Consider the following 57,671-nt stretch of genomic DNA (forward strand, 5'->3'; position numbering starts at 1 on the left):
CTTTGATGAGCGACACCCCCCTGAAGATATTGCCCAGTTCGCCCAACAGCGGGTCGATGAGGGCCAGCAGCTCGAGTTGTTTCGCCGGCTCTACGGCCTGCTGCACCATCGTCTTGTGACGCTCGACAATGGCTCTGAAGTGGCTCTCATAGCCATCACCGCCCACCACGGCCACCCGGGCAGTCTCGATCAGGCGGTCGGTAATTCCACCCAGAGCCGACACCACGACGATAACCGGCTCGTGACAACTCTCTACTATCTGTTTGACACTCGACATGCTCTCGACCGAACCTACCGAAGTGCCTCCGAATTTCAATACTTTCATATCTGCACTATTCTATCGGCGCAGCTTCGCACCCCTTGGAGAGAGAGCAAGCCACACCCGTTCAAAAAAAATTTGGTTGAAAAACTATATCGCAACGGTCTATCGACACAAAAAACAACATCCTCCCCCCTAAGGGGTGGTACCCGTTGCGTGCATGCAGTTACAAAATAAGGTATACAGCCGTTCGATCATGGCGTTCTCTTTTTCGGAACCGACACCCCGGAGTTTCACAAACGGCAGGGTGGCCGGCCAGATTGATATAAAACATCTCTTGTTTTGCAAAAGTAATCTTTTTTTTGATTTTCCAGTCGAACAATCACAAAATGATTTAAAATAATCCTGTTCGTTTTACAATTTTATATTTTCAACGGGTTTTTAAACGGCATTTTGAAATTATCTTTTTGCCACGAAACAATCGCCTGGACAAAGAGGCACAAAGTTTTCGCCCGACAAAATGTTATTTTCTCCCGCAAATGATTATTTTTGTAGAGCCAAACAGGAGGCTGGGGTGCAAAGTTGCATCGTCTCCGGAACATGGCGGCACACGCTTGTTTCACTTTGTAAAACCATTGTGTATGTCTGAAAATATAACATCGGTTCTTATCATTTACACCGGTGGTACCATCGGAATGGTAGAGAACAGCCAGACGGGAAGTCTAGAACCGTTCAACTTTCACCATCTCCTCGACAAGGTCCCCGAGTTGAGACAACTCGGATTCTCCATCTCGACCGTACAATTCGAGCCCCCCATCGATTCGTCGGAAATCGAACCCGACTCGTGGGTGAAACTCGTGCACATCATCGCCGACAACTACGACCTGTTCGACGGCTTTGTCGTGCTGCACGGTACCGACACAATGGCCTACACGGCTTCGGCCCTGAGCTTCATGCTCGAGAACCTCAACAAGCCCGTCATCCTCACCGGCTCGCAACTGCCCATCGGCATGCTGCGCACCGACGGCAAGGAGAACCTCATCACCGCCATCGAAATAGCTGCCGCCAAAAACAGCGCCGGAGAACCGCTGGTACCCGAGGTGTGCATCTTCTTCGGCAACCACCTGTTGCGTGGCAACCGCACCACCAAAATCAGTGCCGAGAGCTTCAACGCCTTCGTGTCGACCAACTACCCGCCGCTGGCCCAGGTGGGCGTGCACATCCACTACGACGAGAACCAGATCGCCCGCGTCACCCACAAACCGCTGCGTCCCCACTACCTGATGAACACCAACATCGTGGTGCTGAAACTATTCCCCGGCATCTCGGAGCAGACCGTACGCTCGATACTGAACATCCCGGGACTGAAGGGGGTCGTGCTCGAAACCTTCGGGTCGGGCAACGCACCGGTCAAGGAGTGGTTCCTCAACCTGCTCAAGGAGGCGGTAGACAAGGGTATCGTTATCGTCAACGTGAGCCAGTGCATGGGCGGCACCGTGCAGATGAGCCGCTACGGCACGGGCAGCAAGCTCGAAAATGCCGGCGTGGTAAGCGGATACGACAGCACCACCGAGGCGGTGCTCACCAAGCTGATGTTCCTCTTCGGTCACGAATACCCCTCGAAGGTGGTCAAGGAGAACATGAACTGTTCGCTCAGCGGCGAGATTACCCTCACGCTGCACAACTGAAACCCGACAATCTTATTTCATTGAGATAGCCGTGAGGCGAAGCGCAAAAGCAGCTTGGCCTCACTTGTTTTTGCCCACTTGCGACCAGCCGGTCACGATGATAAAGGGAACGGCCAGAGCAATAGCCAGAATCAGGAAGAAACTAATCTCCACCACCTGGGCTACCCCCAGCGTGAGGTAGAGGAAGAGAGCCATGACCAGAACCTTGATGCGGTAGACGATGCGCGACATCTGGCGATAGGCCTGCTCCCGGTTCTCGTCGGTTATCTCGACCGGATAGTTACAATGCCGGGGGTGATGCTGCACCCAGGTGAGCAGTCCATACAGCACCAGAGCTATCGCGGGCAGCAGAAGTGCCGTTGAGGCATCGCCCCAGCTATCCACTTCGCCCCGGGCATTAAAGTGCAGGGGCACTTCGGACCGATTGTCGAACTGGATCCACACACCTACCACAAAAGAGGCAAGCAGGAAAAACCATGCCGGTGTTTCTCTCCAAAATCGTTTCATGGCAATCTTCTTATTATCCGGGTTATCTTACTTTTTCAAGATCAGTTTCTGCATGCCGGCAGTCACCCAGCAGTCGATGCGAGCCGTATCGGTAGGATTCTGGTAGAGGAAGAGCGCCTCGATGCCCGGCAGCGAATCGACCAGTGCCCGGCTGCGCTCGAGCCCCATCACCATGAAAGCCGTGGCGTAGGCGTCGGCCGTCATGCAGTCGGGGGCCAGCACCGTAGCACTCAGCAGCGAGTGTTGCACGGGATAGCCCGTCACCGGGTCGATGGTGTGGGCAATGCGTTTGCCGTCGACCACGCGGTAGTTGCGGTAGTTGCCCGAGGTAGCCAGTCCGCCCCCGGTCATCTGCAATACCTCTTCGATGGTACCGGCCTCGCCATCCTCGATGGTCGGGCGGTTCACCCCTACCCGCCAGGGCTTCCCCTCGGGATTGCGGCCGCGCACCACCATCTCGCCACCGATTTCGACCATGTAGTCGTCGATACCGCGGTCGGTAAGCAACTGTCCTATCACGTCGCAGGCATACCCCTTGGCAATGGCCGAGAAGTTGAGGGTCACCAGCGAGTCGCTCTTGACCACCCGATGGTTCTCAAGCGAGAGCTTGTTCATGCCCACATGGGCCAGCAGACTGTCGACCTGCGTCGAGTCGGGGAAGATACCCTTCTTGAACCCGAATCCCCAGGCATTGACCAGCGGCGATACCGTGGGGTCGAAGGCTCCGCCCGTGCGACGATAGACCTGTTGCGAGGCGGTAAAGACATGCTCGAACCACGCATCGGTCTCGACCGGAACACCCTGGTTGACCCGCGTGATGAGCGACGTGTCGTTGAAGGGCGAAAGCGAACCGTCGAACCGCAGGAGCTCCTGCTTGATGGCCTCGGCCAACGACTCGTCCGACCGATAGGTGATGTGGTAGAAGGTACCGAAGATGAGCCCCTCGTCATACTGGTAGGTATTCTTTTCGCAACGGCGCATCGTGCTGGCCACCAGAAAGACCACCAGAAACAGGACCACCGCTACCCACGAACGTGCATATCGTCTATCCATAACCGACTCTTAAAAATAGATATGTTCCAACAGAATTTTTATCCCCAGGCCGATGAGAATCACCCCACCCAGCACCTCGGCATAGTTATGTATGTGGCGGCCAAACTGGCGGCCCACCCACAGCCCGGCAATCGAGAATACAAAGGTGACACCGGCAATGACAATCGTAGGGAGCAGCATCGACATGTTGAGGAAGGCAAACGAGATGCCCACCGCCAGCGCATCGATGCTCGTAGCCAGCGAAAGCCCCACGAGCGTACGCGTATCCGAAGGGTCCATGCAGCAGGGCTCCTCCTCGTTTTTGCGAGGCCAGCCCTCCCAAATCATCTTCGCTCCCAGGAAGAGCAACACCCCGAAGGCCACCCAATGGTCATACGCCTCGATATAGCTTTTGAAACCGATGCCCAGAGCCCAGCCGATGAGCGGCATGCCCCCCTGAAACAGAGCCATAAAGGCGGCTATCTTCAAGACCCGCGACCATTTGAAGGGCTTCAGCAGCACGCCCGAAGTCAGCGATACGGCAAAGCTGTCCATACACAGCCCCACCGCCAAAACAAAAAGTGCTAATAGCGACACAAGTTATTCGAATTATTGTTTCACCACAAAGGTACAAAAGTTCCCGGCTCGCCCAATACTCACATCGGAACAATTTACACAGAGCGGGGGAATCGCAGCTCACGAGAGTTGCGGTTCCTCCGCTGTCACACACATAACACAGTATATATAGAAAACACCTCACGGTGCGGAACGGTTCACGGGAGAGCGAAAACCACAGTGTCCCGACCGGCACACAAGAGCGGTGCCTGTATCTCTAAAACAAGCCTCTACCCGTTTTGTTCGTCATCGCGCCGGTTTTTCTTTCGGCGGCCCCAGCCGGCACAAAAAACACAACGCCCGGAGGGATACCCCCGAGCGTTGCGACGTTTCATACAAAATCTATGTTTCAAGCGTTTTACTTGCGCAAAATCACGTAGCAATAGTCTTTATTCAGAATCAACGAGTTGGAGCCGTAAGCCGTCGTGAAGGTGGCAATGATACCGTTGGCACGACCGTTGGTCTCGTAGAGGTCAAAGGCAGCCTGAGCATCGGCCAGGTCTTGCACCTTGTCGCCGAAGGCATCGGTCACATAAATCGAGGTGAGGGTACCCAGATTGTAGTCGACATAATTCTCGAGCATATCTTTCCACCGGGTGATGGTCTGGTCGTTCTCGGGTACATAGACCGAGATTTCGAGAATCGTCTCCAGAGTCTTGTCCGAGTCGAAGTAGGCCGTGTAGCTGTTGCCCTTGGCATCGATAGCACTGTCGAAATAGATATACGACATGGCGGTACCGAAGAGAACCTTGTTGCCGATGGCGTAATACTCTTGCAGAACCTCGTCGATGTTACCGCCCACATAGCGGCCCAGCGTACTGAAATCGAGGGCCAGATAGTTGCGGCAGAGCTCTACCCTGAATTTATCCTTGTCCATCACGGGACAGCAGTAAACCGTCTTTTGAATGCCGAAAATGGGGAAGATAAGCATATTGGCCTCCGAGGTCAACAGCGGCAGAGTCTCCTCGGTCGTCTGCTTCACACCCCCTTCGCCGGTCGTGTAATCCTTGAATTTCGTTCCCAGGAACGTACCCAGTTTCATGTCACGGAACGAAGTGACCAGACTCTCCCAAACGGCAGCATCCTGTCCGGCCGACTGTCCGGCAAGCTCCATCACGATCGAAGTCACGGTAGTACCGTCGACCGCAACCGTGGCTTTATACCGGTTGCCCTTCTGGTCCTGCACATAGAGGGTGCGATTCTCCTGGTCTACCGTAGCACCGGCGGCCGCACTCCACACCTCGTCGATACCTTGGTTCACCAGGGCCGAGAGGTCGGCATAGGTTGTCTCCCAATAAACGGTCGTATCGTCTCCGCCCGGAGGGGTTACCGTGGGTTCTTCGCTTTTTTGGGAATCTTCGCTGCATGCCGCAAAAACAAAAAGTGACATAAATATGCAGAAATACGAAGCAAATTTCTTTTTCATAAACCTTAATTATTAAATATTACTACTATTTTCCTTTTCCTCTTTCCAAAATAACAACTTTTCTTCTTTACTTTGCCGGCGCAAAAATAGAACTATTATTACAAATTCATTTAAGAGGATAGGATTATGAAGAATTTTTATCTTATTTTAAGTTGCTGCATCGTATTTTTATTCCCTGCCCAGGCTCAAGAGTTCTCGGGCGATAACTTCAACGGCGCCTGGGAGAGCGACGGAGGCAGCCAAAAGGAACAACCCACAGGCTGGCACTCACTCTACTCCAACGTGAGCGGCCTCGTCAGCATGAAAGCCGGCACGGTCTCCAAGGGAGGCGACACCACCGATGCCTACCCCATCATCGAAAACACCTTTGCCGGCGCCAACGTATTCGGCACGAAGTACGGCTATGTGATTCCCGGCATCCTATCGCTGGGCACCCCCTGGCTCTATGTAAACACCACCTACTACACGGCAGCTACCGGCGACCTGGGCGTTGACGGCGGCGTGGAGTTCACGGCCCGTCCCCAGAAGATTACCTTCAAGGCCCAATACTACAACGCCCCCACCAGCGACATCGACGATGCCGCCCACATCGCCGTATATCTGTGGAAAGGCAGCGCCTCGTCGACCGACATCAGCGGTGCCTCGCACACCGACGAGATGAGCGCCGTACTGGCCGGTAATGCCGGAGCCACCCTCATCGGGTCGGGTTCGCTCACCATCGACAACGACATCGACGCCTTCGAAACGCAAGAGGTGACTATCGACTACCTCTCGGACGAAACGCCCGAGAAGATGAACATCGTCTTCTGCGCCTCGAACTACCTGAGCAAACGCCCCGACCAACCGCTCGAAGTAGCCGAGGGCAACTACCTCTACATCGACGATGTGGCCGTGGTATACGGTTCGGGCATCGACGAGGCTACGTCGGCTCAATTCGAACTGACGGTTACCCGCGAAGGCTTCTCGGTCAACCAGAACGAATCGCTGCCGGTTGCCATCTACACCACCGACGGCCGACTGGTCAGCCTGGGACAGACCAACAACGGGCTGTATGCCTTCCCCTTCGCTCCGGGTCAAATCTATCTTGTAAAAATAGGGAACAACACCTGCAAGGTGTGCGCCCTCTAAAGCCTAACCCATGAACAAAATTCATTGCTGCGCCATGCTGCTGGCAGGAGCTCTCCTGCTCAACGGCCTGGCTTGCCGGGCCGACGACTCCAAGTTGTCGGCCTCGTCGCGTCAAATGCTCGACCAGACCCGACACACCGATACCCGTCTGAAATCGACAACCCGGGAGGTTCCCTTGCGGCTCCTGCTCCAGTGCGATGCCTCGGCTACCGAGGCCGACCTGCTTGCGGCCGGAGCCCGCTCGTGCGTATCGCTGGGCCTTGGCTTCTACACCGTGCAGACCGACCGCGCCCAGCTCGACCGATTGCTGCAACAGCCGTTTGTCCTGCGGGCCGAACTCTCGCGCCAGGCCACCCCGTCGCTCGACCAGGCCCGTAGCGAGACCTTCGTCAACCAAGTACAGAGCGGCGAATCACTTGTCTCGCCCTTCACGGGGAGAGGTGTCGTGTTGGGATTCGTCGACTCGGGCTTCGACGTGGCCCACCCGGCCTTCCGCTCGGCCGAAGGCGACACCCTGCGCATCGTGCGATTCTGGAACCAGATGAACGACCGGCTCTTGACCACCCGCGAGAGTATCCTCGCCGAGGGTACCGACAACGCCGAGCAGACCCACGGCACCCACGTGGCCGGTATCGCGGGCGGCGAATACTTCGGCCCCGTACAGACCTCGGCCACCACGTCGCTCGACCGCAACCCCTACTACGGCGTGGCCTACGATGCCCGCCTGGTGATGGTGGGCTCGACGCTCGAAGATACCGACATTCTCAACGGCATCCAGTACATCTTCAGCTATGCCGACTCCATCGGCTGCCCGGCGGTAGTCAACATCAGCCTGAATACCTCGTACGGGCCGCACGACGGAACCTCGCTCTTCGACCAGGCCATCGACGCACTGGTGGACAAGGGGCACATTCTGGTAGGCTCGATCGGCAACGATGCCAAAAACAAGGCTCACGCTTCGATGACGCTGACCGACGGTTCTACCCCGGTGCGTACCTACTTCAAACCTACGGGCTACGAATCGAATACCTTCGAGGTCTGGGGGCAGACCGACGGCTTTGCCGTGACCCTCTCGCTCACCGACTCGCAAGGGACTGCGGTATGGAGCTGTACGGCCGACGGTGCCGACCAGAGCTTTGCCGTACCCGACGACTACAACTACTCCGAAGGGGGCGAGATTGCCTGCTACACCGAGTTGTGGAACGGCTCGCGACGCATGTATCGGATTGCCCTCAACAACCTGAACCTGAAAGGATATAATATCGAGGTAAGCGTCGAGGGCCAACCCCAGCACATCGACCTGTGGACCGACAAGAACAGCGGACAGTTCACCGACAACGGCAAGAGTTCGCACGTGAGCTACGACACCGAATACACGCTGGGCGAACTGGGTGGTACCGGCCGACGCACCATCTCGGTGGGCAACTACACCACCCGCAACGTCTGGACCAACTACTCGGGCAACAAGCAATCGATGCTCATCGACTACCCGCTGAACAAGATTAACTACACCTCGAGCTGCGGCCCGAGCGCCGACGGACGGGTAAAACCCGACGTAACGGCCCCCGGCGGCATGATATTCAGTGCCGTGTCGTCCTACTCCGACTACTACAAGGAGAGCAGCGCCAACACCGTAGCCTCGGCTACCCTCGACGGGAAGAGCTACTTCTGGGGGCAGATGACGGGGACCTCGCAGGCCTCGCCTTTCGTGGCCGGAGTCATAGCCACCTGGCTCGAGGCCAACCCCGAGCTATCGCCCGAGGATATTCAACTGATTCTGAAAAAGACCGCCCGCTCCGACAGCTACACGGGCACCTGCCCCAACCCGGTCTACGGCTATGGCAAGATTGACGCCCTGGCCGGTATCGGCGAGGTGTTGTCGCCCAGCGGCATAGACCGTCCGACCTCTGCCGGTAAACCCTACCGTCTCTATCGCGACGGCATTCTCTTTACTGAACAGGCCGGCCGTACCCGCATCGTACTGACCAGCCCCGACGGCATCGTACGCTACGACGCTACCGTCGAGACCACCCCGGGCTCTCGCATCGAGTGGCAGGCGACGGGCGTTCCTGCCGGGCTCTATATCGTACGCATCGGCAGCCACGGCGAGAAGGTGCTCGTGCGCTGACCGTGCAGCCTCTGACCCGCAAACAACAAAAGAGGGATTTCCACCACACCGGTAGAAATCCCTCTTTCGTTATCTTGTCATGCGCCCCGCCCGCGCCCGGGCCGGATGCTGCGGGTTATTTGCCCCGCCCCTTGTGCTGGCCGTTCTTTCCGCCATGCCACTTCATCATGGCACGCGGGAACTTCATCTGGGCATTCTTGAACTTGAAGAGCTGCTCGCTCGAGAGGAAGCTCTTGAACTTGTCGTAATACTCGCGGTCGAGCTGCGCCATCTTCTCGTCTTTCTCGAGCAGAGCCTGGGCGGCTTTTTCATACTCGGTATCCGATACGGTACCCTTCGCATGAGCTACCTTGCGGGCAAAGTCGCGAGCCTCCTTGTCGATTTTCCACTTCTTCGACTCCAGCTCTTCATAGAGGGTAAAAAACTGCTGGGCCTCCTGCTCGGTGAGCCCGATTTGCTTCGTCATGTAATCGCGACGGAACTGGCAGAACTGCTCATACTGGGCCTTGCGTTGTTCATTCGATTTGCCGGCCTTGTTCTGAGCCGCCAGCGACAAGGGCAATCCGCAGGCGAGGATTACCCACATTATCAAAACTACTTTCTTCATAACCAATGTTCGTTCCATTCTTGTTAATAATCGCCCTCGGTATACAGCATCTCATACGCCGTGTAATCGTCGACGTAGTGGGCAAACCACTCCTCCTCGACGGTACCCTCTTCGGGTGCCGAGGCGGTCATCTCTACCTGAGGGGTCTCGCCTTTCTCTACCGAGAAGATACCGGTAAACATCTTGAGCATGAGCCACACGCCCGCAAACATGGCGGCCATATAGACCCACGGCCTTACCCGCAGCCACAGCGTAGGTTGCTCGGGCATCGGGAACTCCCGCTCGGGCAGACTCTCGACCATCTTCTCGGTGAAATCGGCAAAATAGTTTTCCGGAACCTTCATACCGTGTTTCCGGCCGATTTCATCTAATATGGGACTCTTCTTTTCCATAGCTACACCTTTTGTTTGTTAGACGGGAAATGAGTGAAAAGGTTTAAATATGTTCATGCAGATATTCTTCTATTTTTTTGGCGGCATGGTGATACGAGGCCTTGAGCGCACCCACCGAGGTGCCCATGATTTCGGACATCTCCTCGTATTTCATCTCGTCGAAATAGCGCATGTTGAAGACCAGCCGCTGCTTCTCGGGCAGCCGCACGATGGCCTCCTGCAACAGCCGCTGGGCCCGGTCGCCGTCGAAGTATTCGTCGCTCTCGATATTGAGCAGCAGGAAGTCGTCGGCATCGTCGGCCTTGAGGTTGCGCAGCTCGCGCTCCTTGGCCAGAAAGGTGAGGGTCTCGTTCACGGCTATGCGGTAGAGCCAGGTCGAGAGCTTGGCGTCGCCTCTGAAGTATTCGATGCTGCCCCAAGCCTTCAAAAAGGTATTCTGCAACAAATCGTTGGCGTCGTCGTGCGAAAGCACCATCTTCCGTATCTGCCAGTAGAGTGGCTGGCTGTACCGCTCTACCACCCGGGCAAAAGCCTGACGCACAGTGGCCGGATTTTGTAGTTGCTCGATGACAATATCTTCGTTATACTCTTGCATAATCTCTACTTTGCGGCGATAAAGATACACAGAGCGTGCGGTTTGTTCCTAACATATCTTGCTCTTTTTTGTTATTTTTATTATTCGATTTCGACCGTAAAGCCATTTAATACATTACATTTGTCGCCTCGACACGAGGGGATGCCCCCTGCCCGGACTCCCGGCGCCGGCACCGCTCCCCCCACACCTTTTTATATTGAAGATTATGGAAACAAGTTCGATCCTCCTGGCCTTCGTGCTGACGATGATCGCCGGGCTATCGACCGGCGTGGGGAGCCTCATCGCCTTTTTTGCCAAGCGCACCAACACCAAGTTTCTCTCGGCCGCCCTCGGATTCTCGGCCGGAGTCATGGTCTACATCTCGTTCATGGAGCTGATGCCCGAGGCACTGGGCATGCTGGGCCAGCAGATGAGCCCGCGCATGGCCCACATCTGCATGCTGGCCGCCTTCTTTGCCGGCACCTCGTTTATCGCCCTCATCGACTTCCTCATCCCCGAAGACGAGAACCCGCACGAGATACACCGTGTCGAGGAGCTCTCCGACACCCGCCGGTTGCAACGCACCGGAGTGCTCATGGCGCTGGCCATCGGTATCCACAACTTCCCCGAGGGACTTGCCACCTTCGCCTCGGCACTGGGCAACCTCGACATCGCCATCCCCATAGTCGTGGCCATCGCCATACACAACATACCCGAAGGCATAGCCGTGTCGGTACCCATCTACCAGGCCACGGGCAGCCGCAAGAAAGCCTTCTGGTACTCGCTCTCCTCGGGTCTGGCCGAGCCGGTAGGGGCCCTCATCGGCTTCCTCTTCCTGCTCCCCTTCTGGACCCCCCTCATCCACGCCCTGCTGCTGGCCTTCGTCTCGGGTATCATGGTCTTCATCTCGTTCGACGAATTGCTGCCCGGCGCCGAGAAATACGGCCATCACCACTACGGCATAGGCGGCGTCATCACCGGCATGGCGGTCATGGCCTTCAGCCTGCTGCTCTTTTTGTAGGGTCGACGCTCCCAAAAAATCACTATTAGTGAGGATTGCGACAACCACTTTTCCGATGTTACTTTGCCACCGTTAATTCACGGGGAGGTTCCACCGCTGTGCCTCCCGGCAAGGTAAACAAGATTTATGAAAAGATTTTTGCTCCCGGCCTTAGGGCTCCTTTCCACGTTCGCGGCTACGGCCGATCCCGCTCCCGTCACCACCGACTCGCTGGGGAACCGCCTCTACAACCTGAATGCCGTCACCATCATCAGTAACCCCAAGTGGGAATCGAACCTGTTTGAGTTTCCCGGCTCCATCTCGTACCTCGATACCGAGCAGATAGACCGCATGAACATCCACTCGGTCAAAGACATCTCGACCCTCGTACCCAACCTCTTCATCCCCGACTACGGATCGAAACTCATCTCGTCGGCCTACATCCGGGGCATCGGCTCGCGCATCAACTCGCCGGCCGTGGGGCTCTACGTCAACAACATACCCTACCTCGACAAGAGCGCTTTCGACTTCGACTTTGCCGACATCGCCCACATCGAGGTACTGAAGGGGCCGCAAGGCACCCTCTACGGCCGCAATACCATGGCGGGGCTCGTCGCCATCAAAACCCTCTCGCCCCTCGAGAAGCAGGGCTCCAAGGTGAAGCTGAGCTTCGGCAACTACAACTTGTGGGGAGTGAACGCCTCGACCAGCCAAAAGATTACCGACAATCTGGCCGTGGCCCTCAACGCCCGTTACCGCAGCGACGAAGGTTACTTCAAAAACCAGTATACCCACCGCAACAGCGGCAGCACCCGGTCAGGCGGCGGCCGCATCCAGATCGACTGGCGGGCCAGCCAACGGTGGAAACTGAGCCTCACCGGCGACTACGAGAGCAGCGACCAGCAGGGATACCCCTACGCCTACTACGACAAGGCTCAGCACAAGACCGGCGACATCGCCTACAACGACGAGGCCTCGTACCGCCGCGATCTCCTCACCTCGGGGTTATCGGCACAATACATCCACGACCGGTTCATCTTCACCTCGACCACCGGCTACCAGTACCTCGACGACGACATGCACCTCGACCAGGACTTTATCCCCCTCTCGATTTTCACCCTGCAACAGAAACAGCAGATGCACGCCGTCTCGCAGGAGTTTGCCATCAAGTCGCACCAGGGTAAACGGTGGGAGTGGGTAGGTGGCCTCTTCGGCTTCTATCAGGACATCCACACGCAGGGACCCGTCGACTTCAAGCAAGACGGCATCGACCTGCTCATCACCCAACAGACCAACAACCAGCTGGCGGCCCTCAAGCAGAACCCCGCCCTGGCCGGCATGCCCGACATCACCGTAGCCATTGACAACCCCAACCTCTACATCGACGGTATCTACAAGACCCCCACCTACGGCGCGGCGGCATTCGGGCAGGCTACGCTCAACCGCATATTCGTCGACGGCCTCTCGGCCACCGTGGGGTTGCGCCTCGACTACGAGCGGGCCCGCATCTACCACCACACCCACGCCACATCGCCCCTCTCGGGCAATGCACAGGTCTCGATCAATGCCGGCGGACGGCCCATGGTCATCAACCAACCCTTCTCTCTGCCGCTGGGCATCGACGGACGCGAGTCGATGGAGACCCTCGAACTCTCGCCTAAATTCGAATTGAAATACAACATCGACAACAAGAGCTTCGTCTACGCCTCGGCCACCCGGGGATATCGCTCGGGAGGCTACAACTTCCAGATGTTCTCCAACCTCATCCAGTCGCAGATACGCACCCGCATGATGAGCGAGCTGATGAAGAGCATGGGCGGCGGCAACCCCGGCGGCGGAACGGGGGGCGGCAATACCGGCTCGCGCCCCATCGTGAGCCGCAGCGCCCCGGCAGGCATGCCCTCGCTCGAGAGCTCGACCGACGTGAACAGTGCCATCGCCTACAAGCCCGAGCATAGCTGGAACTACGAGATAGGCGGACGCTCGCAACTCATCGACCACTACCTCTTTGCCGACCTCTCGCTCTTCTACATCGACTGCCGCGACCAGCAGATTGCCGCCGTGAGCGGATACGGCCGCGTGACCAAGAACTCGGGCCGCACCGCCAGCTACGGACTCGAGGCCGCCCTGCGCGCCACCCCCACCAATCACCTGCTGCTCTCGGCCAGCTATGGCTATACCCACGCCACCTTCCGCGACTACAACGACGGCGAGAACGACTACAAGGGCAACTTCGTGCCCTTTGCTCCGGCCCATACCCTCGCCCTCTCGGGAGCCTACTCGCTGCCCATCGACCGCGAGACCGACGTCACCTTCGAGCTGCAATACCTGGGCCAGGGCAAAATCTACTGGACCGAGGCCAACGATGCCGCCCAAAACTTCTACGGGCTGGTAAACGCCTCGATTCTACTCTCGGGTAAATATGCCGACCTGAAACTCTGGGGCCGCAACCTGCTGAACCGCCACTACCAGGCCTTCTATTTCGAAACAATGAATGCCGAGAACCTGGCTTCGCCCAACAGCTTCGTACAGAGCGGACGGCCCATCACCTTCGGCGTCGACATCACCCTCAAGTTCTAAAGCAAAAACACGAGAAAACCATAACCACAAGGTCAGGGGCTGTGTCCGGGAACTTTCGTTTCGGCGCAGCCCTTGCTATTTCCAGGCACCTTACAGGCTCGTCCGCTACAATACCCAAAGAGGGATTAAGCTATAAACGAACATTTTAAAAGAGCCTGGCGCCCTGCTCACACCACTCTTTCGATTCGATACCACTCTGCCTGCCCCTCTTGTGCCCCAAGCACGGCAGTCGCCCCTCTTCCAGCCTCACTATCGCCCACCCCCGACACCCCATGTAAAGAGGGTCAAATTGCCCATCGACACGAGCAACCTCTTAAACAGGAGCCCAATGCGTTATATATTAAGAATATATTTTTAGAAAAATACCCGAGAGAAGAGCCCAAATTTTCACTAATGTTTATATTCGTGAAAATATGACTCTAATACTTAAAAATGCGCAGAAGCCGAAAAAAAGTAAGAATTTTAGTTTTCGATTTCAAAATAGAACGCTATATTTGTACAAGTAAAACACGAAAAATAAAACACAAACCCTTAAAATAACAAAATTTAAGAAACGAATCTTTTACCATTGTTTTAAATGTTGATTTAAATCGAAGCGGATATAAGATCGGGCCATGAATTTTACAACATAAAGAGAGTATTATTAACCTTGATTATTAACAAACAAGCAGTATTATGAGAAGACAGGTGCTACTTCTGTTATTTTCCCTATTTGCTCTGGTAGGTTTCGCTCAGCAACGCACCGTAACGGGTACCGTTGTGTCGGCCGAAGACGGGCTGCCCATCATCGGGGCATCGGTCCATGTCAAAGGCACATCGCAAGGAACGACAACCGACTTAGACGGGAAATTTTCTATTAAAGTCAACGACAATGCAAGCCTCACGTTCAGCTATGTGGGCATGCAGGCTCAAACGGTTCAAGTCAACGGCCAATCGGTTATCAATGTGACGCTGCAAGGCTCCTCCTCCCAACGGCTGGAAGAGGTGGTCGTAACGGCCATGGGTATCCGCGAAGAGAAAAAGAAGTTGAACTTCGCCGTCCAAAGCCTGAACGCCGATGAAGTAACCGCCGGACAGTCGGCCAACTTCGTCAACTCCTTGCAAGGAAAGATTGCCGGTGTATCGGTATCGGGCAGCGGTGGTTCGCCCAACGCCAGCTCTCAGATTATCATCCGTGCCATCTCCTCTATCAACTCGGGGCAGAACAACGAGCCGCTGTTCGTCATCGACGGTATGCCCATGCGTGGTGGAGGTACCTCGGCCGGCGACATCAACCCCAACGATATTGAAAACATGACCGTGCTGAAGGGTGCCGCCGCATCGGCCCTCTACGGTTCGGAGGCCGCCAACGGTGTAATTCTGATTACGACCAAGAGCGGTAAAAGCGGACAAATTGTCGTAAACGGTAGCGCCAGCGTACAGATAGACAACAGTGTACGGATACCCAAAATCCAACAGAAATATGTACCCGGCTCGCTCGGTTTCTATAAGGAAAACAGCGTAAGCGGTGGCTGGGGTCCCATGCTGAAACCCGGCGAACGCACCTACGACAACGTAGGCAACTTCCTGGGCACGGGCCTCTACCAGAAATACGACGTAAACGCATCGGGCGGTACCGACAAGTTCACGGCCTACGCCTCGTTCAACTACACCTCGACCGACGGTGTGGCTCCCGAAGACTACCGCGACCGCATGGGTGCCTTGATCAAAGCCACCTTCACCCCCACCAAGTGGGTCAAGATAAACGCTTCGTTGAACTACATCGACACCAAGTCGCGCTCCTTTGGCAACAACATGAGCAGCGTATATACCTGGCCTATCAACAACGACATGCGCAACTACAAGACCCCGCTGGGCAAACCGATTTACAGCACGGCCGACGGCGGTCGCTACGACAACTGGGACGCCCTGACCGATGCCGACAAGATTACCGCCGGCGTAAGTCCCTACTGGGGCCGCTACGAAGACTGGGGCGAATCACAATCGTCGCGTATGATTCTGAACGGGTCGATCGAATGGACTCCCATCAAAGACCTTACCTTCACCGGTAAGATTGCCTACGACAAGGGCTACACCACCTCCGACTCTTACGGGAAACCCCGTTTCGACAAAGACGAACTCGACGAGAGCGTAATCTCGAAATACCTCTACAAATACGGGTATTACACGTTTGAGCCCAGCCGCGGCGAACTGCTCACCGTACAAGGTTTGGCTACCTACAACGTAGACCTCTTCAAAGACCTCAACATGAGCATCCTGGCCGGTGCCGAAATCATGGTCAACAACAGCTACGAAGCCACCCTCTCGGGTCAAGAGTTTGTACTCGAAGGCGACTATTACAGTTTCAACAACACCAACACCGAGAACTGGATGAAGACGGGCGACTACCCCATCAACTACTTCCGTTCGAAGAAAAACAAATACGGATACTTCGGCGAACTGCGCTTCGACTACAAAGGCATCGCCCAGTTGAGCGGAACCGCACGTTACGACGGCTCCTCGACCCTCAAGCAAGCCGAGAAATCCTCTTACTTCTACCCCTCGGTTACGGCCGGTTTAATCTTCAGCGAACTCTTCCACCTGAGCAACGACTGGTTCAGCTACGGTAAGATTCGCGGTAACTGGGCACAAGTAGGTAAGGATGCTACCCCCAACAAGTTTACCAAAGCCTACCGCGAAGGTTCTACCTTCCCCGACGGCGGTTACAGTATCGACCCCACCTCGTCCTACGCCATCACGCTCGAACCCGAGATGACCAAGTCGTGGGAAATCGGTGCCGACCTGCGATTCTTCGACAGCCGCACCCGACTCGACGTAGCCTACTACTCGACGATGGTCGACAACCAGATTGTTACCGTGCGCGTGTCGCCGGCATCGGGTACCATCCTGCAAGTACGCAACGAAGGTAGTATCGAGAACCACGGTATCGAAGCCACGTTGAGCCAGGACATCTTGCGCAGCCGCGACTTCGACTGGACCGCCAACCTCAACTTCGGTTTGAACCGCGGTGTCGTAAAATCGTTGCCCGAGGATGTGAGCGAAATTCAAGGTACTCAATTCAGCGACATCTATACCACCGCCTACCTGCACGGCTCTACTACCGGTATTTCGGGTAAGGACTACATGCGTTCGCCCGACGGTCAGGTGCTTGTCGACGAAGATGGCTACCCCATCATCGACCCGGCCAAGAGCGTATACATCGGTAACCGTGAACCCGACTTCCTGCTCGGTCTGAGCAGTACCTTCCGCTGGAAAGACCTCACCGTATCGTTCCTGCTCGACGGCCGCGTAGGTGGCGACGTGTACAACGGCACGGCCCGTTCGCTCTTCACCAACGGCATGCACAAGTCGCTCGAGAACTATCGTAACCGCGAGGTAGTAGTCAAAGGCGTTGTCGCTCAACCCGACGGCACCTACGTACCCAACACCACGCCTATCGTACTGAACCAGACCAACCTGAACACCTACTTCTACGGCGTAAGCTCCAACTTCATCGAAGATGGTTCTTACCTGCGTCTGAGCTACGTAACCGTAGGATACGACTTCTCCCGGTTCCTCAAGAAAGGCAACCCCTACATCAAGGGGCTCAGAGCCTCGATTACCGGCCGCAACCTCTTCCTGTTGACCCGCTACTCGGGCTCCGATCCGCAAATCTCGACTTCGGCAGCCTATGGTACCGGTACGATGGGTATCGACAACATGTCCATCCCGGCCACGCGCAGTTTCAACTTCACTATCAACGCAACATTCTAACACATAAGGAGCCATGAATAAATATAAATATATCATATTATCATTGTTAATCGGCCTGATGGGTACAACCAGTTGCGAAGACTGGCTGTATGAAAACATCAACGAGGACGCCGCTCACGAAGTGTTGCCCGAACAGGTATTCCCCATCGTCCTGTTCTACTCGGCTCAGTTGCAATTCGACCATGCCGAGTACGGCACCTACCTCTCACAAACCCTCACGACCGGCGGCCGTAGCCAGACCTCGAGCTTTGCCTACAAAGCCGGCTGGGGCGACTTCCTGACCATGAACCGCCACCCGCAATGGCGTCGTCACTTCTACGACATCGGTGCCAATGCAAAAGAGATTATCGACGGTGCTCACGCAGAGCAAGCCTGGAACCTCGAAATGATGGCCCGCACCCTGCGACTCATGTCTACCCAGATGACTACCGACCTCTTCGGCGACATGCCCCGCAGCGAAGCCTACGAGTCGAACAGCCCCAAATACGATACTCAAGAGAGTATCTACGACTGGATGTATCAGGAGATCGACAATCTCATCGCCATGTACGAAAACCCCGCTTATACCGAAGCGGCCACCAACATCCCCATCGACCCGTCGATCGACCGCGTATTTGCCGGTGACCTGAACAAGTGGAAACACTACGCATATGCCCTCAAGGCCCGCCTGCTGCTGCGCAAACTGCCCAACTGGAGCAACAACGCTGCTACCTGCCAGGAGATTATCACCACCGTAGACAAGGCCCTCGAAGGCTGGGAAGACGTGCTCTACCACTTCGACGGTGGCAACGGTGCCCAGAACAGCCCCTGGGGCGAGGCATTCAGCCAAGCCGAACAAGGCGGTCTCGGCTGGGAAGGCCGTGGCAACATGCTGGGCTCGGCTATCCCCACCACCTACTTCATGGAGAACATCCTGGGTGTATTCGACTCGCACAGCAACCTGAACGGTTGGGCCGAAGACCCCCGTATCCTCGCCTTCATGAGCGCCCGCCAAGGCCCGGCTCAAAGCTCCGATACAGGAACCAAGATGCGTTACCTCGACACCAACATCGGTATGGACGTTTCGTATAAGGTAGAGAACTACCCCAACCTCTTCCCCGAAGTCGATGGCAAGAAGGTTTCGGTCTACACCCAGAACACCGGCTACGTACCCCTCTTCCTCGAAGAAGAGTTGCTCCTCATCAAAGCCGAGGCTACCTACTGGGCCGGCGACAAACCCACTGCCCGCACCCTCACCATGCAGGCCGCCGAGGTCAACTTCGAGCGCTTCAACCTCGAGTCGATTTATGGCAGCAGCTACTCGCGTTACCGCAACAACTACCTGGGCAACGAGAGCGGATCGGGTAAATACATCACTACCTACTTCCCCGCCGACGGGTTCAACATCGGCCACATCATGCGCCAGAAGTACGTATGCCTCTATCTGCAACCCGAGCAGTGGACCGACATGCGCCGCTACAACTACAGTTGCGAAGAGAACGGTCGCCAATACGACAACGTATACGTATATCCCGGACTGAAACGGCCCAACAACATCTACGAGGCCCACTGGGGCGACGATCCCAAAGCCTGGATCAACCGCATCAACTACGACCCCGAGACCGAGGAGAAATACAACAAGGCCGAACTCGAAAGACTGGGAGCCTACAAGAACTACCAGTGGTTGCGCAAACCCATGATTTGGCAATAAACAAGAGAGAAACAGAAAGAATTGAGGTATTCCATAAATAACGACATTCGATATGAAAAATAAAGTAAAAATAGCATCTCTGCTGCTGGCAATCGTGGGACTGTCGGGGTGTGAAGTCAACGACCCCATCAACGATTGGGCAGACCTGGGACAACAAACCGCATATGTCTACTGGGAGCTGAAAGATGCCGTCAACGCCGGTAGCGAACTCGACTTCAGAGTCTATTACTACACCGACGGCAGCACCGTCGAGAGCGCCCAAGTATGGTATGGCGTCAACAGCACCATCACCCGTGCCGTTACCTGTCCCTACATCAGTTACACCTACACCGAGACCGAGAGCAGCGAGGTAGTCGCCTCGCACCTGGTCAAGGAGTTCGACCCGTCTACCGTATCGTGGGACGATGCCAAATCGTCTTACATACTCGACTCGACCTTCCCCGTATCGGCATCGTGGGCCAGCGTAACCTGGGCCAACGTGGGCGGAACCGATTTCACCGAAACCCTGTTCCAGACCTACTTCCCCGGCGAGTACGAAACCAACTTCCGCGCCGCGCTCACCACGCAAATAGCCACCGACTATCATGGCAACATGAAAAAGATTGTGGTCGACGGGTTCATGCGCATGACCGAAGAGGAGTATGAAGCTCTCTTCACCACATCGGTCGATGCCGAAGGTAAAACCGTCTACAACATCACCGACGAAAACAAAGCTACGCTCGACGGTATCGTTGCCGGTCTCACCACTCCCGAACTGCTCTTCGACGGTAAGGAGTATGGCGTAAACTACAACTGTGCCTACACCCTCTCCGCCCGGTTCCAAGTGACCGACTCGAAAGGGGTGAAGAGCAATACCGATATTAAAAACATTACTGTCAACTAATAGAAACGCAAAGAACAATGAAAGCATTAAGAAACATAGGTTTGACGGTAGTCTTGCTGGCCTCGTTGTCTGCCTGCGTAGAAAACGATCCCACCTACAATGTTTATCCCAGTGACGATGTAGCCTTTACCTACTGCGTCACCAACGAAGGATACGAACTCGACTACCTGGTAGGGTCCACGATACAGTTTACCAATACCTCGGCTCTCTCGGGTGCCTGCACTTGGGAGTTCGGCGATGGCGAAACCTCGACCGAACCCAACCCCACGCACACCTACAACCTGCCGGGACAGTATGAAGTAAAACTTACCGTGGGCGGAGAATTCACCACACGCCCGTTGCTCATCAACGATATTAAACCCACCATCGTCGCCAAGACCGAGAACGACGCGGTGTGCGTGATCAACGATGTAGAGGTAACCCTCGAGGTAACCCTGCGCAACCCCGCTGCTTCGGCTCAACCCGAATATACCTGGGTTCTGCCCGAAGGAACTACACTGGTCGACCACCCCGAAATCACCAACAACACGTATGTAGGTGAAAATCCGGGCCGACTCACCTTCAAGAACATCGGTTCGCAAACCATCACCCTGAAGACGACGCTCGGCGGCCGCGCCCTGCAAGACGTGAAAGCCAACGTACAGGTGGGTACTCCCAACGCTTCGAAGACCCTCTACTATGCCGTCAAGAGCGGTAACATCATGGCCTACAAGCTCGACTACAACGTGCCCGAGGGCAGCAGCAACTCGCCTTTCGATCTGGGCGTGAAATCGGGAGCTCACCCCCTCAACCTGCTCTTCCACAACGACATTCTCTACGTACTCGACTGCGGTACTCAGTTTACCTACATCAACGATACCGAGAATAACCGCGGCGACGGCAAAATCACCGCCGTAGCCAAGGATGGCAGCAGCATGGAAACCGTGCTCTCCAACGTAGGAAACACCGCTTTCAACGACCCCTTCTACGGATGGATCGACAGCGAGATGCTCTACTTTGCCGACCGTAACACGGGTATCCGCCGCATCGGTGTCAACGAGCGCAACCTCGCCCTCAACACCAGCGACGCCAAGTTCGATTACTTCGTGATGAACAACCGCCTCGAATACTACGGCAACCCCTGGCAATATGGCGCCATGAACGCCTGCTTCGCCAAGGTCGACGGCCTCTGGTACTGGGGCAAGACCTACGGCGGTGGCGGTATCTACCGCTTTGCCGACAGCGACATCAGCACCGTCGACATCAGCCGCGGCAGCAATCCTCCCTATGCCGTCATCTTCCCCGACGAGTTCGTGAAGTCGTTTGTCATCGACACCAACAACCAGATACTCTACGCCATCATTCGTGACAAAGGTCTCTTTGCCGTGCCCATGGCCGACATCAGCGCCAACGACGCCTCCAAGACCAACACCAAAGCCGACAACAAATACCTCGTGGCCAGCTTCAAGTCCGATAGCGACGGTAGCACCGGCGAGTTTGTCGACGTATGCCAGATGGTTCTCGACAGCAGCGACGGATCGGTTTACTTCGGTCTGCGTGCCGACGAGGGTAGCACCGAGCCTTCGGGTATCAAACGCTGGAACCCCGCAACCCGTCAGCTCGAAACGGTTGTATCGGGTGTAAGCCCCTACGGCATTGCCTTGAACGATAATGTATCAAACCTGTTCTGAAAACATAGACTACAATCCCATCCCGCCGGTCGTCACCGGCCGGCGGGATTACATAAAAAAAGAAACAGATACACAAGATGAAATACATCGCCAAAATATCAATCGTGCTCCTCGCCCTGTGGATGGCTATCCCGACTTTTGCACAAGCGCCCAAGAAAGAGGTGCGTGCATTCTGGCTGTCGACCGTATGGCGCCTCACCTGGCCCCAAACGACCCTGATAACCGAGACCGGTAACACCCAGCAGATACAAAAGCAGAAAGACGAGCTCACCATGCTGCTCGACTCGGTGAAGGCGGCCAACTGCAACACCGTCTACTTCCAGGTGCGCGGCCGTTGCGACGCGATGTATCGTTCGTCCTACGAACCCTGGTCGAGCGACCTGGTGGCCACCCGCGGTATGGACCCGGGATACGACCCTCTCGAGTTTGTCGTCGAGGAAGGCCACAAGCGCGGCATCGAGGTTCACGCCTGGTTCAACCCCTACCGCTACGAAAGCGTGCTCAACCAATGGGACGGCACTCCCCTCAACTATCGCGAATCTCACCCCGACTGGCTGCTCGACTACTCGGGTAGCGGCTCCATCCTCAACCCCGCCATGCAAGAGGTTCGTGACCACATTACCGCCATCATCGAGGAGGTGGTAGAAAACTACGACATCGACGGCGTCGTATTCGACGACTACTTCTACATGTCGGGCACGACCGATGCCATGGACAACGAGCTCTACCAGACCCAGAACCCCGACAAGCTCTCGCGCGGCGACTGGCGTCGGCAAAACGTCAACAAGCTCATTGCCCAGGTATACCAAATGATTCAATCGACCAAACCCTACGTGCGGTTCGGCATCTCGCCCGCCGGCGTGTGGTGCACCGATGCCTCCATCGCCGAGAAATACGGCGTAACCCCCACCCCGGCCGGTTCGGGCTGGGCCTACAACGACATCTTCTGCGATCCCATGGCGTGGATTCAGGAAGGTACCATCGACTACATATCGCCACAAATCTACTGGACCATCGGGTCGAGTAGCGACTACACGACGATTGCCGCCTGGTGGAGCGAAATCGTACGCATGTTCGGCCTCCACTTCTATTCGAGCCACTCGGCCTCGAGCCTCAGCTCGGCCAAGATGCCTTCGCTCAACCGCAGCACCGCGGCTCAAGCCGGGCAACTCCTGCTCAACGGCGAACGGGTTCCTGCCCAATCGCTCTCCTCTATCGAACGTACCATCGCTCAGGAAAACCGGGCGAACAACTATATCATCGACGGGGCTACCGCCGCTTTCAAAGGCTCGGAGCTGGTGAACCAAATCAAGGTAAACCGCACCTTCGACGAAACGGGTGCCCCGGGTAGCGTCTTCTACAACATGCGCAAGGTGACCCACACCTCGGGCATGCTCGAGCTCCTGCGCTCCGACGTCTACAAATACCCCGCCCTCGTGCCCGCCATCAGTTGGAAGGCAACCACCGATCCCGGGCTGGTATCGAACATCGCCTACAACAACGGCACCCTCTCGTGGACCGGAGTCAATGGCATGCGCTACGCCATCTATGCCGTGCCCGAAGGTACCTCCCAGGCTACCGCCTGCCGCGAAGCCCGCTACCTGCTGGGCCTCTCCTACGAGACCAGCTACACCATACCTGCCGACCGCCGCACCGGCTACACCTACGCCGTGGCCATCGTCGACCGCTATGGCAACGAATATGCCCCCCTCTTCCTGGGAGCCTCGGTGGGCAACGCTACCGCCGTTTCGCTCACCAGCCCGGCTGACGGAGCGTCGGCCATCGGCATATTCGACTTTACCTGGAGCAGCGTAGCCGACGCCTCGTACTACATCGACGTGGCCCGCGACAACGCCTTCACCGACCTTATCCTCTCGCGCGAGGTAACCACCAACTCGTTTGCATCGAGCTACCTCCCCGACCTCGAGAAAGGTACCTACTACTGGCGAGTTCGCACCCGTCAGACCAACTGCACCGACGCCACGTCGGCCACCTACAGCTTCAACGGCGGACCGTTCGAAATCGAATCGCCCGTGAGCGGTAGCACCAGTGTATCGACAACCCCCACCATCAGCTGGACCGTCTATCCCGGTGATGCCGAATACCGCCTCGAAATCAACACCTACGACGACTTCCGCTCCATGGGTGTAACGCTCGACCAACGGTACAGCAGCAACAGCACCACGCTGAGCCAAGGAGTATTGGTAGGCAACACCAAATACTACGCCCGGGTAACGGCCTATGCCGGCGACATCGAATACACCAGCCCCGTGACCTACTTCACCACCGAAGAGGCAATACCCGATGTACCCGTCATCCTCTTCCCCACCCAGGGAGCTACGGTCGAAGGGCCCACCCTGCAAGTGCGCTGGGCCGAAGAGCCGGCCGCCAAGACCTTCCGCATCGAACTGCATACCGACGATACCTTCTCGCCCGTACGCAACGTGAAGCGCCAGACGGTCGATGCCTTCGTCTACGAAACCGAATTTGAAGGACTGGCCGACGGCGTGTGGTACCTGCGGGCACGCTCGGAGTATGCCGGCGGCGAAACCGAATATTGCAACACCATCTCGTTCACCTATAAGCACACATCGGGCATCGACCTCACCCGGCGCGAAGGCAGGTGCCAGGTAATCTCGGGCAACGGCGCGGCGCTCGTTGTAGGCCGTCAGGCACAACACATCGCTGTCGACGTGGCCAACCTGTCGGGCCAGATTGTCGCCCAATTCGAACGGGAGAATGTAGCCGAGGGCGACCGCATCGCACTCGACCTGTTGCCCCGCGGGGTATATGCCCTCATCGTCACCATCGACGGGCAACGTGAGATTTTGAAACTAATACGATAACCAACTGAAATATATTGATTCATGCAATATAGTTTTTAAATTATTTATTCATTTAAATTTATCTATCATGAAAAAATTATTACTTGGGATCGTTGCCGCATGTATGGCAACACCGATGGTTGCTCAAGACCCTGCAACTTATCAACCGGTGAATGGGTATTCTATCGAGAACCTGTGGATGAAATCGGTAGCTACCGACAACAACATGACCGAACTGGTAGGTGGTAACCGCTCTCGTGGTATGACGGTAAAAGATGGCGAAGTACTCTATTCGTACAGAAGCGATTTCACCGGCATCAAAGTGTATGACCTGAAAACGGGTGACTTCAAGAAAGACGTTAAGTTCGATACCGAAAAATTCAAAGTAAGCTACGCTTACACCAAAGTCGATACGGTTGTCAACGCCCCCGGTGACACGACGTTCAACAAAACGCCCATGGAAGAGCAAAAAGTGCCTGGCTTCCTGTGCAACGATATCCAGGTTGACGATGCCGGCCACGTAATCGTGTTCAACATGTCGACTTCGCTGAGTGGCGAGGCTATCGACTTGTGGTCTATCGATATGGCAACGGGTGAACCCACCAAGGTAATGGAACTCAAGAACGCCGACGGTCTGCTCGACGGTTATCGCGTTGACTACTTTGCCGTAAAAGGTGATGTAACGAAAGACGCTATCGTTATGTTCCCCGTCAGCAGTGGTAACGTAGTTATCCGTTGCGACATCAAGGATGGCCAGTTGGTTGAACAAACTGGTGAATATGCTGGTTACAACTTCAAAGTTATCGAAATCCAGAAATATGCTCCCAAAGACGCTGCCGACAACGGAACAGGTCCCCGTATCGCTATCGTTGACAACGACTACTTCTACCTCGACGGTTTCAACAGCGGTGCTTCGCTCTACGACATGAGCGGTTCGCTCATCGAAAGCGTATATGACGCTCCCGAGGAATGTGCCCTCGTAAACGTAGGTAACAACGGTGTTGCCGAGTTTACTCTCAACAACAAACCCTTCTGTGCATACGTTATCTCGAACAACGTAGTAACTCCGGCTCAAGCCTGGAAGATTATCGAAATGGGCGAAGGTCCTACGTTTGCCGGTGCAACCTATTACTGGACAATCCCCGAAGGTGGTATCGGTGGCAACTCGAACGCCGTTCGTACCGCCCTGCCTCGTATCGCCAAAGTAACCGACGGTAAAGGTCTCGAAGCAGCCTACATCGCTGTATATGCCGAAGCTAACGGTACGGCTGTTTACAAAATGACTCCCGACGGTTACGACGAGAACAGCGAATCGGGTGTTGCCCGCGTAGCTGCCGACAACGTGAAAGTATTCGTAAACGGCGACATGATCCAATTCTCGGGTGCTGCCGACGCTACGGTTTACAACCTGGCCGGTCAGAAAGTTATGGAAGCCAACGGTGTAGAGTCGATGGCTGCTCCTGCCGTGAAAGGTATCTACGTAGTAAAAGCCGTTGTTGACGGTGTACAAAAAGTTCAGAAAGTGGTTGTAAAATAAGCCCTTCGTGCTAAACCTCTCATTTAGAATATAACTTTTAAGGGAAGGGCGGTATATGTAAATCTCTTATATATATCGCCCTTTCTCTTTCCACTACGATACGAAACAGACTTTCTAAATCCTTTTATTTCCGCCCCGATAAATAAGCTGCCGACAAAAGGGAAAGCCCACCATGACAGTTCGAAACTTATCGCCGGCTCACATCGCATCTTAATCTTACACTTCACTCGGTTGCCTTATGAAAAAGATATTTACCCTTCTCTTGCTATTTACTCTGCTGCCTCTGCTGCTCAGCGCCAAAGGCACGGTAACCATCGGCGGTAGTCCCTACACGGCCGATACCCTGGCCCATTACAAGGTAGGCCCGGGCACATATCACACCTATGTACACTTCTCGGGTCCCAAAGACATGCGGGCCTTCTACCTCGAAATAGACGCTACCAACCCCTACATATCGTTCCAGTCGGTTCTGGGACGCGACTCGATTGTCACCTGCGAAGGCATCACCAGCATGGCCGCCCGCAAAAGCCAGCCCGGCAGCCGCTACTTTGCCGGCACCAATGCCGACTTCTTTGCCACTTCGGGTGCCATAGGTACTCCCGTTCACGGATTCGCCTCGGGAGGCCAACTGGGCAAAGTGCCCATCTCGTCGGGTCCTCAAACCTCATTCACCCACAACGACGAGTGCTACATCTCGTTCGTTACCTTCTACGGACAAGTCACCTACAACAATGCCAACTATGGCATCCATAGCGTAAACGGCTCGCGCGGTACCGACCAGCTGGTACTCTACAACCGCTACATCGGCCACTATACCCACACCAACGCCTACGGCTACGAAGTGCCCGTGAGTCTGGCGGAAGGCGAAACCTGGGGTCTGAACCGCGCCGTGAAGATAGTCGTATCGGGAGCCGGCAATACCGCCGGTAACATGGAGATTGCCGAAAACGGAGCCGTCCTCTCGGGGCACGGCGCTTCGGCCGATTTCCTCAAAACCCTGCAACCCGGCGACGAACTGGAGATGAAACTGCTGCTCCAGCTCGAAGACGGCACCTACCCCGACATCAACTGCATGATTGGCGGCGACCGCAAGATTCTGGGCAACGGCCAGGTGCTCGATACCGATTGGGCCGAACTCCACCCGAGAACCTCGATCGGCTACTCGGCCGACCGCAGCAAAGTCTATATGCTGGTGGTTGACGGCCGCCAGAGCGGATACTCCGACGGGGCCACCACCAAACAGATGGCCGACATGCTCAAACTGGCCGGTGCAGCCGACGGCATGAACCTCGACGGCGGCGGTTCGAGCGGTATGTACATCGAGCAGTATGGCTTGGTCAACAGCCCCAGCGACGGCCACGAACGGGCCGTGAGCAACGGTATATTCGTCGTGTCGAATGCTCCCGACGACAACAACATTGCCGAAATCCTCTGCACGCAGGAGTATTGCGTCCTGCCCAAGTATGGCGTATTCACCCCCCACTTCATGGGGTATAACCAGTATGGCTACCTCATCAATACCGAGTTGACCGGCGTCACCCTGCGTTGCGACGAGTCGCTGGGCTATATCAAGGACAATACCACCCTCGTAGCCTCGGGCGAAGGCCGCGGCAAACTCTATGCCAGCTACAATGGCGCCGAAACGTCGGTCGATATTGTAATCGGTGCACCCGAAGGGCTCACCCTCCGTCTCGACTCGGTCATCAACGACGGCCTCTACGAATACCCCATCGAGGTGACCTCGCTGGTCAACAACGAGCCGATGATTATCGCTCCCGAAGCCTTCGAATGGACGGTACAAGACCCCGCCATCTGCAGCGTAACCAACGGTAACCTGAAGGGGTTGGCCAACGGCAAGACCTATGTCTACTGCCAACAGGACGATTTCCGCGACACCCTCGCCGTGACCGTGCAGATACCCGCCTACCGCAACATACCCATCGACAATTTTGCCGATGCCTCGTCGTGGGAAATCACCAACTCGGCTCTGAAAGACATCGCCATCGTCCCCACAGCCGAAGGTACCGAACTGCGCTACACCTTCAATTCGGGCCGCGCCCCCTACCTGCAGCTGGCCAAGGATATTGCCCTGTACAGCCTCCCCGACAGCTTGAGCATCATCCTCAACACGGGCGAAACGCTGGTAAACAAAGTGGTGCTCACGATGAAAGAGAATGCCTCGATGACCTCGACCCTCACCGAGTTTGAAGATATTCCCCAGAATACCGACTATGCCATCTCCATCCCCATGGACGGCTATTTCGAAAACTACCGCGACATGTCGCACTACCCCGTCATCTTCAAGAGTTTGAAGCTCTTCATCACCGGTTCGTCGCAGACTGCCGGCAACCAATACACCCTCAAGCTCAAGGAGTTCTCGCTCATCTACGACGGCATCACGGTGAACGTATCGAATCCCGAGATGGCCTCGCTGCTGCGGGTATATCCCAACCCCGTGAAGGCTGGCGACGCACAGGTATACTTCGCCCTTCCCGAGAGTGCCGAAGTGAGCTGCGAGCTCTACAACCTGGGCGGCCAACTGCTCAACCGGGTAGAGATGGGTCTGATGCCGGCCGGCGAAATAGCTCTGCCTACCGGCAATCTGGCCAGCGGCACCTATCTGCTCACCATCCGTCGCGGCAACCAGGCCGATACGGTAAAACTGATTATCCGATAACCGAATCCAAAACGACACGCTTATGAAAAAGAGACTCTGCCTGCTTTTGACCGCAGCCCTGGCCATCGCTCTGCCGGGCTGGAGTCTGACCATAGGAGGGACGAGCTACCAGATCGATACCCTCGTACAGTCGCACCACATAGGCCCGGGTACGAAATACGCCTTCTACGACGTACCAGCCTACCCGCTGAAGTTTCATGTGGTCGAGGTCGACCTCACCAACCCCTACGTCGATATAGAGACCTGTCTCAGCGGCGACCAGGCAGTGGCCACAGAGACTCCCTCGAGCATGTCGGCCCGCAATACGCGGCCGGGACACGAAGTCCTGGCCGCTACCAACGGCGACTTCTACCAATATGTCGACCCCATCGAGATAGGTATTCCCCGCAGCGGGCAATACCGTCGCAACGAGTGTGTGACCAACCCGGTAGGGCGGGCCTCGTTTGTGCTCACCCCCGACCGGGTACCCTATATCGACCGGGTGAACTTTTCCGGCACTGTCAGCTCAGGCGGCAACAGCCACCGGCTGCACGCCGTGAACATGCAGCGCCTCGAGTGGGAACCCGAAACAGCTGCCAACTTCATGCTGCTCTACACCAACTCGTACGGCACCGAGACGCATGCCACGACCGGCGGCACCAAGGCTATCCTGCGTGCCCGTGACGGCGAACTCTTCTTCGGGGCCAACCGCGAAATCGTCTGCGTAGTCGACTCGATATTCGACAATCCCGGCGTATCGCCCATTCCCGAACAACGGGCCGTACTCTATGGCGTAGGTAGCGCCGAGACCTTCCTCAAAGGCCTTTCGGCCGGCGACGAGGTATCGATATTCCTGAAGACCGACCTCGCCTCGGCTCCCGGTCTGCTCACCGACATCAAGGAGCAGATGGGCGGCAGCGACCACATCATTATGAAAAACGGCGAGTTGGTCGATGCTTGGGACGAAGAGCACCCGCGCACCTGCATGGGTATCTCGAAAGACAAGACCAAAGTCTACCTGATGGTAGTCGACGGCCGCCGGGCCGGATATTCGGCCGGAGCCACCATGAGCGTGCTGGCCGACCTCTTCCGGGCTGTCGGAGCCAACGATGCCGTGAACCTCGACGGCGGTGGTTCGTCGGCCATGGTCATCAACCAGCAGATTGTCAACCGCCCCTCCGACAACAAGGAGCGAGCCGTGGGCAACGGCGTGCTGGTCATTTCGAATGCGCCGGTCGACAGCGTACCGGCCCGCCTCGAATTTGAACCGGTGCACTACACGCTGCCCGTCTATTGCCGCTTTGTACCCCAGGTAACCGCCTACAACCAATACGGCCTCATCGTCGACCCCGACTTCCAGGAGTACACCCTGTCGTGTTCGCCCGAAATCGGCTATATCGACCACAATGCCTTCGTGGCCTACGGCACGCCGGGCAAGGGTACCATCACGGCTACCTACAACGGCATATCGGTCACCAAGGATGTAGTTCTGCAGGAGAGCGATTTTGCCATGCGGCTCGACTCGGTCATCCTCGACGGCTACCGCGAGTACCCGATTGAAATCTCGTCGTCCATCGGCGACAAGACCTACACCCTCAACCCCTCGACTCCGCAGTGGAGCGTTGCCGACCCCACGGTGTGCAGCCTGTCGGACGGAGTACTGATGGGGCTCAAGAACGGCGAGACGACCGTCACCGGCAACCTCGACGACTTTACCGGCTCGCTCAAGGTGAAGGTAGAGATTCCCACCTCGCACTCGCAGCCGGCCGACGCCTTTACCTCGGGTTGGGAGGTGACCAGCATCTCGGCCATCACCGATGCCCGGCTCGTCCCCGCCGCCAATGGCGAAACGAATCTCGAATACACCTACAAAAGCGGACGGCAACCCTACATACAGATTGCCAAAAACCTCAATCTGTACAGTGTGCCCGACACCTTCAAAATCACCATCAACACAGGCAATACCCGCTGCTCCAAGATTACCATGTCGATGAGCGGGGCCCTCATGTCTACCTCGCAAATCATGGAATGGCCTACCGTGAACCCCGGTGAAGACTTCACCTATACGGTAGCCATGAACGATTTTCTCGACGACAAGGAAGACCTGGGCAACTACCCCGTGCAGTTCCAGTATCTCAAATTCTTCCTCGACGCCTCGTCGCAGACTTCGGGCGAGAAGTACCAGATACGCATCAAGAACTTCGACCTGGTCTACGACCACATTACCCTGAGTGTCGACGACATCACTACCGCCGCAGCCCTGCGGGTCTATCCCAATCCGGCCCGAGCCGGCCAATCGGAGGTATTCCTGCACATCGATACACCGACCGAAGTCCTGGTTCGGGTATACGACCTGAACGGAAAGCTACTCACCGTACACAACTACGGGCATTGCGACAGCGGTACGCTGGCCCTGCCCACGGCCGGTTTGCAACCGGGCAACTACCTGCTGCAAATCGTTCGTGACCAGCAGGTCGACACCGCCAAACTGATAGTAAAATAACCTGCTTAAACAATCTGAACTGTTATGAAAAAAGTAATCCTAATAGGCGCTTTGTCGCTCCTCTGCGGAGCCGGTGCAAACGCCACCATCAACATCGCCGGTGTAGCGAAACAGGTCGATACGCTCGAGTGCCGTTCGGTGGGCCCGGGTGTGCAGTATGTGCGCATGCACATGCCCGAGTATCCCCTCGACGTCTACACCCTCACCATCGACCTCAACAATCCCTACAACGACGTAAATACCTTCATCGGCAAAGACCATGCCGGTACGACCGAGGCCATGACCCAGGCCTACACACGCCTCTCCACGCCGGGGCACCGTACCATCGGGTCGGTAAACGGCAACTTCTGGATTGTCTCGGGACAGGGCATGGACGACCTCCTGGGCCAGCCGCACAGCGGTTGTATGGTGAACGGAGAGTTTGCCACCGAGCCCAACAACTGGAACCGCGCCAACCGCGGCGAAGGCATCGAGCGGCTGCAAGAGATTGCGTTCGTGATGCTCGACGAGGAGAAGAAGATGTGGATCGACGACATCTATTTCGAAGCCCGGGTGACCAACGCCGCCAACGAGAGCTTTGCCATCGCCGAGATTAACCGCATCCGCAACGAAAACGAAATTGTGCTCTACAACCACTTTACGGGTGAGACCGAAAGCTACATCGACGGCGTCGATGTCATCGTCGAACCTGTCGAAGGCGAGACCTGGGGTTCCAACAAAGAGGTGAAGTGTGTCGTGACCCGCATCGTACCGGGCACGGGCGGCACCCAGCTCGAAGGGGCCGAGTATGCCCTCTCGGGTGCAGGCACGGGAGCCGACTTCCTGAACAAGCTCCAGGTAGGCGACCAGGTGACCATAAGCACCTCCATCAAAACCCGCACCGACAGTCTGGTACCCATGGCCCGCCAGATGCTCACCGGCAACGCCCTGGTGATGCGCGAGGGCCAGCTTACCCCCCGAAATGAAAACGAGACCTACAACTCGCAGACCTACTCGCGCACGGGCATAGGCATGTCGCAAGACGGCAAGACGCTCTACCTCATCGTCATCGACTACAAGTCGAGCACTTCGGTAGGTTGCAATACCGCCACCATGTGCTACATTCTGAAACAGGCCGGGGCCTGGAACGTGGCCAATATGGACGCCGGCGGTTCGGCCCAGATGATGCTGCGGGGCAGCCTCGTGAACAATCCGGCCGACGGCAAGGAGCGCCCGGTATCGAACGGCTTCATGATATTCACCAACGCCCCCGACGACGAAAACCTCACCCACCTGGCTTTCGACCACTACAACCTCGAGATTCCGGCCTATGCCTGCTTCGAACCTACCATTCTGGGTTATAACCAGTATGGCGTGCTGGTCGATACGCAAGTGGCCGACTACACCCTCAGTTGCGACCCCTCGCTGGGAACCGTCTCGGACGACGGCAAACGCTTCTATGCCGCGCCCCAGGCTACTACGGGCATCCTGCATGTCACCTCGGGCAACGCTACGGGCGAAATCAAGGTGACCGTCAAGGCTACCGAAATTGCCATGAAGAACAGCGCCGTGCTGGCCGACAAGGCTCACCCCTATCCCATCGAGGTCATCTCGACCATCGGCGAGAATACCTACACCTACGACCCGGCCTCGCTCACCTGGAGCATCGACGATCCCACCGTCTGCCAAATCGAAGGGGGTGTACTCACCGGACTCCAGAACGGGCAGACCCGCATCACCGGTTCGATAGGCGACTTTAGCGGCTCCATGGATGTGACCGTAGAGATTCCGCAGTCGCCCCGCATCCCGGCCGACGACTTCACCGGCTGGACCACCAAGGCCATCAGCGCCATCACCGACGCCACGGTCACCCCGGCAGGTAATGGAGCCGGCACGCTGGCATTCACCTACAAATCGGGCCGCCAGCCCTACGTCGAGATGGACAAGAGCGTCACCCTGTACAGTATCCCCGACACCATACGGCTGCTCATCCACAGCGAGATACCTCTCTCGAAGATACAGATTGCCTGCAAGGCCAACGGCGACAAGGAGCAATACCTCGAATACGAAGGCCTGGAGACCAACAGCGACTACCTCATTGCCATCCCCTCGGTCCAAATCACCGGCGAGAACAATCGCGGCGGATTCCCCATCACCCTGAACTACATCAAGTTCTACATCAACACCTCCGGGACCACCAGCGGACAGGCCTACAAGATTGACCTCAAGGAGTTCAGCCTCGTCTACAACGGGGTAGTGAGCGGTATCGAGGCGATAGCCGGCGACCGCAACCTCACACTCTATCCCAACCCCGTGACCGACGGCTCCTTCTGCCTCGAGGGTGAAGCCATCGCACCGGGAAGCCTCGTGCGGATATACGACCGCAACGGTGCCCTCGTGCTGGAGCAGACCATCGACCGACCGAGTACCATCGATGCCGGTTCGTTGACCCCCGACGTCTACATCGTCGCCGTACAGACGCCCCACGGGAACTTTGTCAACAAAATTGTCGTACAATAAAATCCAAAAATCATACACCATGAAAATGAAATTGACCATAGCCCTGTTGGCGTGCGCTGCCACGCTCTCGGCACAAAACGTATCGGTTACCCGCCACACCGAGGTAACCCCCGAGGGAGGAGCCGCCTATTTCCCGGTGCTCAGTCCCGACGGCAGTAAAATGGCCTATACCTCGTCCGACTACACCGGACTAAAAGTGCTCGACTTCACGACCGGCAACAGCCAGGTGGTGAGCTTCTCGGCCGGGGCCGGTTTCGACCCGGTATTCAGCACCGACGGCTCGGCCATCTACTACCGGCAGCAAAGCACGGTGGGCGGACAGAAGCTCCGTTCGCTCTCGGAGTATAACCTCGACCAGAAGAGCGAACGCCAGCTCATAGCCCCCACCCGCGACCTGAAGCGCCCGGCCGCCATCGCCGGAGGCATGGCCGTATTTGCCGGCAACAAACTGTTCAAGAGCGTAGGCGCCCGCATCAACAGCCTCTACGTCTACTCGGTAGCTCAAGAGGGTACCATCGTCGTATGCGACGGCAAAACCTCGCGGGTGTTACGCCCCTACGGCAATCAGGTGCGCAGCTACTTGTGGACCACCCTCTCGCCCGACGGCACTAAGATTGCCACCTATGCCATCGGCAAAGGGGTAGTCGTGCTCGACCTCGACGGTAAGGTACTGGCCGAACTGGGCGACTTCGAAGCCCCCGCCTGGTACGGCAACGATTTCGTAGCCGCTGCCCGCACCACCGACGACGGCCACCAGTACACCGCCTCGCAAATCGTGCTGCTCGACCGCCACAACCGCCAGGTACACAACCTCACCGCCCCCGACGAGATGGGCATGAACCCCTCGGCCGCTGCCGGTAAAATCGTGTACAACACCCCCGAAGGCAAACTCTTTATGCTGGAATTAAACATCACGAAATAAAAACGCTGCCATGAAAAAACTCTATATACTCGTCATAGCCCTCGTGGGCTGTCTCGGTCTGCAAGCCAAAGACATGACAGGCCTGAGAATCTACATCAACCCCGGCCACGGAGGCTGGGACTCGGACGACCGCAACGTAGCCGTCGCACCCTTTGCCCAGGGCGATACGCTGGGCTTCTGGGAATCTTCGTCGAACCTCCACAAGGGGCTCATGCTGCGCGAACTGCTCGAAGGCCAGGGGGCTACCGTGGCCATGTCGCGCGTGCTGAACCGCACCGAAGACGACCTCAACCTGAACACCATCAGCCGCGAGGCCAACGAATTCGATGCCGACCTCTTCTTCTCGATTCACAGCAACGCCACCGGCACCAGCAATCGGGTCAACTTCCCCATGATGCTCTTCAAGGGATACACCGAGAATCCGGCCAAACCCGAAGACAAGGTGGTGGCCAAGATTCTGTTCAAGCACCTCATCGAAAACCAGGTCACCTACTGGACGCAAACCAGTGAATACGTAGTGGGCGACTGGGATTTCTACCCCGACTGGAACAACGCCGGCCTGGGCGTGCTGCGTAACCTCACCGTCACGGGATTCCTCTCGGAGGGTTCGTACCACGACTATGTGCCCGAGACCTACCGTCTGCTCAACATGGACTACAAATACATCGAGGCCTGGCACTTTGCCAAGGCGGTGATGGAGTATTTCAATACCGACGGCTTCACGACCGGCCACATTGCCGGTGTCGTATACGACAGCCGCATGACCCGCACCGAGTCGTACGTACAGCACGGCCGCGACAAGCAGGTGCCCCTGTGCGGTGCCACCGTCACCCTGCTGCCCAACAACATCACCTACACGACCGACCCCTATTTCAACGGCGTATACATGTTCCGCGACCTGGCTCCCGGCAACTACCAGTTGAAAGTAGTGGCCGATGACCACTACGAACAGACCATCGACGTCACCGTTACGGCCAACACCATAAGCTATACCAACGTCGCCATGGACCGCGTGAGAAGCACGCCGCCCGAGGTGCTCTCGTACAGCCCCATGATGGAGAGCGAAACCGACAGCATCAACTGCACCACCCCCATCGTCATCAACTTCAACTGGGATATGGATGTAGAGTCGGTACGCGAAGCCTTCTCTATCGAGCCGGCCGTCGAGGGCGAAATCACCTTCGAAGACTCGCAATACCGCATGGTATTCACCCCCAACCGTCCCTACGAAGTGGCTACGCGCTACACCGTGACCATCGACAAGAGCGCCAAACACCCGGGTAACCTGTCGATGGAAGAGGACTTCTCGTTCTCCTTCCTCACCCAGGGCCGCAACCAGTTGAAGCTGCTGGCCTCCAGCCCGGCCGATGGTGGCGTGGTTCACTACACGAAACCGACCCTCGAGGTGCGGTTCGACAACGTGCTCGATGCCGTCGACATCCGCAACCTCATCAAGCTCTACGACAACGAGGGCAACGAGGTGAGCATCAACCTGCGCTCGGCCAAGTACAACCAGCTGGGCGACGTCTACGGCAACTACTATTTCACCACCGCTTCCGACCTGGTTCAGGGGCAGGAGTATCAGTTGCGAATCGATGCCTCGCTGAGCGACGTCAACAGTCTGCCCGTCATCGACCCCATCGTGATTAACTTCACCGCCGGCGACGTGCGCCACAACGACGCCCCCATCGAGGACTTCGAGACGGCCGACCGCATCACCTACGACGCAGCACAAAGCAGCGGAGTGTCCACAGCCAAGGCGGTCCGCTCGACCTCGCAAGCCCTCTTCGGTAGTGCCGGCTACAACTTCACCTACACCTTCAACGCCAACGAAGCCTATGCCTTCTACCCGACCGATGCCACCTTTGCCGGTGGTGCCACCGTCGACAACACCCAGACCATAGGCATGCACATCTATGGCGACCTGGCCTGCGACGAAATCTGGCTGCAACTCTCGTCGGGCGACGACACCCGGGAGGTGCTGCTCACCAACATCGACTTCCGCGGCTGGCAATTCCGCGAGGCCCGTCTCGACCAGCTCACCCCCGGCAAGAGCTACCGGGTGAGCGGCATCAAGGTGGTGCGCAAGGGCCCCTTCTTCTCCAACTCGGGCAGCTTCTACCTCGACAACATGCTGTCCTACACCTCGTCGGGTATCCAGTCCGTAGCCACCTCGGCCTCGATTCAGGTATACCCCAACCCGGCCACCGACCTGCTGCACATCCAGTCCGAGGCTCCCGTGCAACGCGTAGCCCTCTACAACCTGGCCGGTAGCTGTGTAGCCACAGGCACCGAAGCCGTGCTCGACGTCACGGGTATCCCCGCCGGTACCTACCTGCTCCAGATCAGAGCCGCCGACCACAACTTCTGCTACCCGGTATTGATTGTTCATTAGTTCATTTATTACCTCCTGCGAGGCTGCATACTCCGGCATTCCCGCCGGATATGCAGCCTCGTTCATCCATTAGGTTTTAACAGAAATTTGGTACTTTATATAAAAAATAAGCATTCCTTTTGGAAAATGTCGAAAGAAATTTTATCTTTGTGATGTATAAGCAACAGAGTAGCGATGCAAGGACCAGCATAATCACAGGCAAGGACTTGCAGGCTCTTTTTTAATTTAATGGAGTGATACCAGAAAACACCATTATCAAGATTTTGGATTTATGAAGATTATAGCAGAAAGTGGTTCCACCACTACGGAATGGGTTCTCGTCGACGGGAAAAATGTGGTAGAAAGGAGTTTTACCGAAGGTATAAACCCCTTCTTTCAGACACGTAGAGAGATCAGTCACAGCATACGGCTCAACCTGCCCGAAGCCTTCTTCAAGAAAAGATGGGAGCGGGTCTATTTCTACGGTGCCGGATGTGCCAACCTCGACAAGAAAAACATACTCGAGGCCTCGCTGGTAGCCCAGTTCAAGACCCCCATCTCGGCCGAGAGCGACCTGTTGGCTGCCGCCCGCGGTATGCTCATCGACAAACCGGGTATCGCCTGTATCTTGGGTACAGGCTCCAACTCGTGCCTCTACGACGGTGAGCGCATCATCAAAAACGTACGGTCGGCCGGCTACATTCTGGGCGACGAGGGCAGTGGGGCCGCCATGGGCCGCCGCTTCCTGAGCGACTACCTCAAAAATCTGGCTCCCAAAGAGTTGTGCGACGCCTTCTACGAGAAGTTCAAAGTCACCCCCGACGAGATTCTCGACTCGATCTACAACCACCCCTTCCCCAACCGGTCGCTGTCGACCTTCTCCTACTTCCTCAAAGACCACCTCGACAACAAATACGCGTTCAACCTGGTCTACGAAGAGTTGATGCGGTTCTTCCAGCGCAACATCATCCAGTACGACTACAAGTCATACCCGGTCTTCTTCATGGGAAATCTCGCCTACACCTACGCCGACATCCTCGACCTGGTGGCTAAAGATTTCGGACTCAATATCGAAAAGACCGAGAAGAGCCCCATGCGGGGACTTATCGAGTACCACTCGATTTACGGATAAGCTTCAACCACTTCCGCACCTCATAGCTATGCAGAACCGACACCCTCGATTCTGCATATTTTTTTTCGTTCACAAACGGAGGGAAATTCATATTAAAAAATACTAAATATATGTTCCCGAAATCAAAATATACCTATATTTGTATTAACTAAAAAGATAGTTTTTGCCCGCCGACACCGACGGTGGCTCTTTGGCACGGCCCAAATCGGAGCTACCCGACAAGAGGAGCGGAAAATAACCGAATTGATCCATTCGAAAAACATGAAAGAGAAACGCTATATCTTCCTGCTTATCCTCATAGCAGTCCTGCTCGGCCCCACACATGCCCGCAATCTGGAGCCGACCGTCGAGCAGGCACTCGCCTCGCTCAAGCCCCAGCATCTCGGCATCGGCGAAATCAAGCTGAAATCGCTCTCGCAACAGAAGGGCAACCGCCTCGTCATCGTCATGAACGACGAGTTTTCTTACCTGCCGTTCCGCGAGGAGCTGGTCAAACGGGCCTATAACACCGTGCGCTCCATCCTCCCCAAGAATCTGAGACACAAGAAGCTGGCCATCTACGCCGGTGGCTACGAAATCAGCCGACTCATCCCCTTTGCCGAGAATCACAAGCGCTTTGCCGTCAAGTGTCACCGACCCATTGTCGAGCCGGTAAACCGCCTCTACACCCCCGACCGGGGGCTGCTCAACCGCCACATCGCCCTGTGGCAGAGCCACGGGTTCTACTTCGAGCAGTCGCTCGACCGCTGGGAGTGGCAGCGCGCCCGCATCTTCCAGACCGTAGAAGACCTCTATACCCAGAGCTACGTCATGCCCTTCCTCACCCCCATGCTCGAGCAGGCGGGAGCCTACGTCTTCTCGCCCCGTGAGCGCGATACCAACGGGCACGAACTCATTGCCGACAACGACAACCCGGCCACCTATCGCGAAACCTCGGCCGGGAAAGAGCGCTGGAAGGAGGGCGGCATCGGATTCGCCCACCGGCAACAAGTCTATACCGATTTTCAGAACCCCTTTACCGACGGGAGCTTCCGCCAGACCCACACCACCACCGACCCGCACAAGGAGATACGGGCCTGTTGGCACGCCACGATTCCCGAGGGGGGCCGATATGCCGTCTACGTGGCCTATCACACGGTCAAAAACAGCACCGACGACGCTCTCTACACCGTATATCACAAAGGGGGTAAATCGCAATTCCACGTCAACCAGACCATGGGCGGCGGCATCTGGATCTATCTGGGGCACTTCGACTTCGAGGGGGGCCGGGAGGCCCGTATCGAGTTGAGCAACCTGGCCCGTAAAAAGGGACGCACCGTCACGGCCGATGCCGTGAAGATAGGCGGTGGCTACGGCAACATAGCCCGCCGGGTGAACCCCTCGCGCATCGAGAGCAACCCCACCCTGGCCGCTATCGACTATACCGACCAGTCCAGCGGATACCCCCGCTTCACCGAAGCGGCCCGCTACTGGCTGCAATGGGCCGGATTCCCGGCTTCGGTCTACTCGCCCACCCAGGGCGAAAACGACTATGTCGACGACTACAAATGCCGGGGAGAGTGGGTCAACTACCTGGCCGGAGGCTCGTCGGTACTGCCCGACAGCACGGGCCTGAACGTGCCGATAGACCTGGCCTTTGCCTTCCACTCCGATGCCGGCACCACCCTCAACGACTCGATTATCGGCAGCCTGGGCATCTACTTCACCGGGAAAGAGCGCAAAGTCTACATCCACGACGTGCCGCGGCAAGTATCGCGCTACCTCACCGACGCCGTGCTGTCGCAAGTGACCGACGACATACGCCGCACCTACGAACCCCAATGGAGCCGCCGGGGCATGTGGAACAAGTCGTACTTCGAAGCCCGCGTGCCCGAGGTACCCACCATGCTGCTCGAGTTGCTCTCGCACCAGAACTTTGCCGACATGCGCTACGGCCTCGACCCACGCTTCCGCTTCGTCGTGGCCCGGGCCGTCTATAAAGGCATCTTGAAGTTCATCGCCGCACAAAACGGCTACGACTACACCGTGCAACCCCTGCCGGTGAGCCACCTGCGCACCGAGTTTACCGGGGCGAACCAGATACGCCTCGCCTGGCGTGCCGTGACCGACTCGCTCGAGCCGACCGCCACCCCCGACCGCTACATCGTCTACACCCGGGTGGGCAACGGGGCTTTCGATGCCGGCACCCTGGTGAGCGACACCACCTGCACGCTGACCATACGACCCGACTCGATCTACAGCTTCTGCGTTACCGCCGTGAACCGGGGCGGCGAGAGCTTCCCCTCCGAGACGCTGTCGCTCTGCCGCGCCTCCAACGAGAAGGAAGTCGTGCTGGTTATCAACGGATTCGACCGCATCAGCGGCCCCGACAGCTTCGAGGTCGACACCATCACGGCGGGCTTCGACACCCGCAAAGACTTCGGGGTGCCCTACCTCTGCGACATCAACTACATAGGCGAACAATACGAGTTCCGCCGCCATATCCCCTGGCGCGACGATGACGACCCGGGCTTCGGTGCCAGCCGCGCCGACTACGAAACGCAGGTCATCGCCGGCAACACCTTCGACTATCCCTACCTGCATGGCCGCTCGATTGTGCGGGCCGGATACTCCTTTGTCTCGACCAGCGACGAGGCCGTAGCCGAGCAGCTTGTCGACCCGAGTCGCTACCGCATGGCCGACCTCATACTCGGCAAGGAGAAACAGGTCACGATGGGCCGGGGCACCAGCGGCTACGCCTTCAAGACCTTCGACCGGCCGCTGCGCGAGGCCATCACCCGCTACTGCAACGGGGGCGGCAACCTCTTCGTCTCGGGGGCCTACGTAGGTACCGACCTGTGGGACAACCACGAGGCCGACACGCTGGGACAGCAGTTTGCCAACCAGGTGCTGCACTACACCTGGCGCACCGGGCAAGCCTCGGTGAGCGGTCGGGTGAAACCGGCAGCCTCGCCCTTTGCCCGCTTCGGCAAGCTCGACTTCGAGTATTACCACACCCCCAACGCCCAGTGCTACGCCGTAGAGTCGCCCGACGGCATCGAACCCTTCGGCAAGGGCAGCTACACCATACAGCGCTATGGCGAGAACAACATCAGCGCCGGCATCTTCTACCGGGGCGATACATACAGCACCTGCGTGCTGGGCTACCCCTTCGAGACTATCAAAAGCGAAGTCCAACGCGACGCGCTCATGAATGCCATACTCTCTACCTTCAACGAAAACTCAAACGACCGATAAACAACCCATGAAACGATTTCTCCTCTCACTCTCCCTTCTCCTGCTGGTCATTGGCAGTCAGGCGGCCGACTTCAAGTTTGCCTTCCTCACCGACATCCACATCACCGCCGGCGACTCACTGCCCTGCAACGACCTGGCCCGATCGGTCGACCAGATCAACGCGACACCCGGTATCGACTTTGCCATCGTCTCGGGCGACATCACCAACCTGGGCGACCGCCGCTCCATGGAGGTGGTCAAGTCGCTGCTCGACCGGCTCGAGGTTCCCTACTACATCGTGCCGGGCAACCACGAAACGAAGTGGAGCGAGTCGGGGGTAACCGATTTCGCCCGCATCTTCGGCAGCGAGCGGTTCCGGTTCGAGCACGACGGTGTGCTCTTCCTGGGCATGAACTCGGGTCCCATCATCCGCATGGCCGACGGCCACGTGGCTCCGCAAGACATCGACTGGCTCAAGCGCGAACTGAGTGCCGCCGGTCCGGAGAAGCCTGTCATCATTGTCACTCACTATCCCCTCCAGCCGGGCGACGTCGACAACTGGTACGACGTGACCGACGCCATCCGTCCCTACAACATCCGCCTCGTCATGGGCGGCCACTACCACCAATACCTGAATCTGAAATACGACGGCATACCCGGCATTCTCTGCCGGTCGAACCTGCGCGACAAAGCCCCCGTCGGCGGCTACTCGCTCTGCGAGGTGACCCCCGACTCCATCCTCATCTACGAACAGCAGATAGGCCGGGAACCGGTGCGCCGGGGAGGCTACACCATGACCGGCCCCAACTTCGACAAAAGCAACGCCGGCTATCCCCGCCCCGACTACTCGGTGAACCTCGAGTATCCCCAGGTCAAGGAGCAGTGGCTGGTCAAGTGCGGCTATGAGATATTCTCCTCGCCCGCCTGCTGGGACCGCAAGGTCTACGTGGGCGACGACTCGGGCACCCTCGCCTGCTACGCCCTCGCCGACGGCAAGGAGCTGTGGCGGTTCAAGAGCGGCATGCGCATCGTGGGCACCCCCGCGGCCGACGACAACGTGGTGGTATTCGGCTCGGCCGACATGTGTATCTACGGACTCGACGCCACCACCGGCCGACTGCTGTGGAAAGTCCAGACCGACGCCCCCGTGCTGGGCGCCGTGACCCTGCACAAGGGGGTAGCCTATATCGGTGGCAGCGACCACTGCTTCAGAGCCATCGACCTCCACTCGGGGCAAGCCGTCTGGACCTACGAAGGGGTGGCCGGATACATCGAAACCAAACCGCTCGTCTACGACGGGCTCGTCATATTCGGGGCGTGGGACAAGAACCTCTATGCCCTCGACCTGAAAACCGGCCGTGAAGTGTGGAAGTGGCGCGACGGCAAACCGGGCAAATTCTACTCGGCCGCTGCCGTATGGCCCGTAGGTGCCCACGGCAAGGTGTTTGTGGCCGACCCCGAGCGGGTGCTCTCGGCTATCGACCTCCGCACCGGGGCCACCGTATGGCGCACCAAAGAGTCGATGGTGCGCGAGACCATCGGGCTGTCGGAAGACAACCGCCGCATCTACAGCAAGACGATGAACGACAGCGTGGTCTGCTACTCGGCTACCGCCGACCACCCGCAAAAGCTGTGGGCCTCGAACGTGGGCTTCGGCTACGAACACGCCCCCTCGATGCCCGTCGAGAAAGAGGGCGTGGTCTTCGGTAGCACCAAAAACGGACTCATGTTCGGCCTCGACGCCCGCACCGGCCGGGTATTGTGGAAGCACAAGGTGGGCAACTCGCTCATCAGCACCCTCGTGCCCCTTTCGAAAGAGCATTGCCTCTTCTCCGCCACCGGCGGCGAGATAGGGCTGCTTGTCATCGATTATAAAACGAATAAACAAAAATAAAACTCCAGTTATGAAAACAATCAACTGTTTCATTCCTTTCTCGAGCCAGGCTCAGGTAAGCGAAACCGTAAAAGGGCTGCGGGCCTGCGAACATGTGAAGAGCATCTACCTGCTCGCCACCGAAAAGAATCAAGAAGCGGTAGAGGGGTGTGAACTTCTGCCGGTAACCAGCCTCAACGCCTCGGCCACGCTGCACGCGATAGCCGACCGCAGCGATGCCGACTACACCCTACTCTACACCAAATACACCACCCTCGAACTGGGCTACTTCGCCCTCGAGCGCATGGTGCGCATCGCCGACGACTCCCAGGCCGGCATGGCCTACGCCGACTCGTACCACGTGACCGACGGTAAACAGGAGAAGGCCCCCGTCATCGACTACCAGTACGGCAGTCTGCGCGACGACTTCAACTTCGGGTCGCTGCTGCTCTTCAACGCCGCCGCCTTCCGGGAGGCCGCCTCGCGCATGACCACCGACTTCCAGTTTGCCGGTCTCTACGACCTGCGTCTGAAGCTGTCGCAAAAGGCTTCGCTGGTACACATCAACGAGTATCTCTACTCCGAAGTCGAGAACGACAACCGCAAGAGCGGCGAGAAGATTTTCGACTACGTCGACCCCAAGAACCGGGGCGTACAGATTGAGATGGAGGCCGCCTGCACCGAGCACCTCAAGGCCATCGGTGGATACCTCGAGCCCCGTTTCGAGAAGATTGCCTTCGACGAGGGTAACTTCGAATACGAGGCTTCGGTCATCATTCCCGTGCGCAACCGCGTACGCACCATTGCCGATGCCATCGAGTCGGTACTGAAGCAGCAGACCAACTTCAAATTCAACCTCATCATCATCGACAACCACTCGACCGACGGCACCACCGAGGCCATCGACCGCTTTGCGGCCGACGAGCGGGTCGTCCACCTCATTCCCGAGCGCAACGACCTGGGCATAGGCGGCTGCTGGAACCTGGGCGTGCATCACCCCAAGTGCGGCAAGTTTGCCGTGCAGCTCGACAGCGACGACGTCTACAAGGACGAGCACACCCTGCAAACCATGGTCAACGCCTTCTACGAGCAGAACTGCGGCATGGTGGTAGGTACCTACATGATGACCGACTTCCACATGAACATGATTGCCCCGGGCATCATCGACCACAAGGAGTGGACCCCCGAAAACGGCCGCAACAACGCCCTGCGCATCAACGGCCTGGGTGCTCCGCGCGCCTTCTACACCCCGCTTCTGCGCAAGGTGAAGGTGCCCAACACCAGCTACGGCGAAGACTACGCCCTGGGTCTGAACATCTCGCGCCGCTACCAGATAGGCCGCGTCTACGACGTGGTATACCTGTGCCGCCGCTGGGACGACAACTCCGACGCCTCGCTCAGCATCGAGAAGATGAACGCCAACAACCTCTACAAAGACCGCATCCGCACCTGGGAGCTGCAAGCCCGGGTGGCCATGAATAAAAAATAAACCGGTATGGAACTGACATCGAAACATATCGAACGCCTGCTCGACGACCAGCTCGCCGTGTGGGATTCGGCCCGCAACAACTACCAGGCACTGGAGTCGGTACGGGTCAAGGAGATACCGCTGGGGGGCTGCACGGTCAAGGTGCAGTTCAACCCGGCCCGCATCGTTTCGTCGGCGGCCAAGGTCGACACGAAATCGTTGAAGGAGCGCAAGTGTTTCCTCTGCGTCGAGAACCGGCCCGAGGTACAGCACGGGCTGCCCGACGGGGAGTACACGTGGCTCATCAACCCCTTCCCCATCTTCCCCAAGCACTTCACCATCCCGGTCAACCGCCACACGCCGCAACTCATCGGCAGCCGGTTCGGCGACATGCTGCGTCTGGCTCGCGAGGCCGACGACTTTGTGCTCTTCTACAACGGACCCAAATGCGGAGCCTCGGCTCCCGACCACGCCCACTTCCAGGCCGGCAACAAAGGTTTCCTGCCGCTGTGCGACGTGGTAGCCTCCTGCCACCGCACGCCGGTGATTACCCAGGGCTCGGCCCGGCTGAGTCTGGTCGAGGAGTACATCTGCCCCTTCTTCCTCATCGAAGCCACCGGGGCCGACGACGCCCGGGCCCTCTTCGACAAGCTCTACCAGACGCTCGAGGTGAAACCCGACGAAACGGAGCCCATGATGAACGTGCTCGCCTGGTACGACACCGACCGCTGGTCGGTCGCCATCTTCCCGCGGGCCCAGCATCGCCCCTCGTGCTACTTTGCCGAGGGCGACGACAACATCCTGCTCAGCCCCGCATCGGTCGATATGGGTGGTGTATTCATCACCCCGCTCGAGAAAGATTTCGAGAAAATCACGGCCGACGACCTGGCCCAGATACTCGCCGAGGTATGCCTCGACCGGGAGAAAATGAACCAAATAGCCCAAAAACTCAAATAGCACAGCCATGAAAGAGCCATCGGTAACCGTAGGAATCATGTCGGGCGAAACCATCGAGTTCGTCCTCAACGGCACCTATCTGCAGGGCGGCCTCCCGGTCGAAGGGGCCCAAACGGCCCGCATCGAGCAGGGGCGCATCGGCTGGAACGGCGGATTGTACGACCAGCTCCTCTTCACCCCGCAGGAGGCCGACCACTCGTTCTGCCTCAAGGGGGTGACCATAGGGGTGAAATTCCACTGGGAGCGCCGCGAAGACCAGACCTTCAGGGGAGCCCTGAAGCTGATTGTCGAGGGCGACCGCCTCACCGCCATCAACGAGCTGGGCATCGAAGAGTATCTGCTCAGCGTCATCTCGTCGGAGATGAGCGCCACCGCCTCGCTCGAGCTGCTCAAGTCGCACGCCGTCATCTCCCGCAGTTGGCTGCTGGCTCAAATACAGAAGAACAAGGCGCTGGCCGGGCAGAAACCCGTCTCGTGCTTCCGCACCGATCACGAGCTCATCCGCTGGTACGACCGGGAGGACCACGACCGCTTCGACGTCTGCGCCGACGACCACTGCCAGCGCTACCAGGGCATCACCCGCGAATCCACGCCCATCGTGGGGCAGGCCATCGAGGCCACCCGGGGCGAGATACTCACCTACGACGGCCAGATATGCGACGCCCGCTTCTCGAAGTGTTGCGGCGGCGTGATGGAGCGCTTCTCTTCGTGCTGGGAAAACCGCGACTTTCCCTACCTCGTCGCCCTGCGCGACGACCGCAACGAGCACGACTTCCCCGACCTGACCGTCGAGGAGAATGCCCGCCGCTGGATTTGCGAATCGCCCGAGGCCTTCTGCAACACCACCGACAAACGGGTGCTCTCGCAGGTACTCAACAACTACGACCAGGAGACGACCGACTTCTACCGCTGGAGCGTGGCCTACACCCAACAGGAGCTGGCGGCACTCATCCGGGAGAAATCGGGCATCGACTTCGGCCAGATTGTCGACCTGAAACCCGTCGAGCGGGGCACCTCGGGTCGGCTCATCCGCCTGCAGATACAGGGCACACGACAGACCCTCACCATCGGCAAGGAGCTGGAGATACGCCGCACCCTCTCGCCCTCGCACCTGTACAGCTCGGCCTTCATCGTCGAGCGCGAGGAGGTGGTCGACGGCATACCGCAACGCTTCGTGCTGCGGGGAGCCGGCTGGGGCCACGGCGTAGGACTCTGCCAGATAGGCGCCGCCGTCATGGGCGAGCAGGGATACGACTACCGACACATCCTCCTGCACTATTTCGCGGGAGCAACCATTGAAAAACTCTATTAACACATAAACCATGAATTCGCAGAAAAAGACATCGCCCTGGGCCTGGATTCCTACGCTATACTTTGCGCAGGGGCTGCCCTATGTGGCTGTGATGACCATCTCGGTCATCATGTACAAACGACTGGGAATCTCCAATACCGACATCGCCCTCTACACCAGTTGGCTCTACCTGCCGTGGGTCATCAAACCCTTCTGGAGCCCCTTCATCGACCTGTTGAAAACCAAACGGTGGTGGGTAGTGACCATGCAGATGCTCGTGGGCGCAGGCCTGGCCGGCATCGCATTCACCATTCCCGCGCCGCACTTCTTCCAAATCACGCTGGCCATTTTCTGGCTGGTGGCCTTCAGCTCGGCTACGCACGACATTGCGGCCGACGGTTTCTACATGCTGGCCCTCGACACCCACGACCAGGCCATGTATGTGGGCATCCGCAGCACCTTCTACCGGGTGGCCACCATCGCCGGGCAGGGATTGCTGGTGATTCTGGCCGGACTGCTCGAGTCGAACACGGGCCTTACCCCTCTGTCGCTCGAGGTGAAGGCCGGCCCGAAGTATGCCAGTGAAATCGCCCTCCCCTCGACCGACTACGTGACCGACAGCAACAACGACGAGATGCACTTCGTGGCCACGCCTGCCGTGCTCGAGATAGGTACCGCGGCCAATCCCGCCCAAGTCGACTCGGTAAATGCCTGGGTAAAACAGCAGAACATCGCCAACGGTTTCGCCGCTCCCGAGACGGCCGCCACGACCCAGAGCAGCACCGCCGCAAAGGGTCAGGAGCTCAGCAAGTTCGAGCTCTTCATCAAGAACACCTTCGGTGAAAACCGCGAGCGCACCCAACACCAGCTCACCGGCAACATCGGGGTCATCAAGGTATGCCTCTCGCAACAGCCCAAACCCGGCGAAAAGGTGGTACTCAACACCGTGCACAAAACGGGTGACCAGAGTATCTTCCTCACTCAGGGCGACCGCATCGAGTTCAACGCCGACAACTGGAACAAACCCGCCTACATCACCATACAGGTAGACCCGAAACTGAAAGAGGCTTCGTCGGCTTCGTTCGAGTCGACCTCGGGCAACATCGCCCTGGCCTGGTCCATCACCTTCTTCGTACTGGCCGGTTTCTTCATCGCCATCTGCCTGTATCACAAATACATTCTGCCCAAACCCGCTTCCGACCGGGCCGTATGCGAGGCTACCGCCTCGAACATCTTCAAGGAGTTCTTCGCCACCTTCGTCACCTTCTTCAAGAAGAAACAGGTATGGGTGGCCGTCCTCTTCATGCTGCTCTACCGTCTGCCCGAGGCACAGCTGGTGAAACTCATCAACCCCTTCCTGCTCGACCCCAAAGAGCTGGGCGGTCTGGGTCTGACCACCGGCCAGGTAGGTCTGGTCTACGGTACCATCGGCATCCTGGGCCTCACCGTCGGCGGCATCATCGGCGGTATCGTAGCAGCCAAAGGCGGCCTGCGCAAATGGCTCTGGCCCATGGCCTGGAGCATCTCGCTCACCTGCGCCACCTTTGTCTACCTCAGCTACTACCAGCCCGACAGTCTCTTCATCATCAACCTCTGCGTCTTCATCGAGCAGTTTGGCTACGGCTTCGGCTTCACCGCCTACATGCTCTACCTCATCTACTTCTCCGACGGCGAGCACAAGACCGCCCACTATGCCATCTGTACCGCCTTCATGGCTCTGGGCATGATGTTGCCGGGCATGGCTGCCGGTTGGCTGCAAGAGCTCATCGGGTATAAACACTTCTTCTACTGGGTAATGATTTGCTGCGCCGCCACCATCGCCGTGTGTGCCTTCATCAAAATCGACCCCAACTACGGCAAGAAGGATGCAAACGAAAATGAAACAGTAACAAAATAGCAAAAAGAAAGTCTATGACATTAAAAAAGTATATAATTTTGTGCCTGATTGCAATTTTTGCAGGAGGATTGAGTGCACAGAAAACAATGACAGGAATCGAGGTTCTGAAAAAAGATAACTTCAAGATACTGGAGGGGAAAAGAGTCGGTCTCATCACCAACCCTACGGGGGTGGACAATTCGCTGAAATCGACCATCGATATCCTGTTTGAAGCTCCCAACGTCAATCTGGTAGCCCTCTACGGTCCCGAACACGGTGTGCGCGGCGACGTGCATGCCGGCGACAAGGTAGAGAACTCGACCGATCCCTCGACCGGACTACCCGTCTATTCGCTGTACGGGAAGACCCGCAAACCTACCCCCGAGATGCTCAAGGGCATCGATGTGCTCGTCTATGACATCCAAGACATAGGCTGCCGCTCGTTCACCTACATCAGCACCATGGGGGTAGCCATGGAGGCTGCCGCCGAAAACGGCATCGAGTTTGTCGTGCTCGACCGTCCCAACCCCATCGGGGGCGAGAAGGTCGAAGGCAACATCGTCGAGGACGGCTACTTCTCCTTCGTGAGCCAGTTCAAGATTCCCTACGTCTACGGACTCACCTGCGGCGAGCTGGCTCGCATGCTGGTGGGCGAACACATGTTGGCCAAGGACTGCAAGCTCACGGTCGTACCCATGAAACACTGGAAACGCAATATGGACTATGCCCAGACGGGGCTGCAATGGATACCCTCGTCGCCCCATATTCCGCACCCCCACTCGGCCTACTTCTACCCCCTGTCGGGTATCGTGGGCGAGTTGCCCTATCTGTCGATAGGCGTGGGGTACACCATTCCGTTCCAGATGTTTGCCGCCCAGTGGATCGACGCCGAGAAGCTGGCCGACCGCATGAACGCGCTCGAGTTGCCGGGCATCAAGTTCCGCCCCATACACCTGAAGCCCTTCTACGCTTTCGGGCAGGGCGAACACTTGCAGGGAGTACAAGTGCACATCCTCGACTATCGGAAGGCTCGCCTCTCCGAGGTCCAGTTCTACATCTTGCAGGAGTTGGCTGCCATGTACCCCGACAAGAAGGCTTTCGGGCCCGAAACCGAAAAGCGTTTCGACATGTTCGACAAGGTGTGCGGCAGCAACCAGATACGCGAGCGGTTCTCCAAGAACTACCGCTTCGACGACATCAAGGACTACTGGTATAAAGATGTAGAGAGCTTCAAGAAATTGTCACGCAAATACTATCTTTATAAGTAACACCAAGTAACAGACCGAGATGAAAGATCAAAAGTACAACGCTTATCTGAAAGAGGTCGGGACATTCATTCCCCAAGACCGTATCTACACCGACGAACTGCGCCTGCTGGCGTGGGGTACCGATGCCGGATTTTATCGCCTTATCCCTCAGATCGTAATCCGATCGAAAAACGAGGCTGAGGTGGCCCGGCTGCTGGCCCTGGCCGACAAGTATGCCTTGCCGGTAACTTTCAGAGCTGCCGGGACCTCGCTCTCGGGACAGAGCATAAGCGACTCGATACTGATTGTTGCCGGCAAGAACTGGGAACAATACGCCATCTCGGACGACCATACGCGCATCACGCTCCAGCCCGGCATCATCGGGGCCCGTGTGAATGAAATATTGAAACCCTATGGCAGAAAATTCGCACCCGACCCCGCCTCGGTAAAATCGGCCATGGTAGGAGGCATTGTGATGAACAACGCCTCGGGCATGAACTGCGGCACCCACGCCAACAGCGACAAGGAGCTGCTGTCGGCCAAAATCGTCCTGGCCGACGGGACTCGCCTCGACACGGGCGATCCCGCCAGCCGACAGGCTTTTGAGCAGAGCCACCCCGACTTCTTGAAACGGCTCGTCGAGTTGCGCGACGACATCCGGGCCGACCAGGCCCTGAGCGAGCGCATCCGCCGGAAATACTCCATCAAAAACGTAACCGGCCTCAACCTGCTCCCCTTCGTCACCTACGACGACCCGTTCGACCTCATCGCCCACCTCATGGTGGGCTCGGAAGGTACGCTCGCCTTCCTCTCCGAAGTGACGATGAAGACCGAGCACGACTACCCCTGCTCGGCCAGCGCCATGCTCTATTTCAACGACATCAAGGAGGCTTGCCACGCCGTCGTGGCCATGAAACAGGGCCCGGTATTCAGTGCCGAGATGCTCGACAAGAAGTCGCTCGCCTCGGTGGGCGACACCACCGGCACAGGGCTCACCGCCGTGCTCACCGAGACCAAAGCCGACTCGCCCGAAGAGCTCCAGGCCAACATCGAGGCCATCAAAAAGATACTGGCCCCCTTCCAGACGGCCACACCCATACACTTCACCGACAAGCCCGAGGAGTACTCGAAATACTGGGCCATCCGCTCGGGCATCTTCCCCTCGGTAGGCGGCACCCGCCAACTGGGCACCACCGTACTCATCGAGGATGTGGCCTTCCCCATCAACGACCTGCCCGAGGCTACTGCCGACCTGCAGGCCCTGCTCGAAGAGAACGGCTACGACGATGCCTGCATCTACGGCCATGCTCTGGAGGGTAACTACCACTTCATCATCAGCCAGTCGTTCGACACGCCCGAACAGGTGACCCGCTACGAGCGACTGATGGACGAGGTGAAGAGCCTCGTGGTCGACAAATACGACGGCTCGCTCAAGGCCGAACACGGCACGGGCCGCAACATGGCTCCCTTCGTCAAATACGAGTGGGGCGAAAAGGCATTCGGCTACATGAAGGCCGTCAAAGAGCTCTTCGACCCCAAGGGGTTGCTCAACCCCGGTGTCATCTTCAACGACGACCCGCGCTGCCACCTGAAGAACTTCAAACCCATGCCGCTCACCAACGCCCACGTAGACCGTTGCATCGAGTGCGGCTTCTGCGAGGTCAACTGCCTCACCTGCGGCTTCTCGCTCTCGTCGCGCCAACGCATCGTCATCCGGCGTGAAATCTCCCGGTTGAGCCACCTGGCCGACGCCGAGAGTCAGGCGCGCATGCAAACCCTGCTGAAACAATACAAATATCTGGGCAACGCCACCTGCGCCGGCGACGGACTCTGCTCCATGTCGTGCCCGATGGGCATCAGCGTGGGCGACCTCACCCACGACCTGCGCGAAGAGAGCCTGCCCGCCGGAAGCCTGGGCTACAAAACCGGCGACTGGGTAGCCAACCACTTTGCCGGTACCAAAGCCAGCATCCGTCCGGTGCTCTACCTGGCCAATGTGGCACACTCCCTGCTGGGCGACAAATCGATGAGCGCCGTAGGCCGCACGCTGCACCGCATGGGCCTGCCGCTGTGGACCCCGGCCATGCCCAAACCCTACCGTCCGCACACGATACAACAACATGCCGAACCGCTGAAGGTAGTCTACTTCCCCAGTTGCATCAACCAGACCATGGGCCCGGCCAAAAACTCGCCCGACCCCACGCCGCTTATCGACAAGACCGTAGCCCTGCTGCAAAAGGCCGGCTACGAAGTCATCTTCCCCAAGAACATGAAGAGCCTTTGCTGCGGCACCATCTGGGAGAGCAAAGGCATGCGCGATATTGCCGACCGCAAGTCGGCCGAGCTGGAGGATGCCCTCTACGAAGCCAGCCACGAGGGGCGCTACCCCGTGCTGTGCGACCAGAGCCCCTGCCTGCACCGCATGCGCGAGGTGATGACCCGCGTCAAACTCTACGAACCGGTAGAGTTCATCTACACCTTCTTGCGCGACAAGCTGCAATTCACCCCCATCGACGACCCCATCGCCGTGCACATCACCTGCTCGATGCGGAAGATGAACCTGGGCAACATGCTCGTCGAACTGGCCCGGCTCTGCTCGCGCCACGTCGTCGTACCCGACGAGGTGGGCTGCTGCGGATTTGCCGGCGACCGCGGCTTCACGCACCCCGAGGTCAACGCCTACGCCCTGCGCAAGCTGAAACCCCAACTCGAGAAAGCCGGCGTAAAGACCGGCTACTCCAACAGCCGCACCTGCGAGATAGGACTGACCACCAACTCAGGCATTCCCTACCTCTCGATCGTCTATCTGGTAGACCAATGTACAACCCCTAAAAAATAAAAGAAAAACGCCATGAACAACCCACCCAGCAAACGACTCCTCTCGCTCGACATCCTGCGAGGCATCACCATAGCCGGTATGATTATGGTCAACAACCCCGGCTCATGGGGTCACATCTATGCCCCGCTGGAGCACGCCGAGTGGATAGGGCTCACCCCTACCGACCTCGTCTTCCCCTTCTTCATGTTCATCATGGGTATATCGACCTACATGTCGCTGCGGAAGTTCGATTTCAAACTATCGGGGCCGGTGGCCTGGAAAATCATTCGCCGCACGATTGTCATCTTTGCCATCGGCTTGGCCATCGCGTGGTTCGGGTTGACCATGCGCAACTATCACCAACTGGGCGAAGAGTCGCTGCCGTGGCTCGAGCGTCTGGGCCGGTCGATGTGGAACTTCGATCACCTGCGCATCCTGGGCGTGATGCCCCGTCTGGCCATCTGCTACGGCGTGGCCGCCTTCGTGTCGCTGCTGGTCAAGCACAAGTATATCCCGCACATCGTCATCGTGACCCTGCTGGCCTACTTTGTCGTGCTGGTTACGGGCCGGGGATTCGAGTTCTCCGAAGATAACATCATCTCGGTAGTCGACCGCGCCGTGCTGGGTACCAATCACATGTATCACGACAGCGGCCTGGCCTTCGACCCCGAAGGTCTGCTCAGCACCATCCCGTCGATATGCCACGTGCTGATAGGCGTATTCTGCGGAGGCCTCATCATGCACACCAAAGACAATGCCGTGCGCATGCAAAACCTCTTCATCGCCGGTACCATACTCACCTTTGCGGGCCTGCTGCTCGAGTATGGCTGCCCCATCAGCAAAAAGATATGGTCGCCCACCTTCGCCCTCACCACCTGCGGGCTCGCCGCCAGTGCGCTGGCCCTGCTCATCTGGATTATCGACATCAAAGGCTACAAAAGGTGGAGCCGCTTCTTCGAAGCCTTCGGCATCAACCCCCTGTTCATGTATGTGCTGGGCGGCGTGCTGAGCATCCTCCTGGGCAACATCTACGTCACCTACGGCGGCACGGCCATGACGCTGAAGGGGGTCATCTACAACGAGTGGCTCGTACCCCTGTTTGGCGACGAGACCTTCGCCTCGCTCATCTTCGCCCTGCTCTTCATCGGGGTAAACTGGCTCGTAGGATATGTTTTGTATAAAAAGAAAATATATATAAAGATATGATTATTATAGCAGATAGCGGTTCAACCAAAACCGACTGGTGTGTAGTAAACCAGGGCGCTCCCGTCAAACGAATTACTACCGAGGGTACCAACCCGTTTTTCCAGACCGAGGAGGAGATTAGCCTCGTAGTCAAAGACAAACTCATGCCTCACCTCGAGGGCTTGAAAATCGATGCCGTCTACTTCTACGGTGCAGGCTGTGCCTTCCCCGAGAAGAATGCCATTGTCGAGCAGGCCATCGCCCGCCACATACCCGACGCGCACATCGAGATAGGCAGCGACCTGCTGGCCGCCGCCCGCAGCCTGTGCGGCCACAAGCCGGGCATCGCCTGCATCATGGGCACCGGCTCGAACTCGTGCTACTACGACGGCAAAGAGATTGTCGACAACATATCGCCTCTGGGCTACATCCTGGGCGACGAAGGCAGCGGCGCCGTACTGGGCAAGCTGCTGGTGGGCGACTGCCTCAAGAACCAGCTTACCCCCGAGTTGAAGGAGAAGTTTCTCAAACGCTTCGACCTCACCCCCAAGGAGATTCTCGACCGGGTCTACAAGAAGCCCTTCCCCAACCGGTTCCTGGCTTCGGTTTCGCCCTTCCTCATCGAGAATATCGAGGAGCCCTGCATACACCGCATCGTGCTCAACGGCTTCAAGAACTTCTTCACCCGCAACGTCATGCAGTACGACTACAAAAACGTGAAGGTGCACTTCATCGGCTCCATCGCCTACTACTACAAGGAGGTGCTCGAGGAGGCCGCCAACGCCCTGCAAATCGAGCTGGGCACCATTATCAAAAGCCCCATGGAGGGTCTTGTCGAATATCATTCAACCCTATAAAACGCAATCGCTATGGCATTCGTGAAAATCACCGAGCAACCGTCTCTATACGACAACCTCGAAAAAAAATCGGTCCGTGAGATTCTGGAAGAGATCAATACCGAAGACCAGAAGGTAGCCCTGGCCGTACAAAAGGCCATCCCCCAAATCGAGAAACTCGTCACCCAAATCGTACCCCGCATGAAACAGGGCGGCCGCATCTTCTACATGGGTGCCGGCACCAGCGGACGGCTGGGTGTACTCGACGCTTCGGAGATTCCCCCCACGTTCGGCATGCCGCCCACGCTGGTCATCGGACTCATTGCCGGCGGCGACATCGCCCTGCGCAACCCGGTCGAGAATGCCGAGGACGACATGAACCGCGGCTGGGAAGAGTTGCAGGAACACCACATCAACACCAAAGATACCGTCATCGGCATCGCCGCTTCGGGTACTACCCCCTACGTCATCGGGGCCCTGCGGGCCGCCCGCGAGCACGGCATCCTCACCGGCTCCATCTCGAGCAACCCCGACTCGCCCATCTCGCACGAGGCCGATGTGCCTATCGAGATGATTGTGGGTCCCGAGTATGTAACCGGCAGCTCGCGCATGAAATCGGGCACGGGACAAAAGATGATTCTCAACATGATTACCACCTCGGTGATGATTCAGTTGGGACGGGTCAAGGGCAACCGCATGGTCAACATGCAGCTCTCGAACCAGAAGCTGGTAGACCGCGGTACCCGCATGGTATCCGAAGAGCTGGGCATGGACTACGAGCACGCCAAACGGCTGCTGCTCCTGCACGGCTCGGTCAAGAAAGCCGTCGATGCCTATCACGCCGAAAATCCCGACAAATAAAAGGAGCCGAGTCCTATGAAAAAGATTCCCGTCCTTCTGCTGCTGTCGCTCGTAGGGGCCACGGCCCTGTCGGCCCAAGAGGTCTACCACTACAACCTCTTCTACTACCAGCGGGCCACGCTCTTCGAGAAGCTGCCGGTCGACAGCGACGACATCATCTTCCTGGGCAACAGCATCACCAACGGCTGCGAGTGGCACGAACTGCTCGACAACCCCAACGTCAAGAACCGGGGCATCAGTTCCGACGTGGCCATGGGGGTCTACGACCGCCTCGAGCCCATCGTGCAGGGGAAACCGGCCAAGATTTTCCTGATGATCGGCATCAACGACGTGTCGCACGACCTCTCGACCGACAGCATCGTGGGCAACATCGCCCAAATCGTGCGCAAGATACGCCACGACAGCCCCGCCACGCAGCTCTACATACAGAGTATGCTGCCCATCAACAACTCGTTCGGGCAGTACCGCAAACTCGCGGGCAAGGAGCCGCAAATCGTCGAGATAAACCAGCGGCTCGAGCAACTGGCCGCCGCCGAGCAGTGCACCTATATCGACCTCTATTCGCACCTCACGGCCCCCGGCTCGAACGACCTCGACCCCGCCTACACCAACGACGGGCTGCACCTGCTGGGCGATGCCTATCTGGTGTGGAAAGAGGTATTGCAACCCTACTTGAAATAGCGAAAGTTCTCACTCCATACCACGAGGGGGATAGGCCGAACCACCGGTCTATCCCCCTCGCCGTATAGATATACGTCCGGGAGCCGTTTCTCCCTGCTCCCGACAAGCCCCCTCCGGACAGACGGTACACGAAAAAGGGCTCTATCCTGCCCTCCGAGAGAGCGACGATAGAACCCTTTATGTTCCCGGTTATTGCTAACCCTTCAAGTGTCGAGCCCGGGGCACAGGCCCGACCGTATTAGATTGTGTTCAGTTAAATCAGATTGTGTTGTATCAATAGACTGTGTTCTGGGGATCCATGTTGGTCCAGCCGGTCATCCAGTTGTTGTCGGCCGTTTCGCTGGGCGAGAAGGCACCGATGTACGAAACCTGCTCGAATCCCGAAGCTACCAGCGGGTTGCTCCAGTCGGCAGCCTGGCTTACCAGCGGGCTCTCCTGCGAAGGAATCAGGTTGAAGCCCGTGAGGCTTTGGGGATTGCCCTGCAACTTGAGGTCGGCGATAGCGGCATAGGCGTGGTTCTTGCCGTCGGCCCGGTTGAAGTAGCTGTCGGCAAAAGCACCGTTGTCGGTGGGGCTGTAGGGCGTGTTGTTCTCCCAGTATTGGGCATCCTGGAAGTTCTTGACCATACCGGCAAAGAGGCAGTTCTCTACCACCAGTTTCCCGGCCGTAGCAAAGTCTTGCGTCGTGGAGTTCTTGTCGTTCTCGATGATGAGACCGAGGGGGAATCCGGCAAATACCGAGTTGAACACTCTCAACTGGGTGTTGCGGCGCAGGTGCATGGCAGCCTGGAAGTGGGCGTCGGTATTGCTGCCGTTCACGCCGGCTTCGTCGGTGTAATTGTTCGGATCAACCACGGGACCGAACATCGAGACGTTGGAGAATACGCACGAGGTGTAAGGCTCGATGGTAGCGGCGTCGCTGCAGTTGTCCGATTCGAAACCGTTGGAGGCCGACTTGTCACCGATTTTCGGGTCGCGTACG

At 57.4% G+C, this 57,671-nt stretch carries 37 protein-coding genes and 2 pseudogenes (2 of these 39 cut by a window edge); 30 read left to right on the plus strand and 9 right to left on the minus strand.

All coding sequences use genetic code 11. The features are described 5' to 3' along the window. Positions 1-325 carry the start of a bifunctional aspartate kinase/homoserine dehydrogenase I gene (gene thrA, locus B5F38_RS07720; RefSeq protein WP_087408716.1) on the minus strand. 2,111 nt of this gene lie to the left of the window's left edge, so the window shows 325 of its 2,436 coding nt (coding positions 1-325); it begins with the start codon at positions 323-325; its stop codon lies off the left edge, out of view. A gap of 575 nt (positions 326-900) precedes the next feature. Between thrA and B5F38_RS07725 the strand changes: the two genes are divergently transcribed. Beyond that, entirely contained in the window at positions 901-1,947 is a 1,047-nt protein-coding gene (locus tag B5F38_RS07725) for a type I asparaginase (RefSeq protein WP_087408717.1), read from the plus strand. Between the two features lie 60 nt (positions 1,948-2,007). Here B5F38_RS07725 and B5F38_RS07730 read toward each other — a convergent pair whose 3' ends face one another. From B5F38_RS07730 to B5F38_RS07745, 4 genes are all read right to left on the minus strand, one after another. Continuing rightward, positions 2,008-2,454, minus strand: a complete 447-nt coding sequence (locus tag B5F38_RS07730; protein WP_087408718.1) for a DUF1648 domain-containing protein — start codon at positions 2,452-2,454, stop codon at positions 2,008-2,010. 27 nt (positions 2,455-2,481) lie between these two features. Then, a complete protein-coding gene (locus tag B5F38_RS07735) occupies positions 2,482-3,507 on the minus strand; it encodes an FAD:protein FMN transferase (RefSeq protein WP_087408719.1) in 1,026 nt (341 codons plus the stop codon). Positions 3,508-3,516: 9 nt separating this feature from the next. Next, positions 3,517-4,083 (minus strand): manganese efflux pump MntP family protein, encoded by a 567-nt coding sequence (locus B5F38_RS07740; protein ID WP_087408720.1) that lies wholly within the window; start codon positions 4,081-4,083, stop codon positions 3,517-3,519. Between the two features lie 376 nt (positions 4,084-4,459). Beyond that, positions 4,460-5,527, minus strand: a complete 1,068-nt coding sequence (locus tag B5F38_RS07745) for a hypothetical protein (protein WP_087408721.1) — start codon at positions 5,525-5,527, stop codon at positions 4,460-4,462. A 126-nt stretch (positions 5,528-5,653) separates the two neighbouring features. Here B5F38_RS07745 and B5F38_RS07750 point away from each other — a divergent pair, with 126 nt between their 5' ends. Then, positions 5,654-6,655, plus strand: a complete 1,002-nt coding sequence (locus B5F38_RS07750) for a hypothetical protein (RefSeq protein ID WP_087408722.1) — start codon at positions 5,654-5,656, stop codon at positions 6,653-6,655. 10 nt (positions 6,656-6,665) lie between these two features. Beyond that, entirely contained in the window at positions 6,666-8,783 is a 2,118-nt protein-coding gene (locus tag B5F38_RS07755; RefSeq protein ID WP_087408723.1) for a S8 family serine peptidase, read from the plus strand. A 115-nt stretch (positions 8,784-8,898) separates the two neighbouring features. Here B5F38_RS07755 and B5F38_RS07760 read toward each other — a convergent pair whose 3' ends face one another. From B5F38_RS07760 to B5F38_RS07770, 3 genes are read right to left on the minus strand one after another with little or no spacing between them, the layout of a single operon-like run. Next, positions 8,899-9,390 (minus strand): hypothetical protein, encoded by a 492-nt coding sequence (locus tag B5F38_RS07760; protein ID WP_143240937.1) that lies wholly within the window; start codon positions 9,388-9,390, stop codon positions 8,899-8,901. A 23-nt stretch (positions 9,391-9,413) separates the two neighbouring features. Beyond that, positions 9,414-9,782 carry a hypothetical protein gene (locus tag B5F38_RS07765; protein ID WP_087408725.1) on the minus strand — a complete coding sequence of 123 codons (369 nt, stop codon included), beginning with the start codon at positions 9,780-9,782 and terminating at the stop codon, positions 9,414-9,416. 43 nt (positions 9,783-9,825) lie between these two features. Then, positions 9,826-10,377, minus strand: a complete 552-nt coding sequence (locus tag B5F38_RS07770; RefSeq protein WP_087408824.1) for a sigma-70 family RNA polymerase sigma factor — start codon at positions 10,375-10,377, stop codon at positions 9,826-9,828. A gap of 205 nt (positions 10,378-10,582) precedes the next feature. On the opposite strand from B5F38_RS07770, the gene zupT reads away from it, so the two are divergent. The 27 genes and pseudogenes from zupT (at position 10,583) to B5F38_RS07900 (ending at position 56,689) form a co-directional block, all read left to right on the plus strand. Continuing rightward, complete coding sequence (zupT, locus tag B5F38_RS07775) at positions 10,583-11,377, plus strand: zinc transporter ZupT (RefSeq protein WP_087408726.1); 795 nt, start codon at positions 10,583-10,585, stop codon at positions 11,375-11,377. Positions 11,378-11,503: 126 nt separating this feature from the next. Next, positions 11,504-13,936 (plus strand): TonB-dependent receptor, encoded by a 2,433-nt coding sequence (locus B5F38_RS07780; protein ID WP_087408727.1) that lies wholly within the window; start codon positions 11,504-11,506, stop codon positions 13,934-13,936. 675 nt (positions 13,937-14,611) lie between these two features. Continuing rightward, positions 14,612-17,689 (plus strand): SusC/RagA family TonB-linked outer membrane protein, encoded by a 3,078-nt coding sequence (locus B5F38_RS07785; RefSeq protein ID WP_087408728.1) that lies wholly within the window; start codon positions 14,612-14,614, stop codon positions 17,687-17,689. A 13-nt stretch (positions 17,690-17,702) separates the two neighbouring features. Continuing rightward, positions 17,703-19,379, plus strand: coding sequence for a SusD/RagB family nutrient-binding outer membrane lipoprotein (locus tag B5F38_RS07790; protein ID WP_087408729.1), 1,677 nt, complete (start codon positions 17,703-17,705; stop codon positions 19,377-19,379). A gap of 52 nt (positions 19,380-19,431) precedes the next feature. Beyond that, entirely contained in the window at positions 19,432-20,262 is an 831-nt protein-coding gene (locus B5F38_RS07795; RefSeq protein ID WP_087408730.1) for a hypothetical protein, read from the plus strand. Positions 20,263-20,279: 17 nt separating this feature from the next. After that, on the plus strand, positions 20,280-21,932 hold the full coding sequence (locus B5F38_RS14570; RefSeq protein ID WP_087408731.1) for a PKD domain-containing protein: 1,653 nt from the start codon (positions 20,280-20,282) through the stop codon (positions 21,930-21,932). Between the two features lie 77 nt (positions 21,933-22,009). Then, on the plus strand, positions 22,010-24,778 hold the full coding sequence (locus B5F38_RS07805; RefSeq protein ID WP_087408732.1) for a family 10 glycosylhydrolase: 2,769 nt from the start codon (positions 22,010-22,012) through the stop codon (positions 24,776-24,778). A 103-nt stretch (positions 24,779-24,881) separates the two neighbouring features. Then, on the plus strand, positions 24,882-26,294 hold the full coding sequence (locus B5F38_RS07810) for a hypothetical protein (RefSeq protein ID WP_087408733.1): 1,413 nt from the start codon (positions 24,882-24,884) through the stop codon (positions 26,292-26,294). 238 nt (positions 26,295-26,532) lie between these two features. Then, on the plus strand, positions 26,533-28,971 hold the full coding sequence (locus B5F38_RS07815; RefSeq protein WP_087408734.1) for a phosphodiester glycosidase family protein: 2,439 nt from the start codon (positions 26,533-26,535) through the stop codon (positions 28,969-28,971). Between the two features lie 22 nt (positions 28,972-28,993). Continuing rightward, the gene (locus tag B5F38_RS07820) at positions 28,994-31,453 is read left to right on the plus strand and encodes a phosphodiester glycosidase family protein (RefSeq protein WP_087408735.1); all 2,460 of its coding nucleotides are present in this window, start codon (positions 28,994-28,996) and stop codon (positions 31,451-31,453) included. Between the two features lie 24 nt (positions 31,454-31,477). Next, entirely contained in the window at positions 31,478-33,952 is a 2,475-nt protein-coding gene (locus B5F38_RS07825; protein WP_087408736.1) for a phosphodiester glycosidase family protein, read from the plus strand. Positions 33,953-33,971: 19 nt separating this feature from the next. Next, positions 33,972-34,874 (plus strand): PD40 domain-containing protein, encoded by a 903-nt coding sequence (locus tag B5F38_RS07830; protein ID WP_087408737.1) that lies wholly within the window; start codon positions 33,972-33,974, stop codon positions 34,872-34,874. 10 nt (positions 34,875-34,884) lie between these two features. After that, a complete protein-coding gene (locus B5F38_RS07835) occupies positions 34,885-37,269 on the plus strand; it encodes an Ig-like domain-containing protein (RefSeq protein ID WP_087408738.1) in 2,385 nt (794 codons plus the stop codon). Positions 37,270-37,540: 271 nt separating this feature from the next. Then, entirely contained in the window at positions 37,541-38,380 is an 840-nt protein-coding gene (locus B5F38_RS07840; protein WP_087408739.1) for a hypothetical protein, read from the plus strand. 261 nt (positions 38,381-38,641) lie between these two features. Next, a complete protein-coding gene (locus B5F38_RS07845) occupies positions 38,642-41,617 on the plus strand; it encodes a xanthan lyase (RefSeq protein WP_087408740.1) in 2,976 nt (991 codons plus the stop codon). Positions 41,618-41,624: 7 nt separating this feature from the next. After that, complete coding sequence (locus tag B5F38_RS07850; RefSeq protein ID WP_087408741.1) at positions 41,625-43,490, plus strand: PQQ-binding-like beta-propeller repeat protein; 1,866 nt, start codon at positions 41,625-41,627, stop codon at positions 43,488-43,490. A gap of 10 nt (positions 43,491-43,500) precedes the next feature. Beyond that, positions 43,501-44,958, plus strand: a complete 1,458-nt coding sequence (locus B5F38_RS07855; RefSeq protein WP_087408742.1) for a glycosyltransferase family A protein — start codon at positions 43,501-43,503, stop codon at positions 44,956-44,958. 6 nt (positions 44,959-44,964) lie between these two features. After that, positions 44,965-45,894: a DUF4922 domain-containing protein gene (locus B5F38_RS07860; protein ID WP_087408743.1), complete on the plus strand. Its 930-nt coding sequence runs from the start codon at positions 44,965-44,967 to the stop codon at positions 45,892-45,894. Positions 45,895-45,901: 7 nt separating this feature from the next. Beyond that, positions 45,902-47,206 (plus strand): SpoIID/LytB domain-containing protein, encoded by a 1,305-nt coding sequence (locus tag B5F38_RS07865; RefSeq protein ID WP_087408744.1) that lies wholly within the window; start codon positions 45,902-45,904, stop codon positions 47,204-47,206. Positions 47,207-47,216: 10 nt separating this feature from the next. Continuing rightward, positions 47,217-47,708 (plus strand): annotated as a pseudogene (locus tag B5F38_RS14510) (MFS transporter); the annotation flags it as partial. A 570-nt stretch (positions 47,709-48,278) separates the two neighbouring features. Continuing rightward, positions 48,279-49,082 (plus strand): annotated as a pseudogene (locus tag B5F38_RS14595) (MFS transporter); the annotation flags it as partial. A gap of 14 nt (positions 49,083-49,096) precedes the next feature. After that, positions 49,097-50,329, plus strand: a complete 1,233-nt coding sequence (locus B5F38_RS07875) for a DUF1343 domain-containing protein (RefSeq protein ID WP_087881021.1) — start codon at positions 49,097-49,099, stop codon at positions 50,327-50,329. Positions 50,330-50,348: 19 nt separating this feature from the next. Further along, positions 50,349-53,147: an FAD-binding and (Fe-S)-binding domain-containing protein gene (locus tag B5F38_RS07880; protein WP_087408746.1), complete on the plus strand. Its 2,799-nt coding sequence runs from the start codon at positions 50,349-50,351 to the stop codon at positions 53,145-53,147. Between the two features lie 12 nt (positions 53,148-53,159). Next, on the plus strand, positions 53,160-54,332 hold the full coding sequence (locus B5F38_RS07885) for a heparan-alpha-glucosaminide N-acetyltransferase domain-containing protein (RefSeq protein WP_087408747.1): 1,173 nt from the start codon (positions 53,160-53,162) through the stop codon (positions 54,330-54,332). Beyond that, positions 54,329-55,168: an ATPase gene (locus B5F38_RS07890; RefSeq protein WP_087408748.1), complete on the plus strand. Its 840-nt coding sequence runs from the start codon at positions 54,329-54,331 to the stop codon at positions 55,166-55,168. The genes B5F38_RS07885 and B5F38_RS07890 overlap by 4 nt, the downstream gene beginning before the upstream one ends. 12 nt (positions 55,169-55,180) lie before the next feature. Next, the gene (murQ, locus tag B5F38_RS07895; RefSeq protein ID WP_087408749.1) at positions 55,181-56,008 is read left to right on the plus strand and encodes an N-acetylmuramic acid 6-phosphate etherase; all 828 of its coding nucleotides are present in this window, start codon (positions 55,181-55,183) and stop codon (positions 56,006-56,008) included. 15 nt (positions 56,009-56,023) lie between these two features. Further along, positions 56,024-56,689, plus strand: a complete 666-nt coding sequence (locus B5F38_RS07900; protein WP_087408750.1) for a GDSL-type esterase/lipase family protein — start codon at positions 56,024-56,026, stop codon at positions 56,687-56,689. A gap of 273 nt (positions 56,690-56,962) precedes the next feature. Here B5F38_RS07900 and B5F38_RS07905 read toward each other — a convergent pair whose 3' ends face one another. Further along, positions 56,963-57,671, minus strand: the end of a protein-coding gene (locus tag B5F38_RS07905) for a hypothetical protein (protein ID WP_087408751.1). Its footprint extends 734 nt past the window's final position; only the last 709 of its 1,443 coding nucleotides appear in the window; the start codon falls outside the window, past its right edge — the gene reads right to left on this strand; it ends in the stop codon at positions 56,963-56,965.

Origin of the sequence: Barnesiella sp. An22 (assembly GCF_002159975.1) — a bacterium.
Classification (GTDB): Bacteria; Bacteroidota; Bacteroidia; order Bacteroidales; family Barnesiellaceae; genus Barnesiella; species Barnesiella merdigallinarum.

Bases quoted from the DNA above. Each gene is read 5' to 3' on its own strand.
- B5F38_RS07725 (WP_087408717.1), top strand. From the start codon at position 901: ATGTCTGAAAATATAACATCGGTTCTTATCATTTACACCGGTGGTACC.
- B5F38_RS07730 (WP_087408718.1), bottom strand. From the start codon at position 2,454: ATGAAACGATTTTGGAGAGAAACACCGGCATGGTTTTTCCTGCTTGCC.
- B5F38_RS07735 (WP_087408719.1), bottom strand. From the start codon at position 3,507: ATGGATAGACGATATGCACGTTCGTGGGTAGCGGTGGTCCTGTTTCTG.
- B5F38_RS07745 (WP_087408721.1), bottom strand. From the start codon at position 5,527: ATGAAAAAGAAATTTGCTTCGTATTTCTGCATATTTATGTCACTTTTT.
- B5F38_RS07750 (WP_087408722.1), top strand. From the start codon at position 5,654: ATGAAGAATTTTTATCTTATTTTAAGTTGCTGCATCGTATTTTTATTC.
- B5F38_RS07755 (WP_087408723.1), top strand. From the start codon at position 6,666: ATGAACAAAATTCATTGCTGCGCCATGCTGCTGGCAGGAGCTCTCCTG.
- B5F38_RS07760 (WP_143240937.1), bottom strand. From the start codon at position 9,390: ATGAAGAAAGTAGTTTTGATAATGTGGGTAATCCTCGCCTGCGGATTG.
- B5F38_RS07765 (WP_087408725.1), bottom strand. From the start codon at position 9,782: ATGGAAAAGAAGAGTCCCATATTAGATGAAATCGGCCGGAAACACGGT.
- B5F38_RS07770 (WP_087408824.1), bottom strand. From the start codon at position 10,377: ATGCAAGAGTATAACGAAGATATTGTCATCGAGCAACTACAAAATCCG.
- zupT (WP_087408726.1), top strand. From the start codon at position 10,583: ATGGAAACAAGTTCGATCCTCCTGGCCTTCGTGCTGACGATGATCGCC.
- B5F38_RS07780 (WP_087408727.1), top strand. From the start codon at position 11,504: ATGAAAAGATTTTTGCTCCCGGCCTTAGGGCTCCTTTCCACGTTCGCG.
- B5F38_RS07785 (WP_087408728.1), top strand. From the start codon at position 14,612: ATGAGAAGACAGGTGCTACTTCTGTTATTTTCCCTATTTGCTCTGGTA.
- B5F38_RS07790 (WP_087408729.1), top strand. From the start codon at position 17,703: ATGAATAAATATAAATATATCATATTATCATTGTTAATCGGCCTGATG.
- B5F38_RS07795 (WP_087408730.1), top strand. From the start codon at position 19,432: ATGAAAAATAAAGTAAAAATAGCATCTCTGCTGCTGGCAATCGTGGGA.
- B5F38_RS14570 (WP_087408731.1), top strand. From the start codon at position 20,280: ATGAAAGCATTAAGAAACATAGGTTTGACGGTAGTCTTGCTGGCCTCG.
- B5F38_RS07805 (WP_087408732.1), top strand. From the start codon at position 22,010: ATGAAATACATCGCCAAAATATCAATCGTGCTCCTCGCCCTGTGGATG.
- B5F38_RS07810 (WP_087408733.1), top strand. From the start codon at position 24,882: ATGGCAACACCGATGGTTGCTCAAGACCCTGCAACTTATCAACCGGTG.
- B5F38_RS07815 (WP_087408734.1), top strand. From the start codon at position 26,533: ATGAAAAAGATATTTACCCTTCTCTTGCTATTTACTCTGCTGCCTCTG.
- B5F38_RS07820 (WP_087408735.1), top strand. From the start codon at position 28,994: ATGAAAAAGAGACTCTGCCTGCTTTTGACCGCAGCCCTGGCCATCGCT.
- B5F38_RS07825 (WP_087408736.1), top strand. From the start codon at position 31,478: ATGAAAAAAGTAATCCTAATAGGCGCTTTGTCGCTCCTCTGCGGAGCC.
- B5F38_RS07830 (WP_087408737.1), top strand. From the start codon at position 33,972: ATGAAAATGAAATTGACCATAGCCCTGTTGGCGTGCGCTGCCACGCTC.
- B5F38_RS07835 (WP_087408738.1), top strand. From the start codon at position 34,885: ATGAAAAAACTCTATATACTCGTCATAGCCCTCGTGGGCTGTCTCGGT.
- B5F38_RS07840 (WP_087408739.1), top strand. From the start codon at position 37,541: ATGAAGATTATAGCAGAAAGTGGTTCCACCACTACGGAATGGGTTCTC.
- B5F38_RS07845 (WP_087408740.1), top strand. From the start codon at position 38,642: ATGAAAGAGAAACGCTATATCTTCCTGCTTATCCTCATAGCAGTCCTG.
- B5F38_RS07850 (WP_087408741.1), top strand. From the start codon at position 41,625: ATGAAACGATTTCTCCTCTCACTCTCCCTTCTCCTGCTGGTCATTGGC.
- B5F38_RS07855 (WP_087408742.1), top strand. From the start codon at position 43,501: ATGAAAACAATCAACTGTTTCATTCCTTTCTCGAGCCAGGCTCAGGTA.
- B5F38_RS07860 (WP_087408743.1), top strand. From the start codon at position 44,965: ATGGAACTGACATCGAAACATATCGAACGCCTGCTCGACGACCAGCTC.
- B5F38_RS07865 (WP_087408744.1), top strand. From the start codon at position 45,902: ATGAAAGAGCCATCGGTAACCGTAGGAATCATGTCGGGCGAAACCATC.
- B5F38_RS07875 (WP_087881021.1), top strand. From the start codon at position 49,097: ATGACATTAAAAAAGTATATAATTTTGTGCCTGATTGCAATTTTTGCA.
- B5F38_RS07880 (WP_087408746.1), top strand. From the start codon at position 50,349: ATGAAAGATCAAAAGTACAACGCTTATCTGAAAGAGGTCGGGACATTC.
- B5F38_RS07885 (WP_087408747.1), top strand. From the start codon at position 53,160: ATGAACAACCCACCCAGCAAACGACTCCTCTCGCTCGACATCCTGCGA.
- B5F38_RS07890 (WP_087408748.1), top strand. From the start codon at position 54,329: ATGATTATTATAGCAGATAGCGGTTCAACCAAAACCGACTGGTGTGTA.
- murQ (WP_087408749.1), top strand. From the start codon at position 55,181: ATGGCATTCGTGAAAATCACCGAGCAACCGTCTCTATACGACAACCTC.
- B5F38_RS07900 (WP_087408750.1), top strand. From the start codon at position 56,024: ATGAAAAAGATTCCCGTCCTTCTGCTGCTGTCGCTCGTAGGGGCCACG.